The organism is Actinomadura montaniterrae (genome assembly GCF_008923365.1).
Classification (GTDB): Bacteria; Actinomycetota; Actinomycetes; order Streptosporangiales; family Streptosporangiaceae; genus Spirillospora; species Spirillospora montaniterrae.
Map to the genome: position 1 here is coordinate 225,101 of NZ_WBMR01000001.1, position 54,700 is coordinate 279,800.

A 54,700-nucleotide genomic window follows, 5' to 3' on the forward strand; every position below is an offset into this window, starting at 1 on the left:
AAGTCGACCACGATGTCGCCGCCGTCGTCGTAGGCGTTAAGCGTGTGCGAGATGTAGGAGGGAGGCACGGTGATCCAGGTGACCGCACCCCCGGCGCGCGGAAAGTATCCGACCCGGTTGGGGCGCTTGGTGTCCCAGACCCAGGGGATCTTCTGCCCGTGGTTCATGGCGTCCAGGTCGAACATGATCGGCTGGTCGCATGGTTCCGGCCCATGTGCCGTTGAAGTCGTACGGCCCGCCCGTGTAGAGCTCGTCGGTGAGTTCCTGTGGACGGGCGGTGCCCTCTTGTAGCGCGAGCGTCTTGCCACGGAATCCGATCACGTTGATGTTCGAGGCGATCGAGCGGCAGAACGCGGCGGCCGCCGGGTTCCCGGACACCGGCGACGTCCACGCCGACCTGCGCGACCAGATGGTCGCCGTCGCGGAGTACTTCCAGGCGGCGCAGTCCTCGACATACCGGGAGATCATCGGTGCCGCGCAGTCGGACCCGGCGGCCAGGCAGGCCGTCCTCGACACACTGGTCAATCCCCGTGTCCAGGACTGCCGCCGACGGTTGGAACGGGCGCAGCAGCAGGGGCAGATCCGCGCCGACGCCGCAGTGGACGACATCGTCGAACTCATCTACGCCCCGCTCTACTACCGCCTGCTATTGGGGACCCGTCCGAACACGTCCAGGCAGGTCGAAGACATCCTGAACCTGGTGTTCGACGGAATCCGCTCCCGGACCCCGAGCCCCCCGTCCACTGACGACTGACCCGGACCACAGCGCCCACAAGAGTTGGGAGACCCAACAGGACTTCTGGAACCCGTCAGATCACGATTTGTGTTCGGGGCACGACGTTGCAACGAAGGCCGCAAGGGGTTGATGCTTCTGGCGAGTTCCGCTGGATGCGAACGGGGGAGGATCTCTTGACCAAGTGTCATGGGCTCGGCACGGCGTTTCCGGCTAACGTGATATATCCACCAGGACCAAAGCCGCTTTCTTTCCGTGAGTCCGCGGCCTCCGGCTCCCCTTATGACTCCCGAGTGCCGTTCGGGGAGCTCCGAGGTGATTCCGGTTTAACCCTCTCACCTGCATAAACTCTGTCGGGTCGGCGGGATTCGAACCCACGACCCCTTGACCCCCACAAGGGCACCGTCACCAAGCCGTACCCGGCCGAGATAGAGGTAGGGGAGTGGCCCTAATTGAGCTCTATCGCGTGATTGCCTGGAAGCTCGAACCGGGCTGAACGCAGGTGAGTCAGGATCGGCGAGATCTTAAGCCAGGTCACGGATGCACTCGCGACGCTGGCAGGATCCCGTCTCCGCGAGAGCCGGACCGCGATTGTCCGGCGAGCACTCACCATTCAACCTCGCAAAGGGGTCGCCGCCCGGCGCACGGGTGAGACCGACTGCCGTCAGCCGCCCACCTCCCAGCGGTTGGTCGGAGCGCGGCGCTATACCCGCGCCGATATACCGCAGTCCATAACAAGCATTGGGATTACCTACCGGGACGAGATCAGGATGTGGCCATCCGAACTATCCCCGACCGATGGAGGTCAGCCCATGGGCGGTGCACGCAAGGTGATCACGGGCGGGCATGTGATCACGATGGATCCGGTGCTCGGCGACCTGCCGGACGGTGCCGTCCTGGTCGAGGACGACCGGATCGCGGCGGTCGCGCGCGACGCCCGGGAATTCGCGGGAGCCGACGCCGAGATCGTCGACGCGGCCGGCGGCATCGTCCTGCCGGGAATGATCGACAGCCACCGGCACACGTGGATGGCGCTGATGCGCGGCGTCTCCGCGGACGAGTCCCTGCCGCAGTTCCTCGCCGGCACCTTCTACGGCACCGGGTCCTTCCTGGAGGCCGCAGACCTCGGCGCGGCGAGCACGGTCGGCGCGCTGGAGGCGCTGGACGCCGGCGTCACCACGATCATGGACTGCAACGACTGCGTGAACACGCCCGAGCACGCCGACGCGAACGTGGACGCGCTGCAGGCCGCCGGAATCCGCGCCGTCTACAACTACGGGATGCAGGCCTACGAGTTCCCGCGCGCGTTCGCCTCGCACGCCGACCGGCTGAAGGACGCGGCGCGGCTGCGCGCCGAGCGGCTGGCGTCCGACGACGCGCTCGTCACGATGGGGATGCTGTTCACCGACTTCGGGATCCTGCCGTTCGGGGAGATCGCCGAGGAGATCCGGCTGGCCCGCGAGCTGGGCGTGCTGCGGGCCTCGCACACCGCGGCGGCCACCACGTCGATCCTGCTCAAGGGGCTGCGCGAGCTCGCCGACCACGGCCTGCTGATCCCCGGGCACGTGCACATCCACTGCCCGGCGCTGAACGAGCAGGAATGGCGGCTGATGGCCGAGCACGACCAGCGGGTCACCATCGCGCCGGAGACCGAGATGCAGATGGGCATGGGCGTCCCGCCGTTCCGCGCGGCGATCGACCACGGCCTGCGGCCGGGCGTGTCGACCGACATCGTCTGCGTGGGGTCGGGCGACCTGTTCGCGCAGATGCGCCTAGGGCTTCAGACGCAGCGCATGCTGGACAACGCCAAGGTGCACGCGACCGGCACCATGCCCTGGACGATCGGCCTGACGACCCGCGACGCTCTGGAATGGGCGACGGTCAACGGCGCCCACACGCTCGGCCTCCAGGACCGGATCGGATCGCTGACCGCCGGCAAGAAGGCCGACGTGATCGTGGTCCGGCCGCGGATGGACCTGGTGCGCCCGAGCCACATGACGGGCGCGGTCGTGCTCCAGTCGTCGGCAGCGGACGTCGACACCGTGCTGGTGGACGGCGAGTTCCGCAAGAAGGACGGCCGGCTCGTCGGCCAGGACCTCGCGGCGGTGCGGGAGCGTGCGAACGCCGCGCTCGACCGGATCCGCGAGGGGCACGCGAAGCTGCCGAAGCGGGGCCCGGAGGAGATCGCCGGCTGGTTCGGTGCCGCCGAGCGGATGGCGAGCCGGAACTTCAGCGACGCCTACGCCGACGGCATCCCCGCCTGATCGCCGCCTCGTTCGCCCAGCGGGCCCGGCACCGCGCCCCACGCCCGTCTGCTTCACGATTGCTTGCCCCGGTTTCGCGTCGTCGGTGCAACTGGCGCGGCGGGTGCAATGCGAACTTGGAGCCCAGGGCGGGTGGACCGGGCGGAGCCCGACCTCGGTCGACACCGTCTTGGACGGGGTGCCGTTGCGGTGGTTGCAGGTCGGAGCGGCGGGGCGGGCCGATCGTTCATGAGTGGCCATGTACGGCCTGCTGGGCAGTGCGATGCGCATCGCCCTCGCTCTTCTCGTTCCCCGCGCCCGCCGCTCACGTCCTCGAGCTCTCCGACCAAGTCCGACGTGCATGCCGGTCGGCACCACAGCGGCGGCCTTGCGCCCGCCCTGGCCAGCGTGCCCGGTCTCCGGTACTTCGCTGCCCTCGAACGTGACGGTGCCCAGATCCTCAACGCACGGAGAGCAAGGAACTCCGCGGCATCGTCATAGTGGCCCCCAAAGGCGGCGAATGGCATCGGAGACCAGCCCCACGATCGCTTGAGGGCCCCGTCGCGGTTCGTGAGTGCGCACCGGATTTGCCGGTCGCGCGGCTGGCCGACGGGGGTGCGACCAGGAAGCTATGCAGGACCGGGTATAGCGGCGACGAAAAGCGGCATTACCCCTTCCCCATACCGGTATCTCACGATCAGGGGCACCGCTCGCGGCCGCTACGAGGCCGGCCGCCGTGTTCCGAGAAGAAGAGGGATCCCCATGAGCGATCAGGTCCTGGAAGCCGTACAGGCGCTTCTGCCGACGTTGCGGGAGCGCGCCCAACAGACCGAGGACGCCCGGCGAGTCCCGGACGACTCGATCCGGCTGCTGCGCGAGACGGGGTTCTTCAGACTGCTCCAGCCGAAGCGGTACGGGGGGTATGAGGCGGACCTGGTGCCCTTCTACACCGCCGTGAAGGCGATCGCGAGCGTGTGCGGCTCCACCGGCTGGGTCGCCTCCGTCCTGGGCGCGCACGCTTGGCACCTCGCCACCTTCCCCGAGCGGGCGCAGGACGACGTATGGGGCGACGCGCCCGACACCCTGGTCTCCTCCGCCTACGCGCCGGTCGGACGGGCCGTCCGCGTGGACGGCGGCTACCGGCTGTCGGGGACGTGGAGCTTCTCGTCCGGGGTCGACCATGCGGGCGCGGCCATCGTCGGCGGGCTCGTCCTGGACGCCGGCGGCAAGCCGACCGACTGGGTCGCGTTCCTGGTCCCGGCTTCCGACTACCGCGTCGACGACGTGTGGCGCACCGTCGGGCTGCGCGGTACCGGCAGCAACGACATCGTGGTGGAGGACGTGTTCGTCCCGGCGCACCGGGTGCTGCCGTTCAGCGACTCGTTCGCCTGCACGTGCCCCGGCCAGGAGGTCAATACCGCGGCCCTGTACAAGGTGCCGCTGTACTCGCTGATGACGACCACCATCACTACCCCGCTCGTGGGGATGGCCACCGGCGCGTACGCCGCGCACGTGGACCACCAGCGCGCGCGGGTGCGGGCTTTCGGCGGCGGCAAGGCGAAGGACGACCCGTTCGCCAAGGTGCGGGTCGCCGAGGCCGGCAGCGAGATCGACGCCGCCTGGCTGCAGCTCACCCGCAACATCACCGAGGTGCTCGACACCGCCAAGGCGGGACGGCCGATCCCGATCTCGCTGCGGCTGCGGCTGCGCCGCGACCAGGTGCGCGCGGCCGAGCGCTCGATCGCCGCGGTGGACCGGCTGTTCGAGAGCTCGGGTGCGTCCGCGCTCGCCGAAGGCACCCCGATTCAGCGGTTCTGGCGGGACGCCCACGCCGCCCGCGTGCACGTGGCCAACGACCCCGAGGCGGCGCTGAAGCTGTTCGGCGACGGCGAGTTCGGCGAGCAGGTCACCGCCGGCATGTTGTGACCGGCACCGCCCACGCACAGGAGGCAGCCATGAGCCACCCGACCGAACTCGCCCTCGACCCGACCGACACCGCCACGTTCCGCCACGTCCTCGGACATTTCTGCACTGGAGTCGTCATCGTCACGGCGATGGACGGCGACAGCCCCGCCGGGTTCGCCTGCCAGTCGTTCTCAGCGCTGTCCCTGGACCCGCCACTGGTGCTCTTCTGCCCCGCCCGCACCTCCCGGACCTGGCCCGTGATCGAGCGGGCCGGGCGCTTCGCGGTCAACGTCCTCGCCCATTCCCAGCGCGAGGTGAGCGCGGTGTTCGGCCGCAGCCGGCCGGACAAGTTCACCGCGACCGGCTGGCGGCCCTCGCCCGGCGGCGCACCGGTGCTCGACTCCGTGCCGGCATGGCTGGACTGCACTCTGGAAGCCGTGCACGACGGCGGCGACCACGTCATCGCCGTCGGCCGAGTGACCGCTCTGGGCACCGGCCCATCCGATCGGCCGCTGCTGTTCTACCGGGGCGGCTACACGGTGACCGAGAGCGCGCCGGTCCCCACCGTCTCGCAGGAGGAGTTCATCACCTGGGTCCGCCCCGGCGACTGGCTCTGACCTCCAAAAACGCCGGCTCGGCTCCCGATCCCCGAGAGCCGAGCCGGAAACCCGGCGCAACCAGATGGCCGTGGTGTTCGTAGCGGATGGTCAGGCGCCGATAGCCCAGCAGCCGGGCGAGCGTGCGTTCGATCTTCCACCGACACCGGCTGAGCCGCTCGGAGGAGTCGATGCCCGGCGTGCGATGCGCGGGATGACACCCCGTCGGCGGAGCCAGTGCCGTGGTCGGCGGAGTCGTAGGCCTTATCGGCCCGGGCCTTGGCCGGGCGTGAGCCGGGGAAGAAGATGTCGGTGCCGTGGAAGCTGTGGCGTGCTCGGCCTTGCCCGCGTGCGCGGGCGGCGATGGCGTCCAGCGACGGGGGGAGAACAGTTCGACGACATCACCACGCCCTACCAGACGCGGGCTCCAAGCTCCTGGTCGAAACCGCCATCGAGACCGGCCTGCGCTGGGGCGAACTCACCGAACTCCGCGGCCGCGACCTCAAAACCCGCTCCCGCCTCCTGACGGTCAGCCGCGTCGTCGTGGAACTCAACCCGAAATTCCACCCCGAGGGCAAACGCTTCCTCGTCAAGGACTACCCCAAAGACAAGGAGTGGCGCCGTTTCAAGCTCAGCGACCAGATCGTCGCCAAACTCGAAGACCACATCATCGAAGAGGAGCTCGGCACCGACGGGCTCCTGTTCGTCTACCAGCCGGAAACCGCGAACGAGGAGCGGCCCACCCCGCTCGACCCCGAGGCACTCGGCTGGACCGAAGAGAACGCCAAGGGACGCCGAAACCGCCACGGCACGCTGAGCGCCTACAACGCCGCCAAGTGCCGCTGCGAGCACTGCAGGCGAGCATTCGCCGAATACCGCGCCCGCCGCCGAGCCGACGGCAAGGACAACCCCCGCCAACCCCGCCGCCGCGAAACCGACGGCCACGTCCCCGCCAACTGGTTCCGCAACAAGATCTGGAAGCCCGCCCTCAAGAAGGCCGACCTGGACCCCAAGGTCCGCATCCACGACCTCCGCCACGCCCACGCATCCTGGCTACTGGCCGGCGGCGCCGACCTCCAAGTCGTCAAAGAACGCCTCGGCCACGGATCCATCTCCACCACCGAGCGCTACCTCCACACCCTCGACGACGCCGACGACACCGCCCTCGCCGCCTTCGATAAAATCCGCAGCCGCCGCCGCACCGACTAATGCACTAAGCGTTCTGCTCGAAGTGGGACGACCAAGGAGACGTCAGACGGAAGTGAGCGCCCGCTATGTCTGTCTCATCCTGCGGCGATGCTGGGTTGCGCAACCTCCGGATTAAAGTCCGAAACTGTCGTATCGGAGCGGCCTCTTCGGTGTCGGCTGGTGTCGATCCGTCCGCATCGAGCCCGATTCGCGTGCCGCGCGGTGCCGCCGCGTGCTGGTACGGTTCGGAACCGCCGAGCCGACAACGAGCCGACGTGGACCGTTGGCGGTCTCGTGGCTTGCTCATCGACGGCCCTGTCTGACCAGCATGGATGGAGTTTTCGGCAAGCGCACCGTACTCCAGTTGCATGAAATGCCGGAACTCCTCGGTTGACACCTCGGGCCGCTTGCGGATCACCGTCAGCATCGTGAACAACTCGCACTTCCTCAAACGTTTGGGTGGGCCTGGTCAGCCGGGCGGGGCTTGGTCAGCCGGGATCGGTCGTGTGGTCGATGGTGGGGAAGGTGTCCATCCACAGGATTTCGAGTCGGCGGTGGACGATGAGCCAGCCTTCGGGGCGGCGTTCGAGCCGGTCGACGAAGAAGCCGGTCTGGATGAGGTTCCAGCCCGCCTGGCCGCTGTGGCCTTGGTGGGTGTGGATGTGCGGGGTGCGGGCTGTTGCGGTGTCGCCGTCGATGTGGACGGTGGGCACGCCCTCGAAGTGCTGCCAGTGCTCGATGCCGCTCATCGAGCCGCCCGGTCCGCGCATGGCGTGGGCGAGGTCTTTGTAGGTCACGCCGTCCAGAGGGGCGCCGGTGACCGAGTAGTCCACGGTGGCGCCGGGTGCGAACACCTGGTCCCATTCGGCCAGCACGTCGTTGTCGCCGTCCTGATGCAGATCCTGGCCGAGCCCGTAGCGGGTCACCAGGTCCTGGATCTCGATCCGGTCGGTGAGGTAGCGCAGCCGCTCCTCGACGGAACGGTCGTCTCCGGTGGGTGTCGTCGGTGTGCTCATGACTTCGGCTCTTTTCAACACTCGATATGGGTGGTCGCCGCGTATGGGTGGGTGGCACGCGCAGGCTCGTGTGACGCTCCGGCCGGCGGGCCGCCAGGGCGGTGGTTCAGGGCAGGAGCAGGAGTTTGCCGGTGGTCGCGCGTGATTCGATGTCGCGGTGGGCTTGGGCGGCGTCCTTGAGCGGGTAGCGCCTGCCGATCTCGACGCGGAGCCGGCCCTGGCGGACGAGCTGGAACAGCTCGGCGGTGTGGGCCAGGAGCGTGTCACGGGTGGGGATGTGGTCGCGGAACACCGGGTAGCAGATCTTGATGCTGTTGGGCAGTTCGCGCATGTTCACCACGGGCGGGTCGCCGATGACGGCGCCGTAGTAGAGCAGGGTGCCGTGCCTGCGCAGGACCTGCATCGATGCCCGGAAGGTCGTCTCTCCGGCGCCGTCGAACACGGTGTGCACGCCCTGGCCGCCGGTGAGGTCCAGGACAGGATCGACGAAGGCGGCGCCGGTGCAGACCAGCACGTGGTCGGCTCCGGCCTGCCGGGCGACCTCGGCTTTGGTCTCGCTGGAGGTCAGGCCGATGACGGTGCCGCCGCGGGCTTTGATGAGCTGGGTGAGTTTTTGCCCGAGTCCGCCGGCCGCCGCGTGGACCAGGGTGGTGTGGCCCGGTTCCACGGGTGCGGCCTCGGTGGTGAAGTGGTGGGCGGTGATGCCCTGCATCATGATGCTCGCCGCGACCTCTTCGGTCACGTCGTCGGGGACGGGCACGGCGCTGGCGGCGGGCATCACCACCTGCTCGGCGTAGGAGCCGTAGGCGTACACCCAAGCGACCCGGTCGCCGACGGCGAACTCGGTCACGCCCTCGCCGAGCGCGCTGACCCGCCCCGCACCTTCCACACCGGGGACGAACGGCACCTGGCCCACAGCGGGGCCGAGCCGGCGCGCCCCGGTGTCCATGAAGTTCACGCCGGCCGCGCTGACCCGGACGCTGATCTCGCCTGGGCCGGGACGCGGGTCCGGTCGTTCGGCGATCCGTAGTTCCTCCGGCCCGCCCAGCTGCTCCACCACAATCGCCTGCATCGTCATACCTTCCTGATCGCTAGTCGCCTCACGAAATGGACCGGCAAGTCCCACCGCGCTGGTCCGCGCACGGACGATCACTCGCCGGGCTTCCAGGGCAGGACGTCGCCGTTGCGGACGAGCTGCCCGTAGTGGCCGGGGTCGACGGGACCCAGGGCCAGATCGAGCAGGGGGACGGCGGCGTCGGCGGGGCTGGGCGCGCCGCTGACGTCCCACCACATGCCGGAGGTCGGGGTGTTCATCATGCCGGGGCATACCGCGGCCAGCAGGACGCCCCGCGCGGCGTCGCGCTCGCGGCGCTGGTGGGCGAGGGCGCGGACGGCGGCGACCTGCCCGATCTTGGAGGGGATGTTGACGAAACCCGGCCAGGCGCCGCCGCGGGCGGACCCGTCGGCGACGGCGTCCCGCCACGCCGCGACCTGCTCGTCGACCTCGTCCAGCGAGGTCAAGCCGTCGAAACGGTCGTGCAGCACCGGCGCCAGGTAATGCAGCGTGCCCAGCGAGCTCGCCACGACGATCAGGCGCCCGCCCTCGCGCAGCAGCGGCGCGAACGCCCGCAGCACGCGGGTGGTGCCGAAGTTGTTGACCTCGGCGTACTCGGTGACGATCTTGCGCGGGTCGTCGTCGGGCCCGACCCGCATGACGGCGTTGCCGAACACGACGTCCACGCCGCCGTGCCGCTCTCGCAGCCGTCCGGCGAGCCGGTCGGCGGCGTGCGGGTCGGCCACGTCCAGCAGCTCGCCGCGGACCTGGGCGCCGCCGCCCGGCACCGCGTCCACGGCGCAGTTGACCCGGTCCAGGTCGCGTCCGGTCAGGTAGACGGTGTCGCGCGGCGACAGGCGTTGCGCGAGCCCCTCGGCCAGAGCCAGGCCCAGGCCCTGGGTGGCGCCGGTGATCAGGGCGACTCTCGGTGCGGTCTCCGGGGCGATGGTCATGATGCCTCCACAGCTTGAGCGAGCGGGGTGCGGGCGAGCAGGGTCTGTGACAGCGTCCACAGGCGCTGGGCCCCGTCGGGGTCCAGGGCGTAGCGGGCCACTCCGTGCAGCGGCGGCGTGTCGCCGCGGCGGTCGATGGTCTCGGTCTCGTTGCAGTCGACGAAGTACCGGCCGCCGACGCCGTCCAGCAGCGGCGAGGTCGCCAGCAGCACGGAGGTGGCCGCGCCCTGCTCCACGGTCTTGATCAGCTCCGGCGGGACGCGGCCGCTGCCGCGGCCGCCGGTGTGGCGCTGCAGGCCCGTGTAGATCGCGCCGGGCATCAGCGCGTTGGCGGTGATGCCGTCGCGGGCCCAGCGGCGGGTCGCCTCGACCGCGAACAGCACGTTCGCGGTCTTGGACTGCCCGTAGGCCAGCCACGGGTCATAGGGGCGGAAGGCGAAGTTCACATCGTCGAACACCACCGGGGACATCTGGTGGCCGGTGGAGCTGACCACCACGATGCGCGCCGCGCCGTCGGCCGCCAACGCCGCGTGCAGCCCGGTCGCCAGCGCGAAGTGCCCCAGATGGTTGGTGGCGAACTGCAGCTCCCACCCCTGCGGGGTGTACTGCTCGGGGCAGGCCATCACGCCGGCGTTGTTGACCAGGATGTGCAGCGGCCCGTCCCAGGACGCGGTGAACGCCGCCACCGACGCCGGGTCGGCCAGATCCAGCGCCGCGACCCGCACCGCCGCGTTCCCGGTGGTTGAGGTGATGCCGGCGGCGACGCGCCGCCCCGCGCCGGTGTCGCGCACGGCCAGGGTGACCTCGGCGCCGGCCGCGGCCAGCGCCCGCGCCGTCTCCACGCCGATGCCCGAGGACGCCCCCGTGACCACGGCGCGACGCCCCGCCAGATCGATGCCCGCGGCGACCTCGGCCGCCGAACTGGCGAATCCGAAAGGAGTTCGTATCAAGCTCATACGCCCAGGCTAGGAAGCCGCAAGGCATTCCACCAGCGAGAATGTCTCAGCCCTGGTATGTGTAAATGTCATGGCCTTCACCGACGCCTCGCTCACCGCGCTGCGGGTGTTCCGCGAAGTGGCCGAGCGCGGCACCCTCACCGCGGCCGCCACCGCCCTCGGCTACACCCAGTCCGCGGTGTCCCGCCAGATCGCCTCACTGGAACGCGCGGCCGGCACCCCGCTGCTGCACCGCCGCCACGACGGCGTGCGCCTCACCCCCGCCGGGCAGATCGTCCTGCGCCGCGCCGCCACCGTCGTCGACCAGCTCGACGCCACCGCGCGGGAACTGGCCGGGCTGCCCGACGAACACGCCACCGTCCGGCTCGGCTGGTTCACCAGCGCCGGCGCCTGGCTCCTGCCCACCGCCCTGACCGCCCTGCACCGCACCCACCCGGCCATCACCGTCACCACCCGCGAAGGCAGCACTCCCGCCCTGGTCCGCGCGCTGCGCGCCGGCACCATCGACCTGGCGCTGCTGGCCTCCGCACCGCCGTTCCGCCCGCCCGACGACCAGACCCCCGCCCTGGTCCTGCGCACACTCACCGAACGCGGCCTGCGCGTCGCCGTCCCCGAAACCCACCCGCTCGCCCGGGGCGAGGCGATCGACGTCACCGACCTGCACGGTCAACGCTGGATCGCCGGCACCGGCCAGGAGCGGGTCATGGGCGTATGGCCCGGACTGGACGAACGACCCCACATCGCCCACACCGCCCGCGACTGGCTCGCCAAAGTCCACCTGGTCGCCGCCGGCCTCGGCATCACCACCGTCCCCGCCGCCCTCACCCCCGCCATGCCCCCAGGGGTCCGCGTCCTGCCCGTCCGAGGCGGCCCCGCCGAACAACGACGCATCCTGCTCGCCCACCTCCCCCGCCCACTCCCACAACCCGCCGCCCGCCTCGCCGACGCCCTCCGCACCGCCGCCCTCCAAACCGACGTCTCACCCTGACCCCACCCCCGCAAGCCCAGTACGCCGCAACCGAGGGCAGGGACAACACCCTGCGGCGGATGCTGCACGAATCAACAACCCCCCGCCGATGAGCTCCAGGCGCTCAACATCACCGGGATGTATCCCGGCTCAGGGCTGGTGGACGCGGCGGGTCGGTCACCGCCGAATTCCTGCGCCGCCGGCTCGGCGCCCGTGCCGCGGGAGCGGCCGCGAGCTGACGCGCCGCGGCCGTCCACGCGCCGTCTCGTGGACGTCCGTCATCCGTCGCCGAGCACCACCGTCTTGTGTGGCGTCGAGGCGGTGACGAGGTCGTCGTTGAGGACCAGGGCACCGCCGGCCGCGCTCTGGATGCCGTACAGGTGATCGGGCCGGGGGAGCGTCGGGGACACGCGGGCCAGCAGCGCGCCGGTCCGGGCGTCGTTGACCTCGACGTGGTCGACGATCTCTCCGCCGTGGTCGCTGGTGAGGGTGTAGACGCGTCCGTCGGCGACGGCCATCGGGGACCTGAGCTGCGTCGTCTCGTCGGCGCCGGGGAAGGGGAAGCTCCAGAGCCGGCGCCCGGAGACCGGGTCGGTGGCGCAGATCCCGTCATGGTGGTCTCGATGGGAGTGAATCCGGCACGGGCCATAACCGGTCTCGGCGTCGAAGATCTTGCCGTCGCCGTCGATGGGCTGGCGGTGCTCACCGAGCTCCGCGCCGGTCGTGGCGTCGTAGACGGCCTCCCGTTCCAGTGTCCAGACCACCATTCTGTTGCGGTCGAGGGCGTCGACCTTGATGGGAAGCTCGCGGGCGTGCTCCCTGCCCGGCCACCAGCTCGCGAAGCTCTTGCTCCACCGGCGGCGTCCGGTGTCGGCGTCGTAGCCTTCCAGCAGCAGCCCGGTCTCCGGGCACTGGCGGCGGAGGATCAGCGTGGTTCCGATGGTGCCGTCCACTCCCTCATCGCACCGGTCGCGCAGCCGCCAGCGCCGGTGACCCGTCGCCGGGTCCAGCACGCTCAGGTCCCGGTAGGCGGGTATGGCGACCATCCGGCCGATGTAGGACGAGCCGCGGTCCAGCACGACCGGATCGCCGGGGACCGTACGGTCCCAGCGCACCTTGCCCGTCCGCACGTCGAGCATCATGGCCGTCATCGGCGCCTCGGTGTCGTCGGTGTCGTGGTCGACATGGGCCCACACCGTCAGCAGCCGTCCGGTGGACGGGTCGAGGTCGGCGTCGACCAGTTGGTGATCGCGGCGGGTGAGCCGCCAGTAGGTGGTGGACGGCCGGACGCCGGACGCCGTCACCGAGCCGGAGTTGCGGGCCGCCCGGATCACGATGCCGCGGTAGGTCAGGACATCGAACGGATAGGTCATGACCACGTGCTGCGGGTGTTGCGGGGCCTGGGCGGCGATCGGGGTCGGGAAGGAGCCGTGCGGGCCGTCCATCGTCCAGTCCGGGCGGTTGTGGCGGGCGTCCCATTGCAGCCACAGCCCGGAGGCGCCCACCATGATCCCGGCGGTGACCGCGGCGGTGGCGGGCGACGGGACGCGCACCCGGCGGCGGGGCGTGACCGGCTCGGGGGTGGCCGGCTCAGGGGTGACCGGTCCGGCCTGGCCGCCGGTGCGGAGCGCGGACTCCAGCCGCTCCAGGCGTTCGAGTCGCTGCACCGCCGAGGCCGGGGTGACGATCGCCGCGCCGACCAGGACGACCGCGGTGCCCAGCGTCTGCTCGTCGTGGGATGCGATGAGCATGGCCGCGCTCATGACGAGCACCGCCACCGGCACCCCCAGGTACAGCCACCCGCACCGGCGGATCCGGCGGCGCGTGAACGCGCTCAGCGCGAGCGTCGGCTCGTCTAGGGCCGGGTCGGCGGGCGGGACGCATTTGCGGACCGCGCGTGCCACCGCAGCCCGCTCGGTGACGGGCAGCCGCCGGACCGGTTCGGGGAGCTTGCGGCTCTGCCAGCACCGGTCGCCGAGCCGGCTCAGCATTCCGCGCGGCGGGGACGGCGACGTGGGGGCTGTTCTGGGCGGACCGCGAGCTCGGGCATGCCACCGTTTCCAGACGTTCGACGGGATTCGGCGCGGGGTGATCCACTTATACAGGATCAGTCCGACATCGTCCGTCAGATGCGTCAGGAAGGGCGGTCCGGTTTCGTGCGGCCGGTCGCAGGCCGGTGGGCGGTCAGCCGGCGGGGGCGAGGCGGACGGGGAAGCCGCCGGTCGCGATGCGGCCCCAGCGGTCGATGGTGATGCAGATGAGGGACTTGTCCTGGCGGCGCATCGCCTCGCTGCACTCCTCCCAGTCGGGGCCTCGCCGGCCAGGTGCGGGCACCCGGCGGCGGGGTGAGGGGACGGGCTCGCAGCGGCCCGTCCCTCACCGCCCGACGGTCACTAGCGGCGTCTCGCATGCCGGGCAGCGGGTAGTGATCGGTGGGTGGCCGAGTGCCGGTTCACTCTCGACGACTCCGACAAGATCATCATCTTGGACGGCGAGATCTACCAGCTTCAACTCGTCTCCCCCTTGATCTCATGCCGCCCGGCTGGCCCGGTGGGGGCGGGGCCTCGGGCATCAGTCGTCGTCGCGCGTCGGCGCGCGGGGGCGGTTACTCGCTTTCGGTGGTGCGCTCGAGGGCTCGCGCGCGTTCCTCGGCGGCGCAGGCGCGTTCGGTGGCGGCGCCGAGCTGCTCGCGCACGGCCGCGGAGTCCGCGCGCGCGTCCTCCAGCGCGCGGCGCATGAATTCTCAAAGGGGTAAGCCCTTTCGTGTTTGACGTGCTCACCCGAGCACGTGGACAAAAAGATCCGCAGGTGGTGCGGCTTTGCTGCCCGTCTGCCGTGGCTTCGCGCGTGGCCCTGCTTGACCATTTGCGGAGCGTCTCGACGGACGGGACGAGGCTCACAATCCTCCAGTGAGTGAGGGGCTGCAACCGAATCAAGCTCGACAAGAACTCCTTGGAACGCGGGGCTTCCGCAGGATCGTAGGGAACCGTGCTATGCAAGCGAGTTCGCCGGTGTTCACGCCTGTTAAAGGCTGTTAAATCTCGTTAGATCTGTGCATCAGATTCGATACTTGCCGGGGCCATGTGTGTTAATTAATGAGCCCTGATTAAGAAGGGGTACGCCCTGGGCCAGATTGCTTCGCAGGTGGTGCGCTGATCAAGCTCTGACGGGCACGAATGTTGTATCCGTGCCGACTGGCTGCTTCCGGACGGTACACACCTCGGGCCCGGTCGGATCGTCTCCGGCCGGGCCTGACGCGTCCTCGCGACACCGCGGCGAGGTCTCCCCCTGTCGATCACGGCAGCGGGCTACGGTCGGGGGCCGTGCACCGGATCCGCGACGCCGTCGCCCCCCCTCCGCCAACCCGGATACCGCTCCTATTTCAGCGGTCGGATGATCAGCGTTCTCGGGTCGACCGTCGCCCCGCTCGCCCTGGCCGCCGCGCTCTCCGGCGGCCGCCACGGCGGCACGCACACCGCGCTGGTCCTGGCGACCGAGTACGTCCTGTACCTGGCCGCGATGCCGATCATGGGACTGCGCGTCGACCGGTCCACCAACCTGCGGGCCGTCCTGGTGACCTCCCAGCTCGGTGCCGCAGCCGGGCAGATCGCCGAAGCGGCCCTGCTGTTGGCCGGCGTCCGCAGTGTCGTGCCGATCGCGGTCGCCGCCGGCGCCGGAGCGATCGCGGCGAGCCTGTCGACCGTCACCGGGATGCGGCTCGTCCCGCAGCTGCTCGACCGGACGCTGCTGCAGCAGGCCAACGCGACGCTGCGGGTCGTGCAGATGTCGCTGGCCGTCTTCGGGCCCGCCGTCGCCGGCATCCTTATCGGGATCGTCAACCCCGGGTGGCTGATCGCCTGGGATGCCTGCACCTTTCTTCTTGCCGCGCTGGTCTTCGCCCGTCTCCCGATCCCCTCGGACGGCGGAGACACTGTGGTGTACTCGGGAAAAGGACGGGCGGGGGAGACGCTGCCGCCCGTGACGCTCGCCGAGGGACTGCGGGCCTTCGCCGCACGGCGGTGGCTGATCGCGCTGTCCCTATCGGAGGCGGTCGGGCAAGCGGCGTTCCAAGCCGGATTCATCCTGGGCCCTCTGTTCGCCGCCCGCACGCTCGGAGGCGCTGGCGGGTGGGGTTTGATCAACGCTGGACTCGCAGCAGGGAGCGCGGTCGGCGCGGTGGCCGCGCTGCTCGCCCGCGTCGACCGGGCCGGATGGGCGATCTCGGGCGGCCAGGCCGCGATGGCCATGGGGTTCCTGGCCATGGGAACCGGCTGCCCGCTGCCCGTCATCGTCGCCGCGACCGCGCTCGGCGGGGCCCTGGCCGGGCCGGGCGGAGTCGCCCGACGCAGCGTCGTCCAGGTCCACGTCCCGCATCAGCAGCTCGGCCGGGTCGCCGGCCACATCGAGACCATCAGCTCCGTCCCGATCCCACTGGCCTACCTCGCCGCGGGCCGCGCCGCCGACACCATCGGCGCCCGCCCGGTGATGGCGGTCTGCGCGGCAGTGATGCTCGCCGCGGGCACGGCGCCGCTGCTGCTGCGCGAGTTCCGGCACCTCCGCCTCGAGCAGCCCGTCGCGGTGGAGTCCGCGTAGGAGATCGAGGGCTTCCGGGGGCGGCCGCTCAGTCGGAAGGCGGTCAACGACCTGCTCCTGCTGACGAGCGAGGAGCTCGACCCTGGAGATCAGGTACGGCGCGTACGTCATGAATGTCTCGAAGGTGCGGCACGGCAAGTGGCGCGTGCTCACGCTGATGGTGGCGGTATCGATCGACCCGGCTACGGCGCGGACGACCGGTGCGGGGCGCTCCGACGACCCAGTTCATGCCCGAGAGGCCGGACGAGGCGCACAACTCGGCCTTCTTTCGAAACCAGCACAGGCGGAGGCCTCAGAAGCCGGGGAGCAGCCCGTGTTCTTGCTGGTGCTGGCCGGTATCAATCGACCAGCTACTTGGACGGTCGGCGGCCACCGGTTCGCTCTTTGTGTTCGATGAGGCGGGCGGGGCTGGTGGGACGCCGGACGAGTCACGTACGAACTCTCACCGGAGGGGTTCACACTGGCGTCACGGCTCTTGGCCGGCGCTGGAAACGGCGGCGGCCCCCTGCTCGCAACAGGGAGCCGCCGCCAGCGCAGAGACACGACCTCCGGAAAGGGCGGACCCCGCCTGTGACCCTACGACCAATCCAGCAGGACGAGCAGCCACCGGCCACTGATCCGGTGAGGAGGACGCGTCCCCGGGTGCCGTCGCCTCCGAGACGGCAGCTGACCACACGGCCCGGGCGGCAGTTCAGGGTCGCCAGCGGTTTCCTCGGCCCAACCAGCGCCTTGGTCCTCGGCTCGGTCTTCGGGCAGGGACTGACCGCGATCATGTGCATGAGCCTCCTTTTGACCGTGATCGCGCTGGCCGTCACCGCGTTCATGGTCGTGGCGTTCGCCTCGGAGGAGAGAGCTGAGCGCGTGTACCGGCTGCTGCGGTTGATCATTGGCCGACCAGAACCCAAGGCGCCGAAACCCTCCTCCCCGGCATGAGCGTTCCTCGCCGGGGGAGTGAGCGGATCCGCGCGGTGCCGCCCGTCCGGGGCCGGGTCGGTCGGCCTCGGCGACGACCCGGGGGGCTGGCCGACCGCGGCTACGACCACGACAAATACCGGCGCCTCTTCTGGGCCAAGGGCATCAAACCGGTCATCGCCCGCCGCGGCACCCCGCACGGGTCCGGGCTGGGCGTCCACCGCTACGTCGTCGAACGCACCATCGGCCTGCTGCACTGGTTCCGCCGCTTACGCATCCGCTGGGAGATCCGCGACGACATCCACGAGCTTCATGATCCTCGCCGCAGCCATCATCTGCTGGCGACGCCTCGTCCGCTGATTCTGTTATGACCTCTAAGCGTTCCTTCATCTGGTCGCGCGGACCCGAGCGGAGGGCATACCAGGGCGCGGTTGCGGGTGACAGGATCGCCCGCATGAGAGGCAAGACGTGGTTGGTCGTGGTCGCCGGCAGGGTGCTCGCGGGTGGCGTCGTCATGTGGCAGCAAGCCTGGCGGGTGTGGCCGCCCGCGCCGCACGTGGACGGGCGCTTGACCGCCGCCGCCCTGCCGGTGATCGACCGGTATTCGGAGAGCGGCCGCGCTTTGGTCCGGCCCGGCGGGCTGCCCGCGCGGACACGTCCGCGTTGGTTCTGCGCCGAAGAGCCGATCGAGACCGAGCGGCGCGGTTCCCGGGTGCGGGTGTCGCTTGAGGTCGCGTGCAATGCCTACGCTCGACAGGACGGAGTTCTGGTGACCGGCGCCGGGACGCGGATGCCGCTGCAGGTAACGCCGGATCACGGTGGTGGCATCCCGGTCGTGCTGGACGTGGTGCGGCCGGTTGACGGCGCGGGGTTCCGCCCATCTCTCGAGCGAACGTTCTCCCGGCGCGGGATCGCCGAGCTGGACCGGCGTCACCGCATCGGCGCGGTCGTGGGCTCTCCGGACGCCGAGGCCGCGCGCGTGTTCGGGTTCGCTCCCGGCACCAAGGCCCGGATCTACGGCGGTTGAGCGCAGCAAGACGAGCGGGGGACGCTAACCCTCGCTGAGCACCGGCGATGAGTCGCACAAAATGGGCTGTCCAAGGCTCAAACGCGGCGGCCTGGCAATCCCCCCAGCGCGCGGCCCATCCGGGCCGGGCGGGTGGCATGGGGGGCGGTACATCAACCCACGAAGTGCATCGACTGCGGTCCACAGGACCTAAGCCACCCGCATCCGAACAGCCAACGGCGGTAACTCCGCCTGAGCCGGCCCGATGACTGGGCGTTTTGGGGTGTCAGCTGACTCTTTGGGCGAGAGAGACGATGATCCCTTCCGGGCCGCGCACGTAGGCCATCCGCCATGACTGCTCGTGCTGGCCGACGCCCCCGACGAGTCCGTAGCCGTCGGCGGCGAGCTGGTCGAGTGTCGCGTCGAGGTCGTCGACCTCGAAGGCCACGTTGCGCAGCCCGAGCTCGTTGGCCATGGCGTCGGGGGTGCCGGGCCGGTGGTCGGGCCGGTCGAAGCTGGACAGTTCCAGTGTGGTTCCGCCGTCGGGGGCGGCGAGCATCACGATGTGGGTGCGGGCGTCGGGGATGCCGATGACGGTGTCGAGGAACTCGCCCTCGACGGCCATGGGGTCGCCTTGGGCTTCGAGGCCGAGCCGGACGAAGAACTCGGCCGCCGCGGCCAGGTCCGCGACGGTGATACCGACGTGGTCGAAGCGGCGGATGCGGGAACCCGGCCGCGCTGCGGGGTCCGGTGCCTGACCTGAGGATGCCTGGTCGACGTGGGGCGGGTCTGACGCGCGGGGTGCTGTGCCGTCGTCCAGCGCGATCAGCGCGACCCACCGCTCCTGGTCGCGGGGGTAGGGGATGTCGGTGTACTTCGCGACGAGCCGGTCGACGATGGTCCAGGCGTCTTGGCCGGTGATCCAGTCGATGACGCGGCCGCGGACGGCGACGGGCCTGAACGGGTCGTCGGCGGGCGCGATGGACAGGGCGAGGCGGGGGTCGCGCCGCAGGTTGCGTGCCTTGCGTGTGCTGGGTCCGGTGAACAGCACGATGTGGTCGTCGTCGGTTCCGATGTACACGGGCGTGCTGTGGGGTGCGCCGTCGGGCAGGACGGTGGCCAGGTGCGCGATCGCCGGACCGTCCAGGACGCGTCGGAGTTCGGTGTCGAGCATTTCTTTTCCTTCGTTACGCGGGGTGGGCGGGGTGCTGGTCACCGGGCATGGTCGGCGCGCCAGGCCACGTAGTCAGCGACCGCGCGGTGCAGGTCGTATTGCGGGGTGAAGCCGGTGTCGGCGGCCAGGCGGGTGATGTCGAGGTAGGGGTTGGGGCCGGGACCGCTGCTCTTTCCCGGTCGCAGTTTGAGCCGTGCGCCGGGCACGGCGGCTTGGACGGCCTCGACCAGTTGTCGGGCGGTGTACGGGGTGCCGTTGGAGACGTTGTACGTGTCGTGCGCCAGGGTCTCGGCCGTGACCAGGGAGGCGATGGCGCGCCCGGTGTCCGGGGCATAGCACAGGTCTCCGCCGTCGTCGGCGTACAGCGGCGCCGGCTGGTCGCCGCGCAGGACGGTGCTGATGTACGGCGGGATCGGGTTGAAGGGTGATTCGGGGTCCATCAACGGTCCCCAGGTGCTGCCGATCCGCAGCACGACCGGGTGGACGCCGGTGCCCTGCAGCGCGTTCGTGACCAGCGGTTCGACGGCCTTCTTGAACGCGATGATCGGATGCGGCACTTGCGCGGCCGGGAGCTCCAGGTCTTCGTGCCAGGGGGTCTCGGTCCGTCCGATGTAGGCGCCGAGGCTGCTCGCCACGGCGAACCGGCGGACCTTCCACTGACGTGCGGCGTCGAGAGCGTTGAACAGGCCCGCGGCGTCGGTGCGGAAATAGGGGAGAGGGTCCTCGCCGGGGACGCTGCCGGCGAGGTGGACGATGTCGCTTATCCGGTGCCGTGAGCCGAGGTCGAGGAACGCGTCCCGGTCGGTGACGTCGAGGGGTTCCACCACGACCCGATCGGTAAGGAACGAGGGGACCTCGGTGCGCCCGTAGGCCGTGACGACGACGTCGCGTCCGAGGTCGGTCAGGGCGCGGGCGGTCTGCGCGCCGATCATGCCGAGGCCACCGGTCACCAGGATCATCGGGTCACCTCGCCGTGCAGGTACATGGCACCCCGGGAGGTGACCGTTTCGAGCAGGGGCTGGAAGGCCGGGCGGCCGGCGTCGAGGAAGGCCGGTGCCTGGTGCGGCACCACCTCGTCGACGAGCCGGGCCTCCGCGGTGATGACCTCGCTCATGAACTGCCTTCCGTCGGTTCAGATCGCATGTGCGCCCATGCCAGCGGCCGGGCAGTGCCCGCCGTCGCGCAGGGCGATCCTGCGCGGCGCTCGCCTGGGCTAATGCCACTCCGGCGACGGTGTCCGCCGCTTAGGCACACGGTGACGTTATGAGGCGGCGCGGCGGTGAGTCTTGAACGAATCGTGCATACGTCACAGCCGCAGCGGTGGCCTTGCGCGGGCGGCGAGGAAGGAACGGTAGGACGCCGCGTGGTCGTGCTCGCGCAGGCATCGCTCGACCTCCCCGCCGAACAACGCGCTCGGGGTGACCCCGGCCAGGCGCAGGCACTCCCGGCTGAGGTGGGACTGGTCGGCGTAGCCGACGTCGGCCGCGAGGCCGGCCATCCCTTCAGCGCCGGGCTGACCCAGCGGCGTGGTCGCGGCCTGGGCCAGCGCGAGAAAACCCTGGAACCGGAGGGTCCGCTGCAGCACCTTCGGAGTCACGCCCACCACATGCAGGCACCGGCGACGCAGCTGGCTGGCCGACAGCCCCAGATGCGAGGCGAGGACGCCGACCTCGGACCGCTGCCAGGGCATCAGCAACCGGACCGCCTCGTCCATCAGCGGATCCGCTCGGGTCGCCGCGCGCACCTCCTGCAGCAGGTGGGCTTGCAGCATCGCCAGGGCCGATTCGGGCGTGGGCGCGTTCACCATCGCGTCGCCGAGCCGTTCCACCCACCGATAACCCAGCTCCCGCAACCCGACCCACTGGTCGAGCAGCTCGGACAGTGCCACCGGGAGCAGCGGGTTGCCGCCCGGCCGGAACCGGATCCCGACAATGGTGGTGCGCGCCGGGATCACCTCGAGCACCGGGCCGGTCAGCGGACCGAGGAGCTGCGGCTCGCCACCCAGCGGCCAGTGCAGGTCGACCCCGCCCGCCGGGAGGCGGCGCTGCACGTACGGGACGTCGTCGGTGCGGTGCACCCAAACCGTCCGGACCAGTGCCGACAACTCCGGCTCCGGCAGCCGTTCGACGTACGACCGCACCAATCCCGATCCGTCGGCCTCACCCTCCCCGGCGGGTGGGGCCGAGGCCCGTCGTTCCTCGCCTGCGGGCACATCGGCCCGGAGGTTCCGGCTCCCCGGTGCGCGGGGACGGACGCGGTTAGGCACGGATCGCACGATCGACCAGCTCGGCGAGCTCGGCGGCGGCCCGACCGGTGTCGGCGCCCGCGTTGACGATGTCCAGGACCGTCGCGTCGATCGCACCCCGCAACGCCACCGCGGCCGTGTGGACATCGAACGCTCGCAGCTCCCCGGCCTCCTGCCCCCGCCGGAAACCGTCCTCCAGCAACGCCAGACCCCCACCGCCGGTGGCAGCGCCAACGGCCCCGGCCAGGTCGATCGCCGCCCTGGCGTAGACCGGATCGGTGGCGATGAACTCCAGGTTGCTGCGGATGTACGTCCCGATCTTCGCGCGCACCGTCGTCTGCGCCGCGATCTGCGGACCCATGAACGCGGCCGCCCGCGCCAGGACGTGCTCGAACGTCTGCGCAAGCAGCGCCTCCCGCGTGCCGAAATGGTAGGAGATCAGTCGCGTGCTGCTCAGCCCCGCCTCCTGCACCACCTTCGCGAACGACAGGCCGTGGCTGCCCTCACGGGCGACGACGCGCACCGCCGCCTCGACGATCTGCTCCCGTCTCTGACTGCTCACGCACCCCATCCTTGCCGCTCGCCCGGCCGGCGACTCGACGATGCCGGCTTGACGCCATCTTACTCGCCCAGGTAACAATTTACTCATGCGAGTAAAAGAGTCTGCTTCGCCGCGCCGGGTGACGACGGTGCTGAGACCGGGCCCGGATCGGGTGATGCGCTACGCGCGGATCGTGTTCGGGATCATTGCCGTCGGCTCGGCCGTGACCGTGGCGGCGGCAGCGGTGCTCCAGCAGGTGGATCCGGACCAGGTGAACTGGGTGGTCTGGGTCCGCGCCGGGTTCTACACCGTCGGGGGCCTGTGGCTGCTGGCTGTTGTGCGGGACGCGCGGCAGAAGGCGGCCCGTACCGCCTTCACCCGGCTAAGGGTCATCTGCGTGCTCGCGCCTCTCGGTATCGCGGCCCTGGTCATCGCCCCGGATTCCGGCTATCCCCTCTGGATGAGGATCGAGCAGGCCTGCTTCGGGATCCTGATGGCCCCGCTCGCCGTCGCCTTGTTCAAACCGTCGGTGGCCGCAGACTTCCGGCGAGCCCGCCAAGCCGGCAACGACAGGGCCGCCTGATGCCGAAGCAGCGCACGGAGGTACCGAGATTCCTCGCCATCACCGTCCTGGTCGCGCTTGAGATCGTCGTCATCGCGATACTGACCGCGATCCGGATCACCGGCGTACCGGCCGTCATCATCGTGGTGATCTTCGCCCTCCTCGAACGCCTCGCCTACGTTCGATGGTTCAAGAGACGGCGATGATCCAGGCCCAGTCACCTGTCCTTGGCTCTGATCGGCCAGGAGCGACGCAAATAGTCATGCTCGCCGTACCTGGTGCACAGGGCCACGAACTCCCCGACGCCTCGTAGCGGTTCGTCGCCGAGGTGGGCGGGCGGCTCGTCCAGCTTCCATGAGCACCGGAATCGGCTGGGATAGCACATGCGCATCCTCACTGAAGGTGGGTGATGCTCCGCTTCCCGCGCCGGGTGTGGAGACGGTCGGGCTGTTGCTGCGTTGCCAGATCGCGTAGATCAGGTGCCGCCCCTTCTTGCCCGCCGGGATCCGGCCGGGAAACCGGCAGCGCCTGAACTGTTCGAACGCCACCAGTGGGAAGCCGGGTCTGTGGTCGCACACCTCGATCACTACGACGGCCCGCAGGTGCCTGCCACAGTGCCCGAGCCCGACCTCGACGGCGCCGCCCGGGGATGAGTGGGGCAGCGCGTCGCGAGCCGACACCGCCCGCAGCAGGGCCAACGGCGGCGCCGGGCTTGGCTTGACCCTCGTCCGCCAGCGCGGCGACCTGCCCATCCGACCCCACCTCCCGCAACCCGTCCAGCAGGAGTGCCACGCCGCGCGGGTCGTTGACGGGGACGTGCGCGGCGGTGAAGTGGGCGGGGCGGGGGTCATCGGCGCGAGTCTGCGGCCGAGGTCGACTATGCCGGTGGTCTCGGCCGCGACGACGTGGCGTCCTTGGGCGTCGGGCAGGAATGCGGCCGCCCGGTGGGCGTAGTCGACCTCGCGGACGTCGACGACGGTCAGTGCGATGCGGGGGCGCCGAAGCGCATCCGGCCGCCGGCCATCTGCTCGGCGATGCTGAAGCTCTCGCTGGTCGGGTTCCTAGGAGGTCGTGTTCCAGGTCTTCTCGGTCACGATCCGGCGCGGGACGTCGACGATGTCCTGGGCGTCGCCGATCATCGCGGCTACCGAGCTGGTGAGCACCACCCGCTGGACTTCGCCGACCTCGGTTGCGGTGCCGAGCACGTTGCGGGTTCCATGCACGGCCGGGTCGACAAGATCGCGTTGGGGTTCTCGCACAGACCGGACGAGGGGCGAAGCGGTGTGGATCACGATGCGGCATCCCCGCATGGCTTGTGCGTACGAGCCGTCCCGCAGGAGGTCGGATGCGAAGAGACGCAGAGTTCCTGTGATGCATCGGCGGCGTCGAGAAGCTGCTGAACCTTGCCGGCATCGCGCGGGTCGCGGACTGCGGCATGGACGGTGACTCCTGCGTCGACCAGGCCTTTCACAATCCAGCCGGCGACGTAACCGGTGGCGCCGGTCACCATCACCGGCGCGCTCGCATCGACCGGCAGGTTGCTGAGATCGACCTGGGTGTCCATGGAGTTTCCCTCTCACCGTAGTCCGCGACCCGGGGCCCGGCCTCTACTCGTTCACCAGGAGGATCTTGCCGACGTGCCGGCCGGCTTCCATGAGCCGGTGGGCCTCGGCGGCTTCGGCCATGGGCAGGCGCTGATCGATGATCAGCTGCACGTCCCCGTTCTCGATCATCGGCCAGACGTGCTGCTGCACCTCGGCGACGATCGCGGCCTTCTGCGCGGCGGGCCGCGTGCGCAGGGTGGTGCCGTGGACCGATGCGCGCTTGAAGACCAGTTCAGCGAGGTTGAGCGGGCCCTCCAGGCCGTCCTGCATGCCGATGACGGCCAGGCGCCCGTCGGTGGCCAGCGACCGAATGTTGCGCTCGAGGTACCGGCCGCCGATGACGTCGAGGATGACGTCGTAGGGTCCGTGCTCGGCGAAATCATCCGTGCGGTAGTCGAGTGTCAGGTCGGCGCCGAGTTCCCTCGCCCGCTCGGCCTTCTCGGGGCCGCCCACTGTGGTGACCACCCTGGCTCCCAGGGCCTTGGCGATCTGGAGCGCCACGGTCCCGACGCCTCCCGCCCCGCCGTGCATGAGGAAGGTCTCGCCCTCCTCGAGCTTCGCGGTCATCACGATGTTGGACCACACCGTGGCGGTCGCCTCGGGCAGCGCTGCCGCGTCGACCAGTCCGGTCCCCTTGGGAATCGTGAGCAACTGACCCGCGGGGACGGCGACCTTTTCCGCGTAACCGCCGCCTGTGAGCAGCGCGCAGACCTCGTCGCCGACCTGCCAGCCGGTGACGCCCTGCCCGAGGGCGCTGATGCGGCCCGAAACCTCCAGACCCGGGTAGGGCGAAGCGCCCGGCGGCACCGGGTAGAGCCCCATCCGCTGCATGATGTCGGCCCGGTTGAGGGCGCTGGCCGCCACATCGATGACGACTTCGCCGACAGCGGGCGTCGGGTCGTCCACCTGCGTCCATTCCAGGACCTCGGGGCCACCAGGCTTCTTGATCGATATCGCCTTCATGGATGCTCCGCTTCACATGGCTGAGTGAGGGCTCCCGCGGTCGTCCCAGGTCAGGGCGTTTGCGGCAGGTCTTTGCCGAGAGTGCTCGGCTGAAACTCGCCCTGTGGGGGCCCGTGGTCGCGCCGCGTGCAGTGCCAGCGGTTACCGGGAGCCGAATGTTTGCAGTGCATACATTAGGGACAGAAGTACGCAGTGTCAACATTCGTGAGGGGTGTCACGCCGGCGGTCGTGTGCCGGGGTGCTGCCGCGTGGTCCGAGGCGTGTCGCGGGGCGCGGGTGTCACCTCCGCCGCGCCAGCTCAGTTGCCGGCGTGCGGAGCGGTCATGTCGATGTGATGCAGAACACTTCCTCGGATGTCTGCACTGCTTACATCGTCCTCTAATGTGAGCGATGCAAACATGGTCGGTGGTGGAGATCGAGAGAGGAACCCGTATGGCCAGCGAACTGTTCTCACCGCTGTCCCTGCGCTCTGGACAGGTGCTGGGCAACCGGATCGCGAAGGCGGCCATGGAGGAGAACCTGGCCGGCGACGGTCAGCTTCCCGACCGGCGCTTGACCGCGCTGTACCGCAGGTGGGCCGCCGGCGGCGCCGGACTGCTGATCACCGGCAACGTCATGGTCCATGCCGCGGCGCTGACCGGCCCCGGGGGAGTCGTGCTCGACGATGCGGCGCCATTGGAGCCCTTCGCCGAGTGGGCCAAGGCCGGCAAGGCCGGGGGAGTGGCGATGTGGATGCAGATCAACCACCCCGGTCGCCAGGTCCAGGCCGACATGCCCGGTGTCGTGTGGGGGCCGTCGGACGTGGGCGTTGACCTGGGGCGGCACAGCAGCCGATTCGGGCGCCCCGTCGCCATGACCCCCGCGCAGATCGAGGACACCGTGGCCCGGTTCGCGGTGACGGCCCTACGCGCCGAACAGGCGGGCTTCGACGGTGTGGAGGTGCACGCCGCGCACGGCTACCTCCTGTCGCAGTTCCTGTCGCCCCTGGTCAACCGGCGCACGGATGCCTGGGGTGGGTCGCTGGAGAACCGGGCCCGGATGCTGCTGGAGGTCGTCCGTGCCGTTCGCGCCGTCGTCTCACCGGCCTTCGCGGTCGCGGTGAAACTCAACTCCGCCGACTTTCAGCGCGGCGGATTCGACGTCGATGACGCACGGCGGGTCATCGCGCTGCTCGAGCCGCTCGGCATCGATCTGGTCGAACTGTCCGGTGGCAGCTATGAGAGCCCGGCGATGACCGGTCGTCCGGCCGACACGCGCACCCGGGCCCGGGAAGCCTATTTCCTGGATCTGGCGACGGACCTGGCCAAGGCCAGCCCGCTTCCGTTGATGCTGACCGGCGGCATCACCCGCCGCGACACCGCTCTCAGGGTTCTCGACAGCGGTGTGGCAGTGATAGGCATGGGCACCGCACTGGCCGTCACCCCGGACCTGCCCGACCGCTGGCGGCACGGTCGCGAGGCCGAGCGGCAACTGCGGCCGGTCACCTGGTCCGACAAGGCTCTCGCGTCGTCTGCGAGCATGGCGCAGGTCCGCCACCAGATGCGCCGCATCGCCCGCGGCAGCGCGCCCAGGCCCGCCATCCACCCGGCGTACGCGCTCTTGTCCGAAGAACGTCGGCGCCGACGGGCCTTGCGGCGCTACCGCGCATGGCTGCCTGCTTCGCTAGGCACCGCCACAGCAAGCCGCCCCCTGTGAGAGGCCGCCGACGGCGGGTCTGCTCAAGTTCGCGCCGGCTGCTCGTCACTCAGGCCGGAGTGGGGACCGAGGTGGGGATGGGCATGTGCAGGGCGATTTGGCCTTCGGTGACGACGTCGAGTCGGACGGGTTTGATGGGCTTGAGTGATCGCAGGTCGTCGGCCATGCGGCCTTCGCCGATCCGGAGAGTGATGTCTCGCGGGAGGCGTGTGGTTCCGGTGGCGAGCATGTTGGTCTGGCTCAGGGTGGAGTGCCATGCGCCGTTGATGGTGGTGTAGGAGACGAGGGTGGAGACGCGCCTGCCGCTGGGATGGCTGGTCTGGCTCGGTGTCGGTGCCGAGAACGACAGGTCGGTCCCGCCGGTGTCGTTGGCGACGCGTGCCGCGGTCCGATCGGTGTCGATGTCGACGTCGAGTTCGGTGACCCACTTGGGGAGACCGTAAGCATCGTGCCCGCGTATCTGCGCGATGTCGGTATTGACCGGCAACGACAGCACATAGGAGTCGAGTTGGTCGTTCTTGAGGGCGGCGAGGAGGTCGATGAACCCGAGCCGGCCGTGCCGGGCCGGTCGCACGGCGATGCCGACGGCTGCCTCGGTGTAGAAGTCGATGTCGCAGACGTCGTAGCGGAAGAACATGATCGAGATCAGGCCGAGGCCTGGGGCGACTTCCAGTGGTGACAGCTCTGCGGGCAGACGGGTTCGGATCGCGCGGGAGCGGGCGAGCAACGTGATGCGGGCGCTGGAGGAGCGGTAGTAGAAGTTCGGCGTGAGCGTGGTCCCGATCGGGGAGTCGACCTTGGTCTTGGGCATCCGCCGGAAGAAGTCCACGCTGGGGACGCGGGGGTCGCGGTCGACTTCGTCGAGGTCGGTGTTCATTCGGTACCGGTCGTAGAGGCCTCCCTTGGGAACCGCGACCTTGCGGTCGCCGAGTTCGACCTCGACCATGTCCTGCTGAGATGACGACATCGGCATGCTCCTGGGATCCATGGGCCGGGTCTGGCGGTCATCGGCATGCCGGGCTTGGTCCCGCCCGGCGATTCTGGTGATCGGCGCGGTGACGCTCTCGGGCGGTTGCCCCGCCGTGCGGTCGGCGTGGCAACCGGGGATGCGTCGGGAAACGTGGGCGGCTCAGTCGCCGTGCAGTGCCGTCTTCAGGGCGTCCACGGCGAGTTTGCGGGCGACGTTGGTGGCTCGGGTGTCGCGCAGGCTGTCCAGCAGGAGGAAGTCGTGGACCATGCCGGCGACCCGGACCGCGGTGACGTCCACGCCTGCCTCGCGCAGCTTGTTGGCGTATTGCTCGCCTTCGTCGCGCAGTACGTCGGCCTCGTCGGTGATGAGCAGGGTGGTGGGCAGTCCCCTCAGTTCGTCCAGGGTGGCCTGGAGCGGGGAGGCGTACACCTCGGTGCGCCGTGACGGGTCGGGGGTGTAGGCGTCCCAGAACCACTTCATGCCGTCGCGGGTCAGGTAGTAGCCCTCGGCGAACTGCAGGTAGGACGGGGTGTCGAAGTCGGCGTTGGTCACCGGGTAGAGCAGGATCTGCGCCTTGAGGTCGATCCCGCCGCGCTGCTTGTTCATCAGTGCGAACACCGCCGACATGCAGCCGCCGACCGACTCGCCGGCGACGGCGACGCGCGTGGTGTCCAGGCCGTGCTCGGCGCCGTGCTCCATGACCCACTGGCCCACGGCGTAGTTCTGCTCGACCTGGGTGGGATACCTGGCTTCCGGTGCCCGGTCGTAGACGGGGAAGACGCCCGCGGCGCCCGCGCCGACGGCCAGTTCGCGGAAGAGGCGGTCGTGGGTCTTCTCGTCGCCGAAGACCCAGCCTGCGCCGTGGATGTAGAACATCACCGGCAGCGGCCCGCTCGCCCCCTTGGGACGGATGATGCGGGTGCGGACCGTGCCCCACTGGCCGGTGTCGACCTCGACCCACTCCTCGTCGACGTCCGGACGGGGCACACTGGTGTCGCTCTGCAGACCGAGCAGGATCTCCCGGCCCTTCTCCGGAGGCACCTCGTAGATCCGGGGGTGCGGATCGGTCGCCTCGGTCAGCGCTTTGGCGGCGGGCTCGAGGAAAGGGGTGATCGGCGGCGGCAGACTGGTCATCGTCACTCCCTGTCATAGATGCCTGCATGTCCTGTCACGCGGCCCCACCAGCCGCCACTGGCGGCAAGTTCAGCCCTGCGGAGGCCCGCGTGCTGCGGGCCTTACCCACGGTGACCAGGTCAATCCACCCCTGGAGGCAAACGAGGCCCTTCCTGATCCCACGGCGCCACGCTCCATCGACTCAGGCCGCCACGGCCGTTGCACCGGCCGAACGTGAGTGGGGTGGCCCGAGCCCGACTCAGCACATCGAGTTGGACCTGTCGTCGGTGTACACCAGCAGTGCTCACGTGGCTGAAATGTCCCAGCCTTGGCGGGAGAGCACGGCCAGAGCCGAGAGGCTCGCCATTGGGCAGGGCGTACGGGTAGCCGGTGACGAGATGGGCCACGCCCGGCGGGGAGATGATGGGGAAGGCCGGCGCGGTGCTGACGACGCTCCCGACGTCCGTGATCATCAGGCGCGTCGCGTTGACGATGCAGAGGCGGTGGGACGGGAGGGCGCGCAGCAGGTGCGGTCAAAACGGAGGGTTTGCCCGTGGGCGACGGCGTCCTCGTCGACCCGTGCCTGACCACGTCCGATCCGGCCGTCTACGCGGCCGGAGACGTGGCACGCCTCCCTGCGGGACGTCGCGAACACTGGTCAGACGCCCAGGCACAGGGCGCCACCGCCGCGCGGAACATGCTCGGCCGGCGTTCTCCGCACACGGCGCTCCCTTGGTGCCGGTCCGATCAGTACGACCTCAAGCTCCGGATCTGTGGACGTCTCGCGGGCGAGCCCGTGGTGTCCGGCGATCTCGCCGGCCGCGACGCGTCGATCCGCTTCGTGCACAGCGGAGATCTGGTCGGTGCCGTGTGCATGAACCGCCCCCGGGAGCACCGTGAACTCCGGGACCGCATCGAGAAGACCGCGAGCCGCGCACAAGCGAGGACCTGCCGCGCGGGTTCAGGCCCTCGACCTCAACTCTCCGGCGTGGGCGGGGTCGTCGCCGTCCGCGACATCGCCGGCGAGGCGGCGAAGAGCGCGCGGACGGCGTCCCCGACCTGGTCGGCGACCACGCCGGGGGAGGAGGCGTCGAGCTTGCCGTCCAAGTGCAGGAACGCCAGGCCGTGGACCAGGGCCCAGATCGAGGTCGACAGGGCGTCCGGATCCGCGTCGGGGAAGGTGCCGTGCACGATGGCGCGCACATACTCCCAGATGGCGATGGTCGCGCTGACCCGCTCCTCGTTGTTCGGGTCGCAGGGCTCGGCGAACATCACCCGGAACAGCGCCGGATGGTCGAGCGCGAAGCGGACGTAGGCGACGGCGACCGCGGCGAGGTCGTCGGGGGTGGCGGGCGAGGGGTGAGCGGCGCTGAGGTGCTCGGCGAGTTCGCGGTAGCCCTGCGCGGCGACCGCGGAGACCAGTGCGTCGCGGTCGGCGTAGTGACGGTAGGGGGCCGTCGCCGACACGCCGGCCCGCCGCGCCACGGCCCGCAGCGAAAGCGCGGCGCTGCCGTCCTCCTCGAGCAGCTCCCGTGCCGCCTGCAGGCAGGCGGCGCGCAGGTCGCCATGGTGGTAAGAGGCACCTTCGCGCGCCATTGATCACACTCCTCTATCGACGGCGCCTACGCCGATCGGTCGATGTATGCGCCGCGCACATGGTAGGCGATGGGCACGCGGGCCCGCGCAGAAGGGCCGACCGGCCGGACGAGCGCGGGCCGCGATGCCTCAACGAGAGCCGGCCTTCTTGATCACTGTCAGCGCGGTGGTCATGAGGAGGGCCCAGGTCTGGGGTGAAATGCGAGCCGGTGGAGTGAACCCGTGGATGCGCTGGTGGGCGACGGTCTGGGGCTCGGTGTATTTCAGGATCCCGTCGGCCCCGTGACGGCGGCCGATGCCCGAGTCGCCCATGCCGCCCATCGGTGCGTCGATGCTTCCCCACGCGGCGGCGAAGGCCTCGTTGACGTTGACGGTGCCGGCGTGGAGGCTGGCGGCCACGGCCCGGCCCCGGGCGCCGTTGCGGGTCCAGACGCTGGCGTTGAGTCCGTAGGGCGTGCCGTTGGCCCGGGTGATCGCCTCCTCGTCGTCGCGGACGGGGTAGATCGAGACGACGGGCCCGAAGGTCTCGTTGTCGTACAGCGTCATGTCGGGCGTGACGTCGGTGAGGATGGTCGGTTCGTAGAAGAGCGGGCCGAGGTCGGGCCGCGCCCTGCCGCCGGCCAGGACGGTGGCGCCCTTGGCGACGGCGTCGTCGACGTGCGCGGTGACGGTGTTGAGCTGGGCGGGGGTGGTGAGGCTTCCGACGTCGCTGCTGTAGTCGTAGGCGGCGCCGATGCGGAGCTCATTGGTGCGGGCGACGAACGCGGCGACGAAGCGGTCGCGGACGGCCTCGGCGACGTAGAGGCGTTCGATGGAGACGCAGAGCTGGCCGGCGGAGGGGAAGCACGCCGCGACGGCGCCGTCGGCGGCCCGGTCGATGTCGGCGTCCTCGAGGACGAGCATGGCGTTCTTGCCGCCGAGTTCGAGGGAGGAGCCGATGAGGCGTTCGCCGGCGTCGCGCGCGATCCGGCGGCCGCTGGCGGTGGAGCCGGTGAACATCATGTAGTCGGCACCTGCCATCAGCGCGCCGCCGATGGAACCGCCTCGTCCGATCACCATCTGCCACACGCCGGACGGCAGGCCGGCCTCGTGCATCAGGTCGAGTGCCCACAGCGCGGTGAGCGCGGTCTGGGTGTCGGGCTTCTGGACGACGGCGTTGCCGGCCATGAGCGCTGGGACGGCGTCGCCGGCGGCCATGCTGAGGGGGTAGTTCCAGGGCGAGATGACCGCGACGACGCCCTTCGGGTGGCGCAGTTCGGTGGTGCGGGTCAGTACCGGGATCGCGCCGCGGCGCCGCTTGGGCCCAAGGAGCCGGGCGGCGCTGCGCGCGTAGTATCGGGCGGTGATCGCGATGTCGGTCACCTCGAGGAACGCGTCGCGGCGGGTCTTGCCGCTCTCGGCCTGCATCAGGTCCAGCGCCTCGTCCTGGCGGGCGAGGACGAGGTCGTGGAAACGCAGCAGGATCTTCTTGCGCTCGCGGACGGACATGCCGGCCCAGTCCCGCTGGGCGGTGCGGGCGCGCGCGAAGGCGCTCTCGACGTCTGCGGGCGTCGAGACCGGCAGGTCGGCCAGCGGCGTCCCGGTGTAGGGCGCGCTGGTGGTGATCCGTGCGGCGTTCGCCGCGGCGGTGACCCGCCGGGCCAGCCGCTTGACGAGGGCCGGGGTCAGCGACGGCGGCAGTGGGCTGGGCACGACGGGCGCCGGGCCGGCGTGATGGGTGGCCATGGCAGGGCTCCTTGTTCAGTTTCGGTCAGGGACCGAGGTGGGGACCGGCATGTGCAGGGCGAGTTGGCCTTCGGTGACGACGTCGAGCTGGACGCTCTTGATGGGCTTGAGCGATCGCAGGTCGTCGGCCAAGCGGCCTTCGCCGACCTGGAGAGCGGCGCCGCGCGGGAAGTGCGCGGTTCCGGCGGCGAGCACGTTGGTCTGGCTCAGCGTCGAGTGCCACGCGCCGTTGATCGTCGTGTACGAGGTCAGGGTGGAGACGCGCCGGCCGCTGGGGTAACGGGTCTGGGCAGGTGTCGGCGCCGAGAACGCCAGGTCGGTTCCGCCGGTGTCGTTGGCGACGCGCGCCGCCGTCCGATCGCCGTCGATGTCGACATCGAGTTCGGTGACCCACTTGGGGAAGCCGTAGCCGTCGTGGCCGCGGACCTGGGCGATGTCGGTGCTCACCGGCAACGACAGCACATAGGAATCGAGGTTCTCGTTCTTGAGGGCGGCAAGGAGGTCGACGAACCCGAGCCGGCCGTGCCGGGCCGGTCGCACGGCGATGCCGACGGCGGCCTCGGTGTAGAAGTCGATGTCGCAGACGTCGTAGCGGAAGAACATGACCGAGACCAGCCCGAGACCCGGCGCGATCTCCAGCGGCGCCAACTCCACGGGCAGTCGGGCACGGATCGCACGGGAACGGGCGAGCATCGTCAGCCGGGCGGTCGAGATGCGGTAGTAGAAGTTCGGGCTGAGTGTGGCGCCGATCGACGAATCGACCCTGGTCTTGGGCATCCGCCGGAAGAAGTCCACGCCGCTGACGCGGGGATCGCGGGCGACCTCGTCGAGGTCGGTGGCCATCCGGTACCGGTCGTAGAGGCCGTCCTTGGGGACCGGGACCCTGCGGCCGCCGAGTTCGACCTCGACCACGTCCTGCTGGGTTGACGACATCGGGAGCTCCTCACGCTGATGTTAGCAATGCATACATGAGGCTATCCGGCAATGTAAGCACCGTCAACAACGTGGCTCGCGAGTGCTGCGGCGCCGGCAAAGAGCGTGGCCGGCGCCCAGGATCAATGTTGACACTGCACACTCCCCGGCCTAATGTGGATGGTGTAAACATTGAGTGCCGAGGTATCCGGATGACGGTCGCCACGGCCGTGACCTTCACGATCGGCAGACGGTCGTCCAGCCGCGGCTCTTGGCCTCTCAGCCGGATCGTCGGTGGAGCCGGCGCTACCGGAGGGAGACAGGGAGATGACCAAGGCTCTCTTCGTGGTGTCCGCAGCCGATCGGTGGACGCTGCGGGACGGAGCGGTGCACCCGTCGGGCTACTGGGGTGAGGAACTGGCGGTGCCGCACAAGATCTTCACCCAGGCCGGATGGGAGATCACGATCGCGACCCCGGGCGGCAAAGCGCCGACGCTGGACCGGCTCAGCATGTCCCGCACCGCCGGCAGGCCGTCCAAGCTGCGCGAGGTGGCACGCTACCTGGACTCGATCCAGACCGAACTGGACAGCCCCAGGACACTCGAGGAGATCGACCCGGACGAGTTCGATGTGGTCTTCTACCCCGGCGGGCACGGCCCTATGGAGGACCTGGCCTATGACCCGGTCTCGGGCGCACTGCTGACCCGCGTCCTTCACTCCGGCAAGCCGCTGGCGCTGCTGTGCCACGCACCGGCCGCGGCGTTCGCAGCCAAGAACCAGGACGGATCGTGGCCGTTCACCGGCTACCGGATGACGGGCCTGTCCAACCTGGAGGAGAAGTTCAACAGCTTCGGCCGCAAGGCCATCTGGCTACTGGAGGACCGCTTGCGCGAGAGCGGCGCGGACTACGTCAAGGCGCGCCTGCCGCTGCGACCGTTCATCGTGGTCGACCGCAACCTGTACACCGGACAGAACCCCGCCTCCTCTGAGCGGCTCGCTGCCCGCCTCGTGAACGACCTCACCTCGCAGCCCCGCTGAGCACCGCCCGCCGCACGCTCCAGCCGGGGCCTGATCCCTTCGTCCTTCCGCGCAATTCCGTGCCGCCATGTCGGCGTGAACGTCCCGAGGGAGAGCACAGCCCATGACCGGCCGCATCATCCTGCTCGGCGCCACCGGCTACACCGGTGACCTGGTCCTGGCCGCCCTTCTGCGCCGCGGAGTGGAACCGACCATCGCCGGACGCAACGCCGCCGCGGTGACGGCCCTCGCCGAGCGTTCAGGCGGGCTCGACCACGTGATCGTGGACGCCACCGAGCCCGCCGGCCTGCAGGAGCATCTGCAGCGCGGCGACGTCCTGATCACCACCGTCGGCCCGTTCGAGCGCTTCGGCTACCCCGTCGCGCAGGCCGCCGCCGACGCCGGCGCCCACTACATCGACTCCACCGGCGAGGTCGGTTTCGTCCGCACCCTGCGCGACCGGCACCACGAGCGTGCGCGTGACACGGGCGCGGTGATGCTGCCCGCCTTCGGCTACGACTACGTCCCCGGCGTCCTGGCCGGAACGCTCGCCGCCCTGGAAGCGGGCGACGCTGCACGCGCGCTCCGCATCGGCTACTTCGCCAGCGGCCCGCTCTGGCGCGGGATCAGCGGCGGCACCCGCGCCACCATGCGCGACGGCCTGACGCTTCCCTCGCCGCGCTGGTACCGGAACCGGCTGGTCGAGGAGCGCACCGCCTCCCGCGTCCACGGCTTCACCGTCGGAGGCCGCCGCAAGTCCGCATTCCTTGTCTCCGGCACCGAGGTGCTGTTCCTGCCCGAGGCATTTCCGGGCCTGGAGGAGGTCTCGGTCTATAACGGGTGGTTCCCCGCGCTCAGCCGCCCGCTCTCGCTCATCTCGGGTCTCGCCAACACCGCCGTGCGCCTGCCCGCGGGCCGTCGATTGACCGACGTCCTTTCGCGCCCGCTCCTGCTCGGCCCTTCCGGCGGTCCTGACGCCGAAATGCGCGCCCGTATCCCGTCCCATGTCGTCGCTGTCGCCTCGAGCGGCGCCCCGGGCAGTCGGCCCCTCGCCGAGGTCCACCTCCAGGGATCCAACCCCTACAGCCTGACCGGCGAACTCATCGCCTGGGCCGCCCACCACATCACCACCCACCCCGACCTCACCCCGGGAGTGGTCGGCCCCATCGAGGCCTTCGGTCTCGAAACGTTCCGCCGGGCCTGCACCGAGTTGGGACTCACCGTCGTCTGAGCCCCGCCCGGCGGCGGCACGGCGGTCACTGCTAACGGCAGCACCGATCGCAGTGACGACATCCGCAAACACGTCGAGGCCGTCGTCGCCGAATGGAAGAAGCGAGACCAGGCGGGATGATGTTCTCAAGGGGCGGCCGGAACAGCGCAAACGCCGCTCCTCGCCTTGGCGCCGTCCGCCTGGCTCCGAAGCCAGGGGTGCAGGAGCAGCGGGGCCCGTACCGCTGGAAGGTGTTGGAGTGCAGCCCCGGCGTGGTCTGGGCGCGCTGCCAGTCCGGGGCGTCGGCCAGGGCGGGCGGCCGATGCTCGATGGCGGCCTAGTGGTCTTGGGCGCTGGTGCAGAGCGCGTAGTTCAGCACCTGGCTGCCGTCCAGGCTGCAGTAGAAGTGCGCGGCGATCAGCCAGTCGGCGGGCGGCAGGCCCGCTCCGGCACTGAACAGATCGTCGATCAGCGCCCGGGCGCGGCCCAGGTCGGGTTCGTCGAAGACGCGGGTGACCAGCACCGCCCAGGGCCTCGGCCACGCGATCCGGACCGGGCCGGACGTCGCTCTCCAGATGCCTTCTCGGTCCAGGGTGATCGACCAGTCCGGAAAGAGGTGCTGCAGTAGTAGCGACGTGACGTTCATCGTCTCCTCACACGCGGGACCCGCCCTTGTCCCTCTGGGGCACGTACTTGTAGATGGTGGAGCGGCTGGCGCCCAGGAGGCGGGCGATGGGGGAGACGGTCGCGTCGGGCTGGGTGAGCAGCGCGCGGGCGTGTCGGATCTGCTCGGGCGTTATGGAGGCGGCCGGCCGAGGCGGACGCCGCGGGCCTTGGCAGCGGCCAGGCCCTCGTGGGTGCCTTCGATGATGAGTTCGCGGATCAACTCGCGAGGGCGGCGAACACGTAGAAGACCAGGCGGCCGTCCGGCGTGGTGATGTCGAGGGCCTCTTTCAGGGATCGGAACCCGACGCCGCAGCGGCGCAGGTCGGCGACGATCGTGATGAGGGCCCGCAGGGAGCGGGCGAGCCGGTCCAGCGAGGGAGCGGCCAGGGTGTCGCCGGGCCGCAGGCAGATAGCGCCTGGCGAGTTCTTCGCGCTCGGCGTCCTTGCCGGACTTCTTATCGGCGAAGATCCGGATGCAGCTCGCGGCCTTAAAGGCCAGGGGCTGGCGGTCGAGTCGCTGGTCTTTGGTGGAGACCCGGGCGTATCCGACGAGCGCGCCGGTGAGGATCGCGGGCTCGGCGCCGAGAAGATCGTCGGCGGCCTGGCGGATCACCGCGGAAGGCGGGGCATCGCCCGGGAACGTCGTCACAACTGGAAAGTGCAGGAAAAACGGTGCTGTCGGTGTTGTTGAACACCCGAAGTTCTCAACGCGTTTTACCGACAGATTTCCGGGGCGCTCGGGCAGTGAAGAGGACTGCGCGTGGGGTGTCGAAGAATCGAACGATTCTCAGACACCCCACCCAGGGTGGAGGCGTCGCCGCCGCTCGCCGTTGCGATGCCGGCCAGCGTGGTGCGGTGAGATGGCTTCCGGTCAGGTTCGGGTCGGCGCGGTGGTGAGCCTGTGGACGAGGAGGTCGATCACGGCTCGTTTGCCGGCATCGTCGGGCCGGTGGGTGAGGAGGCCTTCGATGACGAAGGTGCCGATCGCGGTCATGGCGGGGAGGTCGGCTTCGGCGGCGCCGGCTTTGCGGAGGTCGTCGGCGACCAGGGTGTCGGCGAGTTGGTGGAAGCCGGTGTGCCAGGCGTGGACGGCGGGTGAGGCCGGGGCGCGGGTGTGGACGGTGTTGACGAGGCCGTGCAGCCGTTCGAGCTGGTCGAGGGCCCACAGGAGTCGGTCGCCGAGCGGCCGGTCGGCGATGGTCGTGTACTGGGCGAGGGCTTCGGCCAGCAGGCGGTCCAGGACGGCGACGAGCAGGTCGTCCTTGTCGCGGAAGTACCAGTAGATCGTGTTGACGGTGACGCCGGCGCTCTTGGCGATCTGGCCCATGGACGCCGACTCGTAGCCGTCGTCGATGAACAGCCGCTGGGCGGCGGCGAGGATCTCCTCGCGTTTCTCCTCGCGGTCTTGGGGGCGTCGGTTCCGGGGCACCCCCACACCCTATCTTGAACGGCCCTCAAGAAGGCGTTAGGTTCTCTTGAAGACCGTTCAAGAAGTGAGGTGGGCCCCCATGGAGACCGACCACGCGGCTGCCGAGTTGCTCGGGCTGGACACGACCGGGCTGCTGGCGTTCTTCGCCACGCTGCCCGCCCCGTCCATCGAGGAGATGGACGGGGAGTACACCGCCCGGCTGCTGGCCCAGCCCAACCTGGTCGCCTCGGTAACCGGGCGCGGCACGGTGTCGAATCCGCTGGCGCCGTGGCTGTGCAAGGCGTTCCGGCCCGTCGACGGCCGGACCGGGCGCGGCTACAACACCTTCCGCCAGTTCGGCCGCGTCCGGCAGCGCTATGCGATGCACACGCTCATCGCACCGTCGCGCTATGACGGCCGTCCCGCCTACACGCTGGTCTACCGCGCCTACGCCTCGATGTGCGGGGCGATCAACATGGTCGACGAGGTCCGCCGCGCGGCGCCCGGTGTCTATCTGGGCATCGGGACGTGGGGATTCACCGCACGGCAGCGCCGCATCCCCCTGCCCTTCCTGCTCACCGGGCCCGTCGGCGCCTACCGCGGTGACATCGGCAGCGCTCGCCGCGGTTTCGCCCCGGGTCCGCGTGAACTGCCCGGCCCGAAAGAGGCCGCCCGGTGACGAAGTGGCTGCTTTACGGCGCCAACGGGTATGCCGGTGAGCTGATCGCCCGGGAGGCGCGCAAGAGGGGCCTGGAACCGGTCCTCGCCGGCCGGAACCTCACGGCGGTCAAGCCGCTGGCCGAGGACCTGGGCCTGGACTACCGGATCTTCGACCTGTGCGACGCCGACGCGCGGCTGTCCGGCGTCGACGTGGTGCTGCACTGCGCCGGGCCGTTCTCGGTGACGGCGCCCCCCCCGATGATCGACGCGTGCGTGCGCACCCGCACCCACTATCTCGACATCACCGGCGAGATGGACGTCTGCGCCTACGCCCGCGAGATCGACGGCCAGGCCCGTGCTGCTGGTGTCGTTGTCTGTCCCGGAGTCGGTTTCGACGTCATCCCCACCGACTGCCTCGCCGCCGCCCTCCACCGGGCCATGCCCGAGGCCACCCACCTGCGGCTCGGGTTCGACCTGCCGCTGGCGCTGTCCCCGGGGACCGCCAAGACGATCCTGGACGGGATGGCTGCCGGAGGCCGCGTCCGCATCGACGGCCAGATCATCCCGACTCGGCTGGGCGGACGCACCGCCCGCATCGACTTCGGCAACGGCACCAAACCCGCGCTCGGCTTTCCCGCCGCCGACCTCCACAGCGCCCACCACAGCACCGCGATCCCCAACATCGAGGTGTACCTCCCGATGCCTTCCTCGCTGATCCGCAGCACCCGGATCAGCAGGCGGTTCACCGGACTGCTGGCCCGTCCCCGCGTCCGCGCCGCCGCGCACAAGCTGATCGACAAGACGGTGAAAGGCCCTGACGTGAACCAACGGGCCACCAGCAGCGCCCACGTGTGGGGCGAGACCACCGACCCGGCCGGCCGGCGGGCCACCGCCCGCATCACCACGGCCAACCCCTACCGCCTCACCATCGACGGCGCCCTCACCGCCGTCACCGACCTCCTCGCCGCCACCGCCCCCCGCCTCGGCGCGCACACGCCCGCGACCCTGTTCGGCGCCGACCTCATCACCCGGCTCCCCGGCAGCGGCCCCCTCACCATCAGCCCGACCGAAGGAACCCTGACGTGACCACCGCCCCCCGCTCCGCGCTCATCACCGGCGCCTCCGCAGGCATCGGCGCGACTTTCGCCCGCCACCTGGCCGCCCGCGGCTACCAGCTCCTGCTGGTCGCCCGCCGCGCCGACCGCATGCGTGAACTCGCCGCCCAGCTCACCGAACAGCACAAGGTCCGATGTGAGGTCTTCGCCGCCGACCTCACCGACCCCGCCTCCCCCGCAGTGATCCTGCGACATGCTGACGAGCAGGGCCTGCACATTGACGTCCTGATCAACAACGCCGGATTGTCGGGCAAGACCGCGTTCGCCGACACCCCCTGGGACACTCTCGCCGGAGAGATCCAGCTGATGGTGACCGCCCAGACCGAACTCGCCCACCACGTCATTCCCGGCATGAAGGAACGCCGCTGGGGCCGCATCGTCAACCTGTCCTCCGTCGCCGCGTTCGCCCCGCCCGCAGCCAGCCTGCTCTACACCGGCATCAAGTCCTATGTCCTCAACACCTCACAAGCCCTCGACATGGAGCTCAAGCCGCACGGCATCCACGTCACCGCCCTGTGTCCCGGCTTCACCCACACCGAATTCCACGACGTCATGGGCACTCGCGACAAAGCCAACCACCTCCCCGGCATCCTGTGGCAGCAACCCGAAGCCGTCGTGGCCGCAGGCTGGAAAGCCGTCCAGAACGGCAAACCCGTGTGCGTCCCCGGACTCGTCAACAAGATCTCCGCCGCCGCCATGAAACCCCTGCCCATCCGCCTGGCCTACCTCGCCGGCAAGACCCTCAACCCCTTCAAGAACAGCTGAACCCCTTACCTCCGTTCATCGGCCGCCGACGCGGCCCGCCGCGAAGCCCGACCACACCCCGGAGCCCATCGGGGACCTCTCAGACACCCCGAGGAGGATGGGTTCAAGGCGAGCGGCGGCCTGGCGGCATCGGACGACGGGGACGAGGCGGACGCCGTCCACTCCACCGCCGGATCCGTGGAAAGACCGGCGCCCTTGCCTTCCGGCGACCTGCGGCGGATCCAGTGGCAAGCACTATGACTGATCTTCATTCCAGTCGGGCTGGTCGGTGTCGCGGAGCGCGCGGACGCCGGTGGGACCGAGGTCGGGCCGGCTGAAGGAGCAGGTGCCGGTCACGTTGATGTGGCGGCGGACGAACGGTTCCGTGGAGGGGGCCCGGCCGCCGTGAGATGACCTTGCGGTGCCGATCGGCTGGGGCGGCCTGTACTGGTCATCGGGGGATCGGTTGATCCCGGCTTGCCGAGGGGCGGGCAGGCGGGTGGCGGGACGTGTGAACATCCGGTGTGCCGGAGCGGGTGGAGACCGGTCTTCCTTGTCCTGTGTGAACCGGGTGAGTGCCGCGTGGGGCGGCTGGGTTCACTAACGAACGGCTAGCAAACGATCAAGAGGCCGGTCCTCCGTGTGGAGGAAACGGCCTCTGAGCTGGTACTTCTCTGTCGGGACGGCGGGATTTGAACCCACGACCCCTTGACCCCCAGGCATTTTAGACCGTTCTGGACCATTCTCGAGGCCGACACTGGCACACGTGGCTGGTACACGACAGTCCATCGAAGTCCAAGAACGTCTCGTGCCGTAGTTACTCAGTTGGTTACCCAGAGATGGGGATTTGGAACGTCGATTTCCCCTGGCCTGTCTATGTTCCGTGCTCATGGATGCCTGTCGCAGTCGGGGCGGTTGGCTTGGCATGTAGCTAACTCGCCAGCTCCGGCTTGCTCCAGCGGGCGAGTTGAGTGCGAGCGCCAAGTGTGTGGGGGTGGTCGGGCCCGTAGACTCGCTCAAGGTCGGGCAGCAGCGCGGTGAACTGGGCACAGGCTGCGACCGGATCTCCCGCTTTCCCGGTCAAGAAGGCGAGGTTGGCGCGAGCGGTGAGCGTCTGGGGGTGGTCGGGCCCGGACACGCGCTCCCGGTCCTGTAGCAGCGCGGCGTACTGGTCGCGGGCTGCGCTCAAATCTCCCGCCTTCATGGTGAATTGTCCGAGGTGGGCGCGTATGGTGAGCGTTTCGGGGTGGGCGACCCCGAATGCGCGCTCGTAGTGGGGTAGCAGCGCGGCGAATTCATCACGGGCCGCGATCGCATCCCCTGCTTTCCCGGTCAAGAAGGCGAGGTTGGCGCGAGCGGTGAGCGTGTCGGGGTGGGCGACCCCGAATGCGCGCTCGTAGTGGGGTAGCAGCGCGGCGTACTGGTCGCAGGCCGCGCTCGGATCTCCTGCTAGCCCAGTGAAGCGGGCGAGGTTGGCGCGAGCGGTGAGCGTGTTGGAGTGGTCGGTCCCGAATGCGCGCTCGTGCTGGGGTAGCAGCGCGGCGAACTCATCGCGAGCCGCGACCACGTCTCCCGCCTCCCCGGTCCAGAAGACGAGGTTGGTGTGGGCGATAAGCGTCTGGGGGTGGTCAGGACCGAGAGTGGCGACGCGGTGTCGGTGGCGGGCATGATGAAGTGAGACAGCAGTGCGATAGTCCCCGCTAGCGCACAGATAGTCCAGGACGGCCAGGAATCCGCGCGAGTCTGGTGGCAAGACCGCACGGGCATGGGGGAGTAGCGCCGCGCAGGCCGCCCAGTGCGGTCTGGCCGTGGGGTCATCGGGAAAGGCCTGCTCCAGATGGGTAGCGGCGGTGTTGCGCCAGGCCGCTCGGGCAGTCGGGGTGAGGGCGTCCAAGGTGACCGCCTGCACCAGCCGGTGCACCGACACAGTTCCGTCGACCGGCGGGCTGATGAGTGAGTAATTGCCCAGCGCGACTACCGCTTCGTCAAGCGCCAATGGGCGACAAAGCGCAGCCGTCTGCGTTGCTACCGTCGCTTCCTCAGCATCAAGGCCGCCCTGTCCGGCGGGAGCAGCGAGGCTAGCGTGCTCGGTGGGAAAGAGCAGGTTGAGAGGGATGGCGTCCGGCGCGTAGCAGGCCAGCAGCCGCAGCAGTGCGATTGCCGTGGGGGTGGTCTGCTCCAGCCTGTCGAAGGCGACAGACCAGGTCGAAGCAACACGTGCGTCATAACCTTGAGGGTCGCCGTGTGAAAGGACCGTCACCCGATGGAGGGCGAGCAAGTCCAGGTAGGCTCTGAGAGTTTTGCCCGTGGCTAGGATGTAGGCGGCGGCCTGTTCCATCGCCAACGGCAATGCACCCAGTTCCTGGGCTAGTTCCTGCGCTGCCGCCCGATCGGTCTGCTCGGTTCGCGCTAGCAAGAACCCGGCCGCGTCGCCTTGCCGCAGGACCGGCACGGGCATTCCTGCCTCGGTCGGCCAGTGTCCCGAACGAGAGGTCGCGAGCACATCTCCGTTCCCGGTCGGCGGTAGGACTTCCCGGATAGCCCGTTGGTTGGGGATATTGTCCAACAGCAGCAGCCACCGATCCGAACGAGCCGCCAGCGCCGCATGCACCTGATGGACCGGGTCGGCCGCATCCGCTATCTGCCGCGCGCCCAGCAGCGCTGCCAACTGGGCGAATTGCGCGGTGAGGGTTGCCGGTTCCTCGGCCTCCACCTGCCACACCAGCCCGTACTCATGCTGATGCCGGTGCGCGTACTCCACCGCGACACTTGTCTTGCCGGCCCCGCCCAGCCCGTGCAACGCCACCACGCGGACACCGGGACCGTGGCGCAGACGATGGCGTACAGCAGCTAGTAGATCTTCTCGCCCAGCCAAATGAACTGGCCGCGGCGACAGCCGCACTGGCCGTGTCGCCACCTCCCGCTGCGACGGATGAAACGCGCCGATCGCGGTTGAACCACGGTCGGCCACTATCGCGTGCGCCGCCGTCAAGCATGGACCAGTCGATACCTCGCCAGGTGCAGTCAGTCCCGCTCTGGACCTGGCAACTGAGGGTTTGGTGGAACCGGCGGTGTCCCCAGCGACACTGCTCCATCGATATCCACCACCCCGCCTGCCAAACTGTTGCGATCTGCAGACACCCGCACGTTCCCACCGGCCGCCAGCCCGTGATCCCCGGCCGATGCCTTACACGAGACTCTCGCCGCCTCCTCAAGGCTGGCCACGGCATCATCTACGGCGGCCCCAAAGTCGGCGTCGTCGGCGGCAGCATCGGCAATGGCCAGCCGCACCCGCTCCAACGTCACTGGCGGAGGCTCATCCGCCTCACCTTCCCGTGCCTCCTGCTGCAGCTTCATCAGCGCCGTATCAGGGCCTAGCTTGACAGCCACGACCTCATGTAGCCGATCCATCCCCGCATCCAATGCCGCATCCACCTCAGCGTCTGCGCGCCCTGCTACCCGGCGCCACTTGCGCCATAACCACGCCGCCGCCGCACCTGCCGCAGCCAGCTCCAACCCCGTCATCTCACTGCACCCTTCCGACCGTCCGGCATCGCGCCAGGTACCGATCAACATTCCTACTTCACATTTCTTAGGCGCTGTCCAGGAAGAACATCTAGCAAAGTCCCTGATCACCCAGTGACGGACGATCGTCGCTCGATTGGTTACCTAATCGTTTTAGGCATGAATTTTATGGCTCTATTTCGAGTGCTTGTGCAAGTGCGGCATCATCTCCCGGCCCCCGCCAATGAACTATGGTAACAACATTGCTCTTCGCTGCGGCATCTTGGGCTGCAAGTGTAGGCTCCACGTTGGAGATTATAATGGCTCTACTAACTTCGTTTGCGTGAGCCGCGCCAAAGACCTCATAGACGACGCGAGCTCCAACTTTGCCATTGTGTGTATACTTGGCCTCTATTCCGATCACCTCTCCATTTTTTTCCACTTGGAAATCGAAACCAAAGTGCTGAACTCTACGAGCAAGCCAAATTTGTCGATTGCTGATGATCTCAAGCAAGCTGGCTTCAAGTCTAAGCTCATAGGCCCGAGCACGTTCCTGCATAGAACTCCGCGCTTTGATGACCTCAATTGCCGCAACTGGATCGACTTGCTCTAGGGCATTTACAGCTCGTTCTGCAACTTCTTCGGGTTCATCTTTCACTGCATCAGCTACCGCTCGCCCCCGCCTCTTTGAAAATTCTATCTCTTTATCGCCATATTTGGCCCGTATTATAGGTGTTCCTGTGGTCGCCAGAAACACAAGTATTCCACTAACGATAATGAGCGCAGTAGTGCCAGCCTGATTTTTGGTGAAGAAGGTTGCCGCTACGCCTGCGGCAGCGAAGAGTGTTCCGAGTGCACCAGAAAGCCAGCGTTCGCTTTGTTTCAGGCTAGACGATTCGTCAACTGAAAAGTCGTCTGGAGTATCTTGCTCCTTGGGGTCGTTCATAAAGACAGATTCTAGTAGAGGTAGGCTGTAGGCGAAGTCGTTTAGACCATTTGACGTGGCCGAAACTGGACGGTTCCGGACTTACGTGGGGGCGGGGCTTTGTAGCCTGGACCGGCGGACGGGCGGCACCTGCCTGCCCGCGATAGCTCGTCGAGAGGCCCCGTGCGGGGGTCCCCGTGCAAGTCGGGAACCGGTCAGCGGCGCCTGGTCGGAGTCCGCAACCTCCGTGACACCCCGTCTTCGAGAGTCCCTTGACGATAGAGATCCACCACGGCAACCACACGGAGCGCGCGCGCGTCCGAATGACGGCGGGGTGGCCGAGGAGCCGACCGAAACAAGCCGAGTAGGTGGGAGGTCCCTGTGCTGGAACCGGTACGGCGGTGGAGGATACGCCGGGGGGAGCGGCCGCAATTGAGGCCGCTAGCCGCGGGGTTCTGGATGCTGGCTGCAGCTGCAGCTGCAGGAGCTGCGATCTGGCTGACCACCGCCTGGCTGCTGAACACTGCCGATCACGCCAGGGAGGGAACAGACCGGGCAAAGGTACGTGTGGATGCCGTACGCACTGGCCTGGCCGCCGGCGCTGGAGCGGGCGCTGCAGTCGGCCTATTACTAGCGTTTCGTCGGCAGCGGCACGCCGAGATCGCGACCACACTGTCGGATTATGATGCTGCCGAGCGCCGTGTCACCGAGCTCTATAACGCTGCCGCCGAGCAACTCGGATCTGATAAGGCTCCGGTTCGTCTGACTGCCCTTTATACGCTAGAACGTCTAGCTAACAATGACCCGTCGCATCGGCAGACGATCGTCAACATTATTTGCGCATATCTGCGTATGCCCTACACGCCGCCTCTCGACCCCACCCGCGAAGCCGATCCCGAAGCCGCGCAACGCGCGGCGGCCCGGCGCTATCACGCGGTTCGCGGTAATGCTCGCCCCGCCGCGCAACCCACCACTACCCCTAACCCGAATGAAGAGCGTCAGGTGCGTCTCACTGCCCAGCGTATCCTATTGGACCATTTAAAATTTGACGCCAGAGTCCCATGGAACAAATTGGACCTGGATCTTACAGGTGCAACTCTTCTCACCTTTGATCTCTCTAATTGCACGCTGTCCAGTGCGCGTCTCAGTGGAGCGACTTTCCATGGAACGACTGACTTCAGAGGATTGAACCTTGCCGGGGAAGCGAGGTTTGATGATACAATTTTTTCCGGCCTTACACTCTTTATGGAGGCAACTTTTGCCGGTAGCGCCAATTTTGGGCGGGCGATATTCTCAAGACAGACTGACTTCGGTGGGGCAAGCTTTTCTATGCAGACTAGTTTCGAGCGGGCAACCTTCTCGAACGTCACGAACTTTGGTGGGGTGACTTTTTCCAAGAGCTTCAGCTTTAATGGCGCGACCTTCGCGGGACCAGCCCTCTTCTCCCAGATGACATCCTCCGAGAGGGCCACGTTTCGAGGATCAACCTTTTCTGGATATACCGAATTCAATGCAACGATGTTTAAGCGAGACCCTGCGCACGAGTTGGACGAGACCACAAGCGGCTGGTTCGACGAGTTCGGTGAATTGGTTTTCTCAAGGGCGGCCGACTTCAGTCTGGCTACCTTCTCTACAGAAATCAGTCTGGACGGGGCAATCTTTTCTGGCGACGTCAGTTTTCGTAGTGCAACGTTCTCCGGTAATGCAGACTTCAGTAAAGCGACCTTTAAGCAAGCAGTTGATTTTGCGGACGCTGCTGTTGCAGATCTAAGCTCACCCCCTACCCTTCCGGCAGGATGGAGAATTGAGCCAGGAGAAGGCGCTACCGGCCTCATCGTTAACACGTGATGCCGCCTCATAATCGCTGCTAAGTCAAGGCGGCAATGAGTTCAGGGCATCACCTACGGCACCGCTCCGGACGCCCGATGCCGTAGCCACCCCCTCGTAGCGGTCCGCGGCGCACCGTGAGAACGACGCTCCCTCCCCTCCGTGCTTGAATCCTTGGTAGCAAGATGTAGGTAGGGGTGCGGCGGCCCCGACGTGATCAGAGGCAGAGTCGGCGACACCCATGGGGAGGAAGCGTGAGGCGAACCCAGCGGGTCAAGGCCCAAGGCACGGACGAGGACGTGTTCACCCCGGAGAACACCGCCATGACCCTGACGCGAGCATGCCAGGCCGTAGGGCTGCCCCCCGAGGGGGCGCACCTCATGCGGCTAGGGTCGAACGCCGTTTACCGGGTGAACGGTTCTGTAATTGCGCGCATCTCTCACAGGGGGACGGATACTCAAGAGTCAGAGCGCGCTATCGCCGTTGCTCGCTGGCTGGAATCTGCGGATTACCCCGCCGTCCGAGCTATCGACGTGAAACAGCCCGTCATAGTGGACGGGCGCCCGGTGACATTCTGGCTGGCGGTCACTGATGGCCCCGACGACTGGGCCACCACAGATGAGATCGCAGGCGTCATCCGTAAACTTCACTCACTTGATGCGCCCCCCGACCTAAACCTTCCGCCTCTAGAGCCGTTCGCCAAAGCAAGCGAGCGGATCAAGCGAAGCGCTGCACTGAAATCCGAGAGTCGAGAATTCTTGCTGCAACGGCTCGGCGAGTTGAAAGATGAGTGGTTGAAGCTAAATTTCGAGTTGCCGACCGGGGTAATTCATGGGGATGCGAGCGTCGGGAACGTGCTTCGAGACCGGAACGGCATCCCAACCCTGATGGACTTGGACAGCTTCGCTACGGGCCCCAGAGAATGGGACCTAGTGCTTACCGCCCTCTACTATCAGCACTTTGGTTGGCACACGCGTAGCGAGTACGAAGCATTCGCTAACACCTACGGCTTCGATGTCATGACGTGGTCGGGGTACCCCGTTATGCGTGACATTCGAGAGTTCTTGATGGTGACCTGGCTTGCCCAGAAGGCAGACGAGAACGAAGAGACCGCCACCGAGGCCGCGAAGAGAATTGAGACTCTCCGGACCGGCGGCAGTAGGCGAGACTGGAAGCCATGGTAATAGCTAGCCGCTCGGCGACGAAGCTATACGCCAAAGACGCGACTCTCTTGCTTGTTCATGAAAGCCCGTGACGGTTGAACTCTTGCCGACTGCAGTAAGCCGTTCGCGGAACTCTCGCAGGTAACTCACACAACGAGCGGACCGAAGTTCCTCGCCCGTTTTGAGCGCTTGAAGAGCAACTAGGCATGCACGCTCCGACTCGCCCGCGTTGAGATGAGAGTCCGCAAGGACCATGGTTGCGAAGAAGTCGCTGCGCAGGTAGACGCCATCGTCGATGGTCCCCAAGCATTGGTCGGCATACCGTGAGGCGTCTACTGGCCGGCCGAGGTCACGGAAGCAATGCCCGAACTCGGCCGAGAGTTCCGCGTCATCAAAGTACTGGATCCACTCGGGGTCATCCTCTGGCCTGCGCCGTTCGAAGGCAGTAACCGCTTCGGATAGGGCTAGATCGCATGCGCGCGCATCGCCGAGCCGGGCGAGCGCGCGTGCTTCCATCGCGAGGAAATGAGCGGTCAAGGTGGGCGTCGCCAGCGCTTGCGTCCCGGTCCTAGCCGCGCGTGCGAGATTAACCGCCTCCCGATAGCGTCCGACGAACGTTGCTTGATGGCTCATCGCATCCAGAATGCTCGCTGCAAGTAACCGGTTGTCGCCGGCCTGAGCGAGACTCAGTGCTTGAATGAAGTATCTCTGCGCGAGGCTGTGCAGGCCGCTGTCGTACGACATCCAAGCCGCAAGAAGGGTGGCTTCCGCAACTGCCTTAAGCAGATTTTGACGTACGACATCGGTGCACTTGCCCCGCAATAGCCGTTCGCCGTCAGTCGCTAAGTACTGCACCAGGGCCTGGCGGGCATGGCCGCCTCCGTACCGATTGTCCAACTGCGAGAATACGTCAGTGGTCACCCGGAACCGGTTGACGTCAGATTCGCCGACACCCGCACCGCTGGATGACATGCCCCGGTTGATCACCTCTGGATTGACGAGCCATCGAAGAGACGCCTCACCCCATGCTTTAGGGTCTATCTTGCTCTTCAGGACAAGAGATGATTCATCGAGGTCGGCGCGCCACAGTCGAATAATATTCTCGGCACCTTCGGCGATGCTCTCCGGATAGGTCAGTCCCAGATCTGGCGACATGGCACCACCGGCTGTCGCCATGCCGAATTCCGTCGGACTTACCGTGCGGCGAAGCTTTCTCCCAAGCGCGGATGCAATGAATGAAGGCGTCTTGCCGCGAGGGACCATTCCGTCAAGCCAGCGGGCAACGTAGGTGTGATCGCACCGTCTCAAAGGTTCGCCAGCGAGCCGCGACTCTTCCAGAACGGCGCGCGCGAACGCCTTGTGTGAGTCGAAGCCGGCGTCTGCCATGAGCCTTGCGAGGCGATCGTTCGGGGTCCTGGCAGCCATCCCACGTCTCCGAGTGCACATCTGCACCCCCCCGTGCGCCCTGTTGAGCCCATCAGGGAGGGGCGAAGCTCAGTTGCGTGTCCAAGGCTAACCAGGCAGGCGATCCGCCGTCGATAGTTCGCGCGAGGAGTCGATCAATGCGGACCTTCATCAGGCGGGAGCCGCTTAAGGAGGTCTCTAGCGATTTGCTCGGCTGTGTCGAGTTCGGAGCGCGCTTCGCCAAGACGCTCGTGGAGCTTGACCAGCTCTGTCCGGAGGTCTCGCCGCTCGGTTTCGTCATCCGCCGGAGGCACACAGACGTAGGCGCCGCTAGCTGCCCGAATCTCAACAAGCCCCTCATTGGCAAGCAGCTGGACCGCCGCCGACGCCGTATTCACCGCGACTCCATGCTCTACCGCCAGCTGGCGATACGAGGGCAGCCGCTCACCGGCCGCATACCGGCCCGATTCCCCGATCTCTGCCCGCAGCAAGGCCGCGAGGCGCCGACTCGGTAGCTGGTCATCATCCCGCTTCGCCACAGCTCACACACTAACCCAACTGTCTTGAGACGGAGGGTTGACAGCCCCCCGGGCGCGGCTTACTGTCCCAATACAGATGCACCGTCTTAAGACGGTTGCTCGACAGAGGAGCACCAAATGTTCCCGCAGCAGTCCAGCAAGATCCCGCAGTGGCTTGCCGGTGTGGCAGTCATCATCTTCGCCGTCAACAACCCGGAGAAGGCCGCCGAGCTGGTCAACAAGGTGATCCATGCGATCACGGCCTTCGCCGGCGCGCTGGGCTGATCAGCGATGACCACGACCCGCCCCACGTCCGAGCGGCCCGGCGCACAGACCACCAAGTACGCCGCCGAGGTCCGCGACCCCGACCGATCACGGTCCCCGAAACCGGAGGTGTCCATGTCCGTTCGCCCGGTCTTTCTGCCGCTGGCGGACCTGCTGAACGAGCTGGCCGCGCGCGGCGACTGCCGGCACGACCCGGACCTGCACATGGGTCCGGACGCGTTCGTGATCGAGCCGGCCGCCGACCGGCGCGCCCGTCAGGACGTGGCACGCGAGGTGTGCGAGTCCTGCCCGGTCTGGGACCTGTGCCTGGACTACGCCCTGCGCATCCCACCCGCCCACGGCGTCTGGGCCGGTCTCCTGCCCCACGAACTGGCCGCGCTGCGTCGCGAGGCCCGCGTCCTGTCCGCTTCTGAACTGTCCGCCATTGACCTGGGAGAGGTTGCCTGACATGACGACTCCGGAGATGACCACCCGTACCTACACCCACCCCGACGTGCTCACCGCCGGTGTCCGCGACGGATGGGCCGACCCGATCGACGACCCGACACGGATCGACTGGACGGCGCGGCAGGCCGCCGCGGCGATCTCGTTCGCCGTGATCGACAGGCGCCCGGTCAACCCGTGCGAGAAGACCGCGGTGCGCTACGGCCGCAACGAGTTGGGCCACTGGGGCGAAGCGCTCGCCGCCGACGCGCTGATGTCGGTGACCGACTACTGGGACGGGCGCCGCTGGATCGTGATGGTGGAACGCACGGACGGGCACGGGTGGGCCATCCCCGGCGGGCATGTCGACCCCGGCGAGACCCCGGCACAGGCCGCCGCCCGCGAGCTGGCCGAGGAGACCGGCTTGACGGTCCGCGCGCGGTGGACGCAGACCCCGCCCCGCTACGTCCCGGACCCCCGCGCCAGTGACGAGGCGTGGATGGTGACTGTGCTGTGCCACGCGTCGCTGGGCGTGCTGGCCCGCCCCGCGTTCCCCCGCGTGGTCGGCGGCGACGACGCCGCCCGCGCGGAATGGGTGCCGGCCGACTCCTACGCCGAGCTGGCCGAGGCGCTGGCGACCTACTTCGACGGCGAGGTGTTCCCCGCCCACGTCGCGATGCTCACCGAGGCCCTGGAGGGCTGACGTTGCGTCCGGCCGCTTCCCACCACCCCGCAGGGGAGCGGCTCACGGAACGGCAGAGATCCGCCGGACCCGCACCACATGGTGTGTGCCCCGGAGCGCAGCAACCGCCAAGCCACGACGCTCCGGGACTTCCCTCCTCACAGGAAGGCATCTCCACGATGGCCGACAACCCGACCACCGGCAAGTCCTCGACCTGGCCCAACGGTGAGCCCAAGTCCGTCCGCGACGCCTACGACGCCAAGTCCGGCCAGAAGAAGTGACTGCGGTGAGCACCTGGAACGAGTGCCCGACCTGCGGCACCGCCTACGACACCCCCGCCGACGCCGCGCGGTGCTGCAAGAGCTGACCCCATCCAACCCAGACCCCACCCAATCCGAAAAGGGAACTGAACCATGTCGCTGAAGAGGGACGCCAGGGCCTACCAGCGGGCCGAGAGGCGCCGAATGGCCAAGGTCTGGCGCCAGGACGCCAAGACGCTGCGCGCGGTCGGCCGTACCGCCGCCGCCGAGCAGGCCGAGGCCAAGGCCCGCGAGTACGAGGGCCGCTGACGACGCGTCCGGGCGGCCCCCGGCAACCCCTGGGGGCCGTCTCACCCGCCGCCAGAACCCGTCCCCTCAATCCACCTGTTGGAGGAAGCCCGAATGGACCCGATCACCTTGGAGCCGAGCCCGGCTGGGGGTCATTGCGGTGACTACACCCTCGCCGTGGCCGGCGCGATCGCCGAAGCGGTCCGCGTGCTGAACTACGCGACCCTGCCGCACAACGCCGCGGCGGGCGCCCCCTACCCGTCCACTCTCTACGACATCGCGGGCCACCTGCGCACCGCGGCGGCCGGGACGGACCAGCTGTTCCGCCATCTGGAGGACCGGCTGACCGTCATCGCCGCGACCCGCGAGGTCACCGTCTCGCACGGCCCGTTCCCCACCGACCCGGCCGCCGCGGTGGCCAGGGCGGTGGAGGCGCTGCAGTGGTGCAACCGCGCCGCGTCGATGTTCCAGACCGCGCTCGCCGACGCCCACAACGCGCTGTCCCCCCTCGGCATCCGCATCCCCGCCGACCCCGACGACGACTCCGGCACCGACGACGGCGAGGGGTGGGCATGAGCGCGCGCGAGTGGATCCGGTTCGCCGCGTGGTGGCTGCTGGTGGGCAACTTCCTGGCCGTCGCGCTGACCGAGCTGGGAGTGATCTGATGACCGCCCTGCTGTTGGTCCTGGCCGTGCTCGCCGGTTTGGCCGGGCTGTGCTGGCTGTGCCTGTCCCCGGTCCGCCTCGCCGCCGCCGGCGCCGTGCTGGTGACCGCCCACCCGGTGCCGACGCTCGCCGTCACCGCCGTGGTGACCGCCGTGCTCACGGTGGTCGCCGGCCGGATGGCCTACCGGTCCTTGCGTGACGGTGGCTGGTGCCTGGTCACCGTCCAGCGCGCCGCGTTCGCGGTCAGCCGCGCGGGAGGTGTGGCGTCATGAGCCGGCGCCGTAGCTCCGCCCGGTTCTTCGACCCGGCCGGCGCCCGGTTCGGCATCCCGACGTGGTCGTGGCGGATGGCGCCGCCGCACCTGCGGACCCGCCGCCAGCTCGCCGCCGAGAGCCTCCGGCCCGGCGGTCAGGATGTCGCCGGACAGGTGCTGTGGAACTCGCGCCGCTACCGCTGCGGGGTCCGCGCCGCCTACCTGTACGACGTCCGCCTGGCCCTGCCCAAGCGCACCCCGACCGAGCGCCAGCGCGTCGCCCTCGGCAAGGCACTGGCCGCCCGCCGCCGCTGCCCCGACTGCGGACGCGACGCCGGATACGTCCTGCCCCGCCACCTCGGCACCTGCCTGGACTGCGCCGACGACACCGGCATGCCCACCGGCACGGAGGTGACCGCAGCATGACCGCCCTGACCCTCAACCCGCACCCGTCCCTGTCCGCGTCCCTCGGCGCCACGGCCACCAACCAGCACGCCGCCGAGGACCGCACCACCCAACTGATCACGGGCCCCAACGACGCCCCGCACGCCGACAACCAGCACCACGACACCCCGCACCCGGACACTCCGGCCGCGCCGGTGGCCGACGTTCACACGGTGCGGCACGGCTACAACCTGGCCGACCTGGACCGGCTCGCCAAGTACGCCACCCGGCGGGTGTTCGGCGTGACGATCGACCCGCGGGACCGCTTCGAGCTGGCGTGGTCTGCGATCGCCGAGCACCTCTACACCGCCGCCGACCGGCCCGACCCGTCCGACCTGATCACCACCGGGCAGAAGGCCATCGCCCGCCACCACCGCACCGAACTGCACCACCACGGCGTCCAGCAGCGCACCTACGCGCCGGCGCCCCGGCACGCCGTCTACTGGGACACGGTGATCCGGCCGACCCCCAGCCCCGAACCGGGCGCGGTGGACCGGATGGCGCTGTGGCAAATCTGGCCGCAGCTGGCGCCCGGCGAGCGCGCCGCGGTGCAAGCCCTGGCCGCGCACGGCACCCACCAGGCCGCCGCGGACGCGCTGGGCCTCAGCTACCAGGGGTTCGCCACGCAACTGGCCCGCGCCCGCCGCCGGTTCCTGACCCTGTGGCACGAGGGCGAGACCCCGTCCCGGCTGTGGCGCACCGAACTGCGCGCCAGCAAGGGCACCGCCCGGACCCCGGCCGGTGTCACCCGCACCCGGCTCGCCGCGTTCGCCGAGCTGGCCGACGCCGGGCTGACCCGCCGACAGATCGCCGCCCGCATGAGGCTCAGCGTCCGGACCATCAACCGGATCGCCGCCCAGCACCGCGCCGAAAGGGGGCTGTGACCATGACCGCCCAGCCCACGACCGCCCAGAGCGTCACTGACCCGGCCGATGCCCGGCCACGCATCGGCGCGGGCAAGCGCTGCCCGTCCTGCGGCGCCCGGCTGGACGGCGGGCCGGTCCGGTTCCGCTGCGAGCCGTGCGGACGGTCGGTGATGGCCGCCGACCTCGAAACCGAATACCACCCCGGCCCGCTGCCCAACCCGGCCCGCGCCGCCGACGACCACGAAGGGAGGAACCGGCGATGACCACGACCTACGACCCGCCGGACACCGTCAACGGTCACGACCACATCAGCGGGTTCGGCCCGGACCCCGACGCTCCGACCGACCGCGACCGGTACGGGCGGCCGGTGCAGGTGTTCAACCTGCGGTACCTGCCGGGATGGCTGGCCCGCCGCCGTACCGGTGTCGACACCGGTACCTCGGCCGAGGGAACCGGCGACCGCGCCGGTGGCTGGCTGCTGGCCGTCGCGAGCGTCCTGCTTCTCATCCTGGCGACCGCGCAGGGCTACGTGTCCTACCGGGCGCAGTACTCGTTCGTCCACGCGCAGAAGCACGAGCACGCCGCGTCCACGTTGGAGGCGCTCGGGCTGGACGCCGCCGCGGTCATCTTCGCGCTGCTGGCCCTGGCACAGGCCCGGCTCGGCCGGTCGGCGGTCGCCGAGCGGGCGCTGAACCTGGCGTGCGTTCTGGGGTCCCTGTTCATGAACGCGCTGTCGGCCGACCCCAGCTCGGCCAAGTCGGTGGCCGCGTGGGTGCTGCCCGCCGCGCTGTACGCCGCCGCGTCCGACCGGCTCATTGCCGTGGTCCGCCAGCGCGCCCTGTCCGGTCGCGACGGCGCCGAGGAAGGCTCGCCGCTCGCCGCCGCCCGAGGGCTGGCGCTGTGGGCGCTGCGGTTCGGCATGGCGCCGTCCAGCACGGTGCGCGGGTTCCGCGCGTGGGTGCTGGACGAAGCCCCGGTGGCGCCCGGTCGTCGCGCCCTGCCGTCGCGTCCGGAGTTGCCCGCGCTGCCCGCGCCGCGCGACACCGAAAGCGACAGCGTGGGCGACACCGAAAGCGACAGCGTGGGCGACACCGAAAGCGACAGCGTGGGCGACGCCGGACGCGACGGCGAGGGCGACGCCACGGGTGACA

At 69.0% G+C, this 54,700-nt stretch carries 58 protein-coding genes and 5 pseudogenes (2 of these 63 cut by a window edge); 31 read left to right on the top strand and 32 right to left on the bottom strand.

All coding sequences use genetic code 11. The features are described 5' to 3' along the window. Positions 1–185, bottom strand: a pseudogene (locus F9B16_RS53970) (carotenoid oxygenase family protein); it reaches 521 nt to the left of the window's first position. Between the two features lie 140 nt (positions 186–325). Here F9B16_RS53970 and F9B16_RS01060 point away from each other — a divergent pair. The 4 genes from F9B16_RS01060 to hsaB all read left to right on the top strand — a co-directional run bounded on the left by F9B16_RS01060 (position 326) and on the right by hsaB (position 5,498). Next, on the top strand, positions 326–754 hold the full coding sequence (locus tag F9B16_RS01060; RefSeq protein WP_151537876.1) for a TetR-like C-terminal domain-containing protein: 429 nt from the start codon (positions 326–328) through the stop codon (positions 752–754). 791 nt (positions 755–1,545) lie between these two features. Continuing rightward, positions 1,546–2,997, top strand: coding sequence for an amidohydrolase family protein (locus F9B16_RS01065; protein WP_192808543.1), 1,452 nt, complete (start codon positions 1,546–1,548; stop codon positions 2,995–2,997). Between the two features lie 741 nt (positions 2,998–3,738). Then, entirely contained in the window at positions 3,739–4,902 is a 1,164-nt protein-coding gene (hsaA, locus tag F9B16_RS01070) for a 3-hydroxy-9,10-secoandrosta-1,3,5(10)-triene-9,17-dione monooxygenase oxygenase subunit (RefSeq protein ID WP_151537878.1), read from the top strand. A gap of 29 nt (positions 4,903–4,931) precedes the next feature. Beyond that, positions 4,932–5,498: a 3-hydroxy-9,10-secoandrosta-1,3,5(10)-triene-9,17-dione monooxygenase reductase subunit gene (gene hsaB, locus F9B16_RS01075; RefSeq protein WP_151537879.1), complete on the top strand. Its 567-nt coding sequence runs from the start codon at positions 4,932–4,934 to the stop codon at positions 5,496–5,498. Positions 5,499–5,559: 61 nt separating this feature from the next. Here the strand turns inward: hsaB and F9B16_RS52260 are convergent. Continuing rightward, positions 5,560–5,776: pseudogene (locus F9B16_RS52260) on the bottom strand (IS5/IS1182 family transposase); the annotation flags it as partial. 13 nt (positions 5,777–5,789) lie between these two features. On the opposite strand from F9B16_RS52260, the gene F9B16_RS01080 reads away from it, so the two are divergent. Then, positions 5,790–6,686 (top strand): tyrosine-type recombinase/integrase, encoded by an 897-nt coding sequence (locus tag F9B16_RS01080; RefSeq protein WP_225991226.1) that lies wholly within the window; start codon positions 5,790–5,792, stop codon positions 6,684–6,686. A gap of 467 nt (positions 6,687–7,153) precedes the next feature. Here the strand turns inward: F9B16_RS01080 and F9B16_RS01090 are convergent, their stop codons facing one another. The 4 genes from F9B16_RS01090 to F9B16_RS01105 form a co-directional block, all read right to left on the bottom strand. Further along, positions 7,154–7,681, bottom strand: a complete 528-nt coding sequence (locus F9B16_RS01090; protein WP_151537881.1) for a nuclear transport factor 2 family protein — start codon at positions 7,679–7,681, stop codon at positions 7,154–7,156. A gap of 106 nt (positions 7,682–7,787) precedes the next feature. Beyond that, complete coding sequence (locus F9B16_RS01095) at positions 7,788–8,753, bottom strand: quinone oxidoreductase family protein (protein WP_151537882.1); 966 nt, start codon at positions 8,751–8,753, stop codon at positions 7,788–7,790. 77 nt (positions 8,754–8,830) lie between these two features. After that, the gene (locus F9B16_RS01100; RefSeq protein ID WP_151537883.1) at positions 8,831–9,688 is read right to left on the bottom strand and encodes an SDR family NAD(P)-dependent oxidoreductase; all 858 of its coding nucleotides are present in this window, start codon (positions 9,686–9,688) and stop codon (positions 8,831–8,833) included. Then, a complete protein-coding gene (locus tag F9B16_RS01105; RefSeq protein ID WP_151537884.1) occupies positions 9,685–10,644 on the bottom strand; it encodes an SDR family NAD(P)-dependent oxidoreductase in 960 nt (319 codons plus the stop codon). Before F9B16_RS01105 ends, F9B16_RS01100 begins: the two co-directional genes overlap by 4 nt. Before the next feature lie 70 nt (positions 10,645–10,714). Here F9B16_RS01105 and F9B16_RS01110 point away from each other — a divergent pair, with 70 nt between their 5' ends. After that, entirely contained in the window at positions 10,715–11,632 is a 918-nt protein-coding gene (locus F9B16_RS01110; protein WP_151537885.1) for a LysR family transcriptional regulator, read from the top strand. Positions 11,633–11,889: 257 nt separating this feature from the next. Here F9B16_RS01110 and F9B16_RS01115 read toward each other — a convergent pair whose 3' ends face one another. From F9B16_RS01115 to F9B16_RS53465, 3 genes are all read right to left on the bottom strand, one after another. Beyond that, on the bottom strand, positions 11,890–13,602 hold the full coding sequence (locus tag F9B16_RS01115; protein WP_151537886.1) for a PQQ-binding-like beta-propeller repeat protein: 1,713 nt from the start codon (positions 13,600–13,602) through the stop codon (positions 11,890–11,892). A 193-nt stretch (positions 13,603–13,795) separates the two neighbouring features. Beyond that, positions 13,796–13,945: a hypothetical protein gene (locus F9B16_RS01120; RefSeq protein WP_404800470.1), complete on the bottom strand. Its 150-nt coding sequence runs from the start codon at positions 13,943–13,945 to the stop codon at positions 13,796–13,798. A gap of 271 nt (positions 13,946–14,216) precedes the next feature. Continuing rightward, complete coding sequence (locus F9B16_RS53465; RefSeq protein ID WP_264159655.1) at positions 14,217–14,348, bottom strand: hypothetical protein; 132 nt, start codon at positions 14,346–14,348, stop codon at positions 14,217–14,219. Positions 14,349–15,004: 656 nt separating this feature from the next. Here F9B16_RS53465 and F9B16_RS01125 point away from each other — a divergent pair. From F9B16_RS01125 to F9B16_RS01140, 4 genes and pseudogenes are all read left to right on the top strand, one after another. Next, positions 15,005–16,204, top strand: coding sequence for an MFS transporter (locus tag F9B16_RS01125; protein ID WP_151537887.1), 1,200 nt, complete (start codon positions 15,005–15,007; stop codon positions 16,202–16,204). A gap of 729 nt (positions 16,205–16,933) precedes the next feature. Further along, the gene (locus tag F9B16_RS01130) at positions 16,934–17,137 is read left to right on the top strand and encodes a hypothetical protein (RefSeq protein WP_151537888.1); all 204 of its coding nucleotides are present in this window, start codon (positions 16,934–16,936) and stop codon (positions 17,135–17,137) included. 26 nt (positions 17,138–17,163) lie between these two features. Beyond that, positions 17,164–17,476 (top strand): annotated as a pseudogene (locus F9B16_RS01135) (IS5/IS1182 family transposase); the annotation flags it as partial. Positions 17,477–17,570: 94 nt separating this feature from the next. Then, positions 17,571–18,143, top strand: coding sequence for a hypothetical protein (locus F9B16_RS01140; protein ID WP_151537890.1), 573 nt, complete (start codon positions 17,571–17,573; stop codon positions 18,141–18,143). Positions 18,144–18,408: 265 nt separating this feature from the next. Here the strand turns inward: F9B16_RS01140 and F9B16_RS52265 are convergent, their stop codons facing one another. The 5 genes from F9B16_RS52265 to F9B16_RS52270 form a co-directional block, all read right to left on the bottom strand. Next, positions 18,409–19,296, bottom strand: a complete 888-nt coding sequence (locus F9B16_RS52265) for a TIGR03618 family F420-dependent PPOX class oxidoreductase (RefSeq protein WP_225991227.1) — start codon at positions 19,294–19,296, stop codon at positions 18,409–18,411. A gap of 38 nt (positions 19,297–19,334) precedes the next feature. Next, positions 19,335–20,255, bottom strand: a complete 921-nt coding sequence (locus F9B16_RS01155) for an NAD-dependent epimerase/dehydratase family protein (RefSeq protein ID WP_151537891.1) — start codon at positions 20,253–20,255, stop codon at positions 19,335–19,337. Next, positions 20,252–20,410: a hypothetical protein gene (locus tag F9B16_RS50570; protein ID WP_192808544.1), complete on the bottom strand. Its 159-nt coding sequence runs from the start codon at positions 20,408–20,410 to the stop codon at positions 20,252–20,254. The genes F9B16_RS01155 and F9B16_RS50570 overlap by 4 nt, the downstream gene beginning before the upstream one ends. Before the next feature lie 192 nt (positions 20,411–20,602). Continuing rightward, positions 20,603–21,436 carry a helix-turn-helix domain-containing protein gene (locus tag F9B16_RS01160; protein WP_225991228.1) on the bottom strand — a complete coding sequence of 278 codons (834 nt, stop codon included), beginning with the start codon at positions 21,434–21,436 and terminating at the stop codon, positions 20,603–20,605. Between the two features lie 118 nt (positions 21,437–21,554). Beyond that, entirely contained in the window at positions 21,555–22,103 is a 549-nt protein-coding gene (locus tag F9B16_RS52270; RefSeq protein ID WP_225991229.1) for a TetR/AcrR family transcriptional regulator, read from the bottom strand. Between the two features lie 118 nt (positions 22,104–22,221). On the opposite strand from F9B16_RS52270, the gene F9B16_RS01170 reads away from it, so the two are divergent. Together F9B16_RS01170 and F9B16_RS01175 are read left to right on the top strand one after the other, a co-directional pair. After that, complete coding sequence (locus tag F9B16_RS01170; protein ID WP_151537894.1) at positions 22,222–22,665, top strand: hypothetical protein; 444 nt, start codon at positions 22,222–22,224, stop codon at positions 22,663–22,665. After that, positions 22,665–22,850 (top strand): hypothetical protein, encoded by a 186-nt coding sequence (locus F9B16_RS01175; protein ID WP_151537895.1) that lies wholly within the window; start codon positions 22,665–22,667, stop codon positions 22,848–22,850. The genes F9B16_RS01170 and F9B16_RS01175 overlap by 1 nt, the downstream gene beginning before the upstream one ends. 855 nt (positions 22,851–23,705) lie before the next feature. Here F9B16_RS01175 and F9B16_RS52275 read toward each other — a convergent pair. From F9B16_RS52275 to F9B16_RS01185, 3 genes are read right to left on the bottom strand one after another with little or no spacing between them, the layout of a single operon-like run. Then, positions 23,706–23,954 carry an SDR family oxidoreductase gene (locus F9B16_RS52275; protein ID WP_264159656.1) on the bottom strand — a complete coding sequence of 83 codons (249 nt, stop codon included), beginning with the start codon at positions 23,952–23,954 and terminating at the stop codon, positions 23,706–23,708. Beyond that, complete coding sequence (locus F9B16_RS52280; protein WP_225991230.1) at positions 23,933–24,208, bottom strand: NmrA family NAD(P)-binding protein; 276 nt, start codon at positions 24,206–24,208, stop codon at positions 23,933–23,935. Before F9B16_RS52280 ends, F9B16_RS52275 begins: the two co-directional genes overlap by 22 nt. A 43-nt stretch (positions 24,209–24,251) precedes the next feature. Next, positions 24,252–25,211 (bottom strand): NAD(P)H-quinone oxidoreductase, encoded by a 960-nt coding sequence (locus F9B16_RS01185; RefSeq protein WP_151537896.1) that lies wholly within the window; start codon positions 25,209–25,211, stop codon positions 24,252–24,254. A gap of 432 nt (positions 25,212–25,643) precedes the next feature. Between F9B16_RS01185 and F9B16_RS01190 the strand changes: the two genes are divergently transcribed. Next, positions 25,644–26,906 (top strand): NADH:flavin oxidoreductase/NADH oxidase family protein, encoded by a 1,263-nt coding sequence (locus F9B16_RS01190; RefSeq protein ID WP_151537897.1) that lies wholly within the window; start codon positions 25,644–25,646, stop codon positions 26,904–26,906. A 49-nt stretch (positions 26,907–26,955) separates the two neighbouring features. Here F9B16_RS01190 and F9B16_RS01195 read toward each other — a convergent pair whose 3' ends face one another. Both F9B16_RS01195 and F9B16_RS01200 read right to left on the bottom strand, forming a co-directional pair. Then, positions 26,956–27,852: an acetoacetate decarboxylase family protein gene (locus tag F9B16_RS01195; RefSeq protein ID WP_225991231.1), complete on the bottom strand. Its 897-nt coding sequence runs from the start codon at positions 27,850–27,852 to the stop codon at positions 26,956–26,958. A gap of 183 nt (positions 27,853–28,035) precedes the next feature. Next, positions 28,036–29,010, bottom strand: coding sequence for an alpha/beta hydrolase (locus F9B16_RS01200; RefSeq protein WP_151537899.1), 975 nt, complete (start codon positions 29,008–29,010; stop codon positions 28,036–28,038). Positions 29,011–29,521: 511 nt separating this feature from the next. Here F9B16_RS01200 and F9B16_RS53975 point away from each other — a divergent pair. Continuing rightward, positions 29,522–29,923, top strand: a pseudogene (locus F9B16_RS53975) (oxidoreductase C-terminal domain-containing protein); the annotation flags it as partial. Positions 29,924–29,964: 41 nt separating this feature from the next. On the opposite strand, the gene F9B16_RS01210 reads toward F9B16_RS53975, so the two are convergent. The 3 genes from F9B16_RS01210 to F9B16_RS01220 all read right to left on the bottom strand — a co-directional run bounded on the left by F9B16_RS01210 (position 29,965) and on the right by F9B16_RS01220 (position 33,243). Further along, entirely contained in the window at positions 29,965–30,585 is a 621-nt protein-coding gene (locus tag F9B16_RS01210) for a TetR/AcrR family transcriptional regulator (RefSeq protein WP_151537900.1), read from the bottom strand. A 129-nt stretch (positions 30,586–30,714) separates the two neighbouring features. Continuing rightward, on the bottom strand, positions 30,715–32,310 hold the full coding sequence (locus F9B16_RS01215) for a succinic semialdehyde dehydrogenase (RefSeq protein WP_151537901.1): 1,596 nt from the start codon (positions 32,308–32,310) through the stop codon (positions 30,715–30,717). A gap of 15 nt (positions 32,311–32,325) precedes the next feature. Continuing rightward, entirely contained in the window at positions 32,326–33,243 is a 918-nt protein-coding gene (locus F9B16_RS01220) for an acetoacetate decarboxylase family protein (protein WP_151537902.1), read from the bottom strand. A 306-nt stretch (positions 33,244–33,549) separates the two neighbouring features. On the opposite strand from F9B16_RS01220, the gene F9B16_RS01225 reads away from it, so the two are divergent. Both F9B16_RS01225 and F9B16_RS01230 read left to right on the top strand, forming a co-directional pair. Next, on the top strand, positions 33,550–34,260 hold the full coding sequence (locus tag F9B16_RS01225; RefSeq protein WP_151537903.1) for a type 1 glutamine amidotransferase domain-containing protein: 711 nt from the start codon (positions 33,550–33,552) through the stop codon (positions 34,258–34,260). A 103-nt stretch (positions 34,261–34,363) separates the two neighbouring features. After that, the gene (locus F9B16_RS01230; protein WP_151537904.1) at positions 34,364–35,470 is read left to right on the top strand and encodes a saccharopine dehydrogenase family protein; all 1,107 of its coding nucleotides are present in this window, start codon (positions 34,364–34,366) and stop codon (positions 35,468–35,470) included. A gap of 316 nt (positions 35,471–35,786) precedes the next feature. Here the strand turns inward: F9B16_RS01230 and F9B16_RS01235 are convergent, their stop codons facing one another. The 5 genes and pseudogenes from F9B16_RS01235 to F9B16_RS01245 form a co-directional block, all read right to left on the bottom strand. Further along, positions 35,787–36,095: a hypothetical protein gene (locus F9B16_RS01235; RefSeq protein ID WP_151537905.1), complete on the bottom strand. Its 309-nt coding sequence runs from the start codon at positions 36,093–36,095 to the stop codon at positions 35,787–35,789. A gap of 7 nt (positions 36,096–36,102) precedes the next feature. Then, on the bottom strand, positions 36,103–36,249 hold the full coding sequence (locus tag F9B16_RS50575; RefSeq protein WP_192808553.1) for a helix-turn-helix domain-containing protein: 147 nt from the start codon (positions 36,247–36,249) through the stop codon (positions 36,103–36,105). Between the two features lie 82 nt (positions 36,250–36,331). Beyond that, on the bottom strand, positions 36,332–36,574 hold the full coding sequence (locus F9B16_RS53830; RefSeq protein ID WP_318839208.1) for a recombinase family protein: 243 nt from the start codon (positions 36,572–36,574) through the stop codon (positions 36,332–36,334). 16 nt (positions 36,575–36,590) lie between these two features. Continuing rightward, positions 36,591–36,764, bottom strand: a pseudogene (locus F9B16_RS53475) (hypothetical protein); the annotation flags it as partial. A 222-nt stretch (positions 36,765–36,986) separates the two neighbouring features. Continuing rightward, entirely contained in the window at positions 36,987–37,544 is a 558-nt protein-coding gene (locus tag F9B16_RS01245) for a TetR/AcrR family transcriptional regulator (protein WP_151537906.1), read from the bottom strand. 79 nt (positions 37,545–37,623) lie between these two features. Here F9B16_RS01245 and F9B16_RS01250 point away from each other — a divergent pair, with 79 nt between their 5' ends. From F9B16_RS01250 to F9B16_RS01260, 3 genes are read left to right on the top strand one after another with little or no spacing between them, the layout of a single operon-like run. Further along, positions 37,624–38,202: a hypothetical protein gene (locus F9B16_RS01250; RefSeq protein ID WP_151537907.1), complete on the top strand. Its 579-nt coding sequence runs from the start codon at positions 37,624–37,626 to the stop codon at positions 38,200–38,202. Then, a complete protein-coding gene (locus F9B16_RS01255) occupies positions 38,199–39,269 on the top strand; it encodes a saccharopine dehydrogenase family protein (RefSeq protein WP_225991232.1) in 1,071 nt (356 codons plus the stop codon). The genes F9B16_RS01250 and F9B16_RS01255 overlap by 4 nt, the downstream gene beginning before the upstream one ends. Then, the gene (locus tag F9B16_RS01260) at positions 39,266–40,063 is read left to right on the top strand and encodes an SDR family NAD(P)-dependent oxidoreductase (RefSeq protein WP_151537908.1); all 798 of its coding nucleotides are present in this window, start codon (positions 39,266–39,268) and stop codon (positions 40,061–40,063) included. The genes F9B16_RS01255 and F9B16_RS01260 overlap by 4 nt, the downstream gene beginning before the upstream one ends. A gap of 910 nt (positions 40,064–40,973) precedes the next feature. Here F9B16_RS01260 and F9B16_RS01265 read toward each other — a convergent pair. The 3 genes from F9B16_RS01265 to F9B16_RS01275 form a co-directional block, all read right to left on the bottom strand. Further along, positions 40,974–43,013 carry a tetratricopeptide repeat protein gene (locus F9B16_RS01265; protein WP_318839209.1) on the bottom strand — a complete coding sequence of 680 codons (2,040 nt, stop codon included), beginning with the start codon at positions 43,011–43,013 and terminating at the stop codon, positions 40,974–40,976. 53 nt (positions 43,014–43,066) lie between these two features. After that, positions 43,067–43,567, bottom strand: a complete 501-nt coding sequence (locus tag F9B16_RS01270; RefSeq protein ID WP_151537910.1) for a chromosome partitioning protein — start codon at positions 43,565–43,567, stop codon at positions 43,067–43,069. Positions 43,568–43,733: 166 nt separating this feature from the next. Beyond that, entirely contained in the window at positions 43,734–44,492 is a 759-nt protein-coding gene (locus F9B16_RS01275) for a restriction endonuclease (RefSeq protein ID WP_151537911.1), read from the bottom strand. Between the two features lie 438 nt (positions 44,493–44,930). Here F9B16_RS01275 and F9B16_RS01280 point away from each other — a divergent pair, with 438 nt between their 5' ends. Next, a complete protein-coding gene (locus F9B16_RS01280) occupies positions 44,931–46,319 on the top strand; it encodes a pentapeptide repeat-containing protein (RefSeq protein WP_151537912.1) in 1,389 nt (462 codons plus the stop codon). Positions 46,320–46,552: 233 nt separating this feature from the next. Beyond that, complete coding sequence (locus F9B16_RS01285; protein ID WP_225991233.1) at positions 46,553–47,482, top strand: phosphotransferase family protein; 930 nt, start codon at positions 46,553–46,555, stop codon at positions 47,480–47,482. Between the two features lie 3 nt (positions 47,483–47,485). Here F9B16_RS01285 and F9B16_RS01290 read toward each other — a convergent pair whose 3' ends face one another. Together F9B16_RS01290 and F9B16_RS53980 are read right to left on the bottom strand one after the other, a co-directional pair. Next, positions 47,486–48,847: a tetratricopeptide repeat protein gene (locus F9B16_RS01290; protein WP_225991234.1), complete on the bottom strand. Its 1,362-nt coding sequence runs from the start codon at positions 48,845–48,847 to the stop codon at positions 47,486–47,488. Between the two features lie 173 nt (positions 48,848–49,020). Then, positions 49,021–49,404, bottom strand: a complete 384-nt coding sequence (locus F9B16_RS53980) for a GntR family transcriptional regulator (protein ID WP_151537914.1) — start codon at positions 49,402–49,404, stop codon at positions 49,021–49,023. A 117-nt stretch (positions 49,405–49,521) separates the two neighbouring features. Here F9B16_RS53980 and F9B16_RS50585 point away from each other — a divergent pair, with 117 nt between their 5' ends. From F9B16_RS50585 to F9B16_RS01335, 10 genes are all read left to right on the top strand, one after another. Beyond that, on the top strand, positions 49,522–49,668 hold the full coding sequence (locus tag F9B16_RS50585; protein WP_192808547.1) for a hypothetical protein: 147 nt from the start codon (positions 49,522–49,524) through the stop codon (positions 49,666–49,668). Between the two features lie 6 nt (positions 49,669–49,674). Continuing rightward, positions 49,675–50,115, top strand: a complete 441-nt coding sequence (locus F9B16_RS01300) for a WhiB family transcriptional regulator (protein WP_151537915.1) — start codon at positions 49,675–49,677, stop codon at positions 50,113–50,115. A 1-nt stretch (position 50,116) separates the two neighbouring features. Further along, entirely contained in the window at positions 50,117–50,794 is a 678-nt protein-coding gene (locus F9B16_RS01305) for an NUDIX domain-containing protein (protein WP_225991235.1), read from the top strand. Between the two features lie 392 nt (positions 50,795–51,186). After that, entirely contained in the window at positions 51,187–51,342 is a 156-nt protein-coding gene (locus F9B16_RS50590; RefSeq protein WP_192808548.1) for a hypothetical protein, read from the top strand. Between the two features lie 93 nt (positions 51,343–51,435). Next, entirely contained in the window at positions 51,436–51,897 is a 462-nt protein-coding gene (locus tag F9B16_RS01310) for a hypothetical protein (protein ID WP_151537916.1), read from the top strand. 88 nt (positions 51,898–51,985) lie between these two features. Next, on the top strand, positions 51,986–52,258 hold the full coding sequence (locus F9B16_RS01315) for a hypothetical protein (protein ID WP_151537917.1): 273 nt from the start codon (positions 51,986–51,988) through the stop codon (positions 52,256–52,258). Then, positions 52,255–52,665, top strand: coding sequence for an RRQRL motif-containing zinc-binding protein (locus tag F9B16_RS01320; RefSeq protein ID WP_151537918.1), 411 nt, complete (start codon positions 52,255–52,257; stop codon positions 52,663–52,665). Before F9B16_RS01315 ends, F9B16_RS01320 begins: the two co-directional genes overlap by 4 nt. Beyond that, positions 52,662–53,567, top strand: a complete 906-nt coding sequence (locus F9B16_RS01325; RefSeq protein ID WP_151537919.1) for a hypothetical protein — start codon at positions 52,662–52,664, stop codon at positions 53,565–53,567. The genes F9B16_RS01320 and F9B16_RS01325 overlap by 4 nt, the downstream gene beginning before the upstream one ends. A gap of 2 nt (positions 53,568–53,569) precedes the next feature. Next, entirely contained in the window at positions 53,570–53,812 is a 243-nt protein-coding gene (locus tag F9B16_RS01330; RefSeq protein ID WP_151537920.1) for a hypothetical protein, read from the top strand. Then, positions 53,809–54,700 carry the 5' portion of a hypothetical protein gene (locus tag F9B16_RS01335; RefSeq protein WP_151537921.1) on the top strand. It continues 260 nt past the right edge of the window, so the window shows 892 of its 1,152 coding nt (coding positions 1–892); the start codon lies at positions 53,809–53,811; its stop codon lies beyond the right edge, outside the window. The genes F9B16_RS01330 and F9B16_RS01335 overlap by 4 nt, the downstream gene beginning before the upstream one ends.

Coding starts and splice junctions, on each gene's coding strand:
- F9B16_RS01060 (WP_151537876.1), top strand. CDS start 326: ATGTTCGAGGCGATCGAGCGGCAGAACGCGGCGGCCGCCGGGTTCCCG.
- F9B16_RS01065 (WP_192808543.1), top strand. CDS start 1,546: ATGGGCGGTGCACGCAAGGTGATCACGGGCGGGCATGTGATCACGATG.
- hsaA (WP_151537878.1), top strand. CDS start 3,739: ATGAGCGATCAGGTCCTGGAAGCCGTACAGGCGCTTCTGCCGACGTTG.
- hsaB (WP_151537879.1), top strand. CDS start 4,932: ATGAGCCACCCGACCGAACTCGCCCTCGACCCGACCGACACCGCCACG.
- F9B16_RS01090 (WP_151537881.1), bottom strand. CDS start 7,681: ATGAGCACACCGACGACACCCACCGGAGACGACCGTTCCGTCGAGGAG.
- F9B16_RS01095 (WP_151537882.1), bottom strand. CDS start 8,753: ATGCAGGCGATTGTGGTGGAGCAGCTGGGCGGGCCGGAGGAACTACGG.
- F9B16_RS01100 (WP_151537883.1), bottom strand. CDS start 9,688: ATGACCATCGCCCCGGAGACCGCACCGAGAGTCGCCCTGATCACCGGC.
- F9B16_RS01105 (WP_151537884.1), bottom strand. CDS start 10,644: ATGAGCTTGATACGAACTCCTTTCGGATTCGCCAGTTCGGCGGCCGAG.
- F9B16_RS01110 (WP_151537885.1), top strand. CDS start 10,715: ATGGCCTTCACCGACGCCTCGCTCACCGCGCTGCGGGTGTTCCGCGAA.
- F9B16_RS01115 (WP_151537886.1), bottom strand. CDS start 13,602: ATGCTGAGCCGGCTCGGCGACCGGTGCTGGCAGAGCCGCAAGCTCCCC.
- F9B16_RS53465 (WP_264159655.1), bottom strand. CDS start 14,348: ATGCGCCGCGCGCTGGAGGACGCGCGCGCGGACTCCGCGGCCGTGCGC.
- F9B16_RS01125 (WP_151537887.1), top strand. CDS start 15,005: ATGATCAGCGTTCTCGGGTCGACCGTCGCCCCGCTCGCCCTGGCCGCC.
- F9B16_RS01140 (WP_151537890.1), top strand. CDS start 17,571: ATGAGAGGCAAGACGTGGTTGGTCGTGGTCGCCGGCAGGGTGCTCGCG.
- F9B16_RS52265 (WP_225991227.1), bottom strand. CDS start 19,296: ATGCTCGACACCGAACTCCGACGCGTCCTGGACGGTCCGGCGATCGCG.
- F9B16_RS01155 (WP_151537891.1), bottom strand. CDS start 20,255: ATGATCCTGGTGACCGGTGGCCTCGGCATGATCGGCGCGCAGACCGCC.
- F9B16_RS50570 (WP_192808544.1), bottom strand. CDS start 20,410: ATGAGCGAGGTCATCACCGCGGAGGCCCGGCTCGTCGACGAGGTGGTG.
- F9B16_RS01175 (WP_151537895.1), top strand. CDS start 22,665: ATGCCGAAGCAGCGCACGGAGGTACCGAGATTCCTCGCCATCACCGTC.
- F9B16_RS52275 (WP_264159656.1), bottom strand. CDS start 23,954: ATGCGGGGATGCCGCATCGTGATCCACACCGCTTCGCCCCTCGTCCGG.
- F9B16_RS52280 (WP_225991230.1), bottom strand. CDS start 24,208: ATGGACACCCAGGTCGATCTCAGCAACCTGCCGGTCGATGCGAGCGCG.
- F9B16_RS01185 (WP_151537896.1), bottom strand. CDS start 25,211: ATGAAGGCGATATCGATCAAGAAGCCTGGTGGCCCCGAGGTCCTGGAA.
- F9B16_RS01190 (WP_151537897.1), top strand. CDS start 25,644: ATGGCCAGCGAACTGTTCTCACCGCTGTCCCTGCGCTCTGGACAGGTG.
- F9B16_RS01195 (WP_225991231.1), bottom strand. CDS start 27,852: ATGGTCGAGGTCGAACTCGGCGACCGCAAGGTCGCGGTTCCCAAGGGA.
- F9B16_RS01200 (WP_151537899.1), bottom strand. CDS start 29,010: ATGACCAGTCTGCCGCCGCCGATCACCCCTTTCCTCGAGCCCGCCGCC.
- F9B16_RS01210 (WP_151537900.1), bottom strand. CDS start 30,585: ATGGCGCGCGAAGGTGCCTCTTACCACCATGGCGACCTGCGCGCCGCC.
- F9B16_RS01215 (WP_151537901.1), bottom strand. CDS start 32,310: ATGGCCACCCATCACGCCGGCCCGGCGCCCGTCGTGCCCAGCCCACTG.
- F9B16_RS01220 (WP_151537902.1), bottom strand. CDS start 33,243: ATGTCGTCAACCCAGCAGGACGTGGTCGAGGTCGAACTCGGCGGCCGC.
- F9B16_RS01225 (WP_151537903.1), top strand. CDS start 33,550: ATGACCAAGGCTCTCTTCGTGGTGTCCGCAGCCGATCGGTGGACGCTG.
- F9B16_RS01230 (WP_151537904.1), top strand. CDS start 34,364: ATGACCGGCCGCATCATCCTGCTCGGCGCCACCGGCTACACCGGTGAC.
- F9B16_RS01235 (WP_151537905.1), bottom strand. CDS start 36,095: ATGAACGTCACGTCGCTACTACTGCAGCACCTCTTTCCGGACTGGTCG.
- F9B16_RS01250 (WP_151537907.1), top strand. CDS start 37,624: ATGGAGACCGACCACGCGGCTGCCGAGTTGCTCGGGCTGGACACGACC.
- F9B16_RS01270 (WP_151537910.1), bottom strand. CDS start 43,567: ATGACGGGGTTGGAGCTGGCTGCGGCAGGTGCGGCGGCGGCGTGGTTA.
- F9B16_RS01275 (WP_151537911.1), bottom strand. CDS start 44,492: ATGAACGACCCCAAGGAGCAAGATACTCCAGACGACTTTTCAGTTGAC.
- F9B16_RS01280 (WP_151537912.1), top strand. CDS start 44,931: ATGCTGGCTGCAGCTGCAGCTGCAGGAGCTGCGATCTGGCTGACCACC.
- F9B16_RS01290 (WP_225991234.1), bottom strand. CDS start 48,847: ATGGCAGACGCCGGCTTCGACTCACACAAGGCGTTCGCGCGCGCCGTT.
- F9B16_RS50585 (WP_192808547.1), top strand. CDS start 49,522: ATGTTCCCGCAGCAGTCCAGCAAGATCCCGCAGTGGCTTGCCGGTGTG.
- F9B16_RS01300 (WP_151537915.1), top strand. CDS start 49,675: ATGACCACGACCCGCCCCACGTCCGAGCGGCCCGGCGCACAGACCACC.
- F9B16_RS01305 (WP_225991235.1), top strand. CDS start 50,117: ATGACGACTCCGGAGATGACCACCCGTACCTACACCCACCCCGACGTG.
- F9B16_RS50590 (WP_192808548.1), top strand. CDS start 51,187: ATGTCGCTGAAGAGGGACGCCAGGGCCTACCAGCGGGCCGAGAGGCGC.
- F9B16_RS01310 (WP_151537916.1), top strand. CDS start 51,436: ATGGACCCGATCACCTTGGAGCCGAGCCCGGCTGGGGGTCATTGCGGT.
- F9B16_RS01315 (WP_151537917.1), top strand. CDS start 51,986: ATGACCGCCCTGCTGTTGGTCCTGGCCGTGCTCGCCGGTTTGGCCGGG.
- F9B16_RS01320 (WP_151537918.1), top strand. CDS start 52,255: ATGAGCCGGCGCCGTAGCTCCGCCCGGTTCTTCGACCCGGCCGGCGCC.
- F9B16_RS01325 (WP_151537919.1), top strand. CDS start 52,662: ATGACCGCCCTGACCCTCAACCCGCACCCGTCCCTGTCCGCGTCCCTC.
- F9B16_RS01330 (WP_151537920.1), top strand. CDS start 53,570: ATGACCGCCCAGCCCACGACCGCCCAGAGCGTCACTGACCCGGCCGAT.